This is a genomic window from Amycolatopsis sp. VC5-11 (genome assembly GCF_037034185.1).
Classification (GTDB): domain Bacteria; phylum Actinomycetota; class Actinomycetes; order Mycobacteriales; family Pseudonocardiaceae; genus Amycolatopsis; species Amycolatopsis nivea.
Map to the genome: position 1 here is coordinate 1 of NZ_JBAGKF010000027.1, position 55,743 is coordinate 55,743.

51 protein-coding genes (1 of these 51 only partly in view) are annotated in these 55,743 nt (G+C 70.2%); 31 read left to right on the top strand and 20 right to left on the bottom strand.

Annotation, left to right across the window (positions count from 1 at the left end):
* Nucleotides 1-78: 78 nt before the first annotated feature.
* Nucleotides 79-1,689 carry a succinic semialdehyde dehydrogenase gene (locus tag WA670_RS41815; RefSeq protein ID WP_037809887.1) on the bottom strand — a complete coding sequence of 537 codons (1,611 nt, stop codon included), beginning with the start codon at nucleotides 1,687-1,689 and terminating at the stop codon, nucleotides 79-81.
* 67 nt (nucleotides 1,690-1,756) lie between these two features.
* Nucleotides 1,757-2,365, bottom strand: a complete 609-nt coding sequence (locus WA670_RS41820; protein ID WP_037809889.1) for a TetR/AcrR family transcriptional regulator — start codon at nucleotides 2,363-2,365, stop codon at nucleotides 1,757-1,759.
* 98 nt (nucleotides 2,366-2,463) lie between these two features.
* On the opposite strand from WA670_RS41820, the gene WA670_RS41825 reads away from it, so the two are divergent.
* Together WA670_RS41825 and WA670_RS41830 are read left to right on the top strand one after the other, a co-directional pair.
* Nucleotides 2,464-3,615, top strand: coding sequence for an acyl-CoA dehydrogenase family protein (locus tag WA670_RS41825; RefSeq protein ID WP_037809891.1), 1,152 nt, complete (start codon nucleotides 2,464-2,466; stop codon nucleotides 3,613-3,615).
* 26 nt (nucleotides 3,616-3,641) lie between these two features.
* Nucleotides 3,642-4,784, top strand: coding sequence for a CaiB/BaiF CoA transferase family protein (locus WA670_RS41830; protein ID WP_134670379.1), 1,143 nt, complete (start codon nucleotides 3,642-3,644; stop codon nucleotides 4,782-4,784).
* A 4-nt stretch (nucleotides 4,785-4,788) separates the two neighbouring features.
* Here the strand turns inward: WA670_RS41830 and WA670_RS41835 are convergent, their stop codons facing one another.
* Complete coding sequence (locus WA670_RS41835) at nucleotides 4,789-5,310, bottom strand: GNAT family N-acetyltransferase (RefSeq protein WP_009075302.1); 522 nt, start codon at nucleotides 5,308-5,310, stop codon at nucleotides 4,789-4,791.
* 196 nt (nucleotides 5,311-5,506) lie between these two features.
* On the opposite strand from WA670_RS41835, the gene WA670_RS41840 reads away from it, so the two are divergent.
* From WA670_RS41840 to WA670_RS41860, 5 genes are all read left to right on the top strand, one after another.
* On the top strand, nucleotides 5,507-5,674 hold the full coding sequence (locus tag WA670_RS41840; protein WP_162836029.1) for a hypothetical protein: 168 nt from the start codon (nucleotides 5,507-5,509) through the stop codon (nucleotides 5,672-5,674).
* A gap of 339 nt (nucleotides 5,675-6,013) precedes the next feature.
* Nucleotides 6,014-6,496, top strand: coding sequence for a hypothetical protein (locus WA670_RS41845; protein ID WP_037713183.1), 483 nt, complete (start codon nucleotides 6,014-6,016; stop codon nucleotides 6,494-6,496).
* Between the two features lie 705 nt (nucleotides 6,497-7,201).
* The gene (locus WA670_RS41850) at nucleotides 7,202-8,134 is read left to right on the top strand and encodes a lytic transglycosylase domain-containing protein (protein ID WP_336161679.1); all 933 of its coding nucleotides are present in this window, start codon (nucleotides 7,202-7,204) and stop codon (nucleotides 8,132-8,134) included.
* Between the two features lie 368 nt (nucleotides 8,135-8,502).
* The gene (locus tag WA670_RS41855; RefSeq protein WP_205673280.1) at nucleotides 8,503-8,838 is read left to right on the top strand and encodes a hypothetical protein; all 336 of its coding nucleotides are present in this window, start codon (nucleotides 8,503-8,505) and stop codon (nucleotides 8,836-8,838) included.
* Between the two features lie 26 nt (nucleotides 8,839-8,864).
* Entirely contained in the window at nucleotides 8,865-9,215 is a 351-nt protein-coding gene (locus WA670_RS41860; RefSeq protein WP_037809898.1) for a DUF3817 domain-containing protein, read from the top strand.
* Nucleotides 9,216-9,275: 60 nt separating this feature from the next.
* On the opposite strand, the gene WA670_RS41865 is transcribed toward WA670_RS41860, so the two are convergent.
* Nucleotides 9,276-10,877 carry a solute symporter family protein gene (locus WA670_RS41865; RefSeq protein WP_037809902.1) on the bottom strand — a complete coding sequence of 534 codons (1,602 nt, stop codon included), beginning with the start codon at nucleotides 10,875-10,877 and terminating at the stop codon, nucleotides 9,276-9,278.
* Nucleotides 10,874-11,314, bottom strand: a complete 441-nt coding sequence (locus WA670_RS41870) for a DUF485 domain-containing protein (protein ID WP_037809904.1) — start codon at nucleotides 11,312-11,314, stop codon at nucleotides 10,874-10,876. Before WA670_RS41870 ends, WA670_RS41865 begins: the two co-directional genes overlap by 4 nt.
* A 968-nt stretch (nucleotides 11,315-12,282) precedes the next feature.
* Between WA670_RS41870 and WA670_RS41875 the strand changes: the two genes are divergently transcribed.
* Genes WA670_RS41875 through WA670_RS41890 form a run of 4 tightly spaced genes read left to right on the top strand, consistent with a single transcriptional unit; the run spans nucleotide 12,283 to nucleotide 18,352 of the window.
* Complete coding sequence (locus tag WA670_RS41875) at nucleotides 12,283-16,530, top strand: nitrate- and nitrite sensing domain-containing protein (protein WP_442893171.1); 4,248 nt, start codon at nucleotides 12,283-12,285, stop codon at nucleotides 16,528-16,530.
* Nucleotides 16,527-16,979 carry a roadblock/LC7 domain-containing protein gene (locus tag WA670_RS41880; protein WP_037809909.1) on the top strand — a complete coding sequence of 151 codons (453 nt, stop codon included), beginning with the start codon at nucleotides 16,527-16,529 and terminating at the stop codon, nucleotides 16,977-16,979. The genes WA670_RS41875 and WA670_RS41880 overlap by 4 nt, the downstream gene beginning before the upstream one ends.
* A 7-nt stretch (nucleotides 16,980-16,986) precedes the next feature.
* The gene (locus tag WA670_RS41885) at nucleotides 16,987-17,757 is read left to right on the top strand and encodes a DUF742 domain-containing protein (RefSeq protein ID WP_205673277.1); all 771 of its coding nucleotides are present in this window, start codon (nucleotides 16,987-16,989) and stop codon (nucleotides 17,755-17,757) included.
* Nucleotides 17,738-18,352: a GTP-binding protein gene (locus WA670_RS41890; RefSeq protein ID WP_081654960.1), complete on the top strand. Its 615-nt coding sequence runs from the start codon at nucleotides 17,738-17,740 to the stop codon at nucleotides 18,350-18,352. Before WA670_RS41885 ends, WA670_RS41890 begins: the two co-directional genes overlap by 20 nt.
* Before the next feature lie 99 nt (nucleotides 18,353-18,451).
* Here the strand turns inward: WA670_RS41890 and WA670_RS41895 are convergent, their stop codons facing one another.
* The 3 genes from WA670_RS41895 to WA670_RS41905 are packed head-to-tail and all read right to left on the bottom strand — an operon-like array spanning nucleotide 18,452 to nucleotide 19,865.
* Nucleotides 18,452-19,102, bottom strand: a complete 651-nt coding sequence (locus tag WA670_RS41895; protein WP_238607568.1) for a DUF899 domain-containing protein — start codon at nucleotides 19,100-19,102, stop codon at nucleotides 18,452-18,454.
* Complete coding sequence (locus tag WA670_RS41900; protein WP_238607567.1) at nucleotides 19,099-19,536, bottom strand: SRPBCC family protein; 438 nt, start codon at nucleotides 19,534-19,536, stop codon at nucleotides 19,099-19,101. The genes WA670_RS41895 and WA670_RS41900 overlap by 4 nt, the downstream gene beginning before the upstream one ends.
* Nucleotides 19,533-19,865, bottom strand: a complete 333-nt coding sequence (locus WA670_RS41905; protein WP_336161689.1) for an ArsR/SmtB family transcription factor — start codon at nucleotides 19,863-19,865, stop codon at nucleotides 19,533-19,535. The genes WA670_RS41900 and WA670_RS41905 overlap by 4 nt, the downstream gene beginning before the upstream one ends.
* A 121-nt stretch (nucleotides 19,866-19,986) precedes the next feature.
* On the opposite strand from WA670_RS41905, the gene icmF reads away from it, so the two are divergent.
* Complete coding sequence (gene icmF / locus WA670_RS41910) at nucleotides 19,987-23,226, top strand: fused isobutyryl-CoA mutase/GTPase IcmF (RefSeq protein WP_336161691.1); 3,240 nt, start codon at nucleotides 19,987-19,989, stop codon at nucleotides 23,224-23,226.
* 4 nt (nucleotides 23,227-23,230) lie between these two features.
* On the opposite strand, the gene WA670_RS41915 is transcribed toward icmF, so the two are convergent.
* Nucleotides 23,231-23,935: a class I SAM-dependent methyltransferase gene (locus WA670_RS41915; RefSeq protein ID WP_134668222.1), complete on the bottom strand. Its 705-nt coding sequence runs from the start codon at nucleotides 23,933-23,935 to the stop codon at nucleotides 23,231-23,233.
* A gap of 108 nt (nucleotides 23,936-24,043) precedes the next feature.
* Here WA670_RS41915 and WA670_RS41920 point away from each other — a divergent pair, with 108 nt between their 5' ends.
* A complete protein-coding gene (locus WA670_RS41920) occupies nucleotides 24,044-24,880 on the top strand; it encodes an LLM class F420-dependent oxidoreductase (RefSeq protein ID WP_336161694.1) in 837 nt (278 codons plus the stop codon).
* Nucleotides 24,881-24,929: 49 nt separating this feature from the next.
* On the opposite strand, the gene WA670_RS41925 is transcribed toward WA670_RS41920, so the two are convergent.
* Nucleotides 24,930-26,930, bottom strand: coding sequence for an acyl-CoA dehydrogenase family protein (locus tag WA670_RS41925; protein WP_336161696.1), 2,001 nt, complete (start codon nucleotides 26,928-26,930; stop codon nucleotides 24,930-24,932).
* 164 nt (nucleotides 26,931-27,094) lie between these two features.
* Here WA670_RS41925 and kstR point away from each other — a divergent pair, with 164 nt between their 5' ends.
* From kstR to WA670_RS41950, 5 genes are all read left to right on the top strand, one after another.
* Nucleotides 27,095-27,727 carry a cholesterol catabolism transcriptional regulator KstR gene (gene kstR / locus WA670_RS41930; RefSeq protein WP_037809922.1) on the top strand — a complete coding sequence of 211 codons (633 nt, stop codon included), beginning with the start codon at nucleotides 27,095-27,097 and terminating at the stop codon, nucleotides 27,725-27,727.
* 631 nt (nucleotides 27,728-28,358) lie between these two features.
* On the top strand, nucleotides 28,359-31,094 hold the full coding sequence (locus WA670_RS41935) for a DEAD/DEAH box helicase (RefSeq protein ID WP_336161699.1): 2,736 nt from the start codon (nucleotides 28,359-28,361) through the stop codon (nucleotides 31,092-31,094).
* Entirely contained in the window at nucleotides 31,094-32,248 is a 1,155-nt protein-coding gene (locus tag WA670_RS41940; RefSeq protein ID WP_037809925.1) for an SWIM zinc finger family protein, read from the top strand. Before WA670_RS41935 ends, WA670_RS41940 begins: the two co-directional genes overlap by 1 nt.
* A 58-nt stretch (nucleotides 32,249-32,306) precedes the next feature.
* Complete coding sequence (locus tag WA670_RS41945; RefSeq protein ID WP_037809927.1) at nucleotides 32,307-33,128, top strand: SDR family NAD(P)-dependent oxidoreductase; 822 nt, start codon at nucleotides 32,307-32,309, stop codon at nucleotides 33,126-33,128.
* Nucleotide 33,129: 1 nt separating this feature from the next.
* On the top strand, nucleotides 33,130-33,681 hold the full coding sequence (locus tag WA670_RS41950) for a TetR/AcrR family transcriptional regulator (protein WP_134668216.1): 552 nt from the start codon (nucleotides 33,130-33,132) through the stop codon (nucleotides 33,679-33,681).
* A 175-nt stretch (nucleotides 33,682-33,856) separates the two neighbouring features.
* Here the strand turns inward: WA670_RS41950 and WA670_RS41955 are convergent, their stop codons facing one another.
* Entirely contained in the window at nucleotides 33,857-34,567 is a 711-nt protein-coding gene (locus tag WA670_RS41955; protein WP_037809931.1) for a helix-turn-helix transcriptional regulator, read from the bottom strand.
* 142 nt (nucleotides 34,568-34,709) lie between these two features.
* On the opposite strand from WA670_RS41955, the gene folE reads away from it, so the two are divergent.
* Entirely contained in the window at nucleotides 34,710-35,312 is a 603-nt protein-coding gene (gene folE / locus WA670_RS41960) for a GTP cyclohydrolase I FolE (RefSeq protein WP_037809932.1), read from the top strand.
* Here folE and WA670_RS41965 read toward each other — a convergent pair.
* Nucleotides 35,276-35,431: a hypothetical protein gene (locus WA670_RS41965; protein ID WP_158714424.1), complete on the bottom strand. Its 156-nt coding sequence runs from the start codon at nucleotides 35,429-35,431 to the stop codon at nucleotides 35,276-35,278. The genes folE and WA670_RS41965 overlap by 37 nt on opposite strands.
* Nucleotides 35,432-35,455: 24 nt before the next feature.
* The gene (locus WA670_RS41970) at nucleotides 35,456-36,694 is read right to left on the bottom strand and encodes an alpha/beta hydrolase (protein ID WP_037809933.1); all 1,239 of its coding nucleotides are present in this window, start codon (nucleotides 36,692-36,694) and stop codon (nucleotides 35,456-35,458) included.
* A gap of 59 nt (nucleotides 36,695-36,753) precedes the next feature.
* Between WA670_RS41970 and WA670_RS41975 the strand changes: the two genes are divergently transcribed.
* The gene (locus WA670_RS41975) at nucleotides 36,754-38,148 is read left to right on the top strand and encodes a WS/DGAT/MGAT family O-acyltransferase (protein WP_336161705.1); all 1,395 of its coding nucleotides are present in this window, start codon (nucleotides 36,754-36,756) and stop codon (nucleotides 38,146-38,148) included.
* A gap of 251 nt (nucleotides 38,149-38,399) precedes the next feature.
* Entirely contained in the window at nucleotides 38,400-39,770 is a 1,371-nt protein-coding gene (locus WA670_RS41980) for an NAD(P)/FAD-dependent oxidoreductase (protein WP_037809936.1), read from the top strand.
* Here WA670_RS41980 and WA670_RS41985 read toward each other — a convergent pair.
* Nucleotides 39,767-40,708 carry an alpha/beta fold hydrolase gene (locus WA670_RS41985; RefSeq protein WP_051171806.1) on the bottom strand — a complete coding sequence of 314 codons (942 nt, stop codon included), beginning with the start codon at nucleotides 40,706-40,708 and terminating at the stop codon, nucleotides 39,767-39,769. The genes WA670_RS41980 and WA670_RS41985 overlap by 4 nt on opposite strands.
* A gap of 126 nt (nucleotides 40,709-40,834) precedes the next feature.
* Here WA670_RS41985 and WA670_RS41990 point away from each other — a divergent pair, with 126 nt between their 5' ends.
* The 6 genes from WA670_RS41990 to WA670_RS42015 all read left to right on the top strand — a co-directional run bounded on the left by WA670_RS41990 (nucleotide 40,835) and on the right by WA670_RS42015 (nucleotide 46,237).
* Nucleotides 40,835-41,902: an acyl-CoA dehydrogenase family protein gene (locus WA670_RS41990; RefSeq protein ID WP_037809937.1), complete on the top strand. Its 1,068-nt coding sequence runs from the start codon at nucleotides 40,835-40,837 to the stop codon at nucleotides 41,900-41,902.
* A gap of 2 nt (nucleotides 41,903-41,904) precedes the next feature.
* Entirely contained in the window at nucleotides 41,905-43,077 is a 1,173-nt protein-coding gene (locus WA670_RS41995; protein ID WP_037809939.1) for an acyl-CoA dehydrogenase family protein, read from the top strand.
* Entirely contained in the window at nucleotides 43,074-43,982 is a 909-nt protein-coding gene (locus tag WA670_RS42000; RefSeq protein WP_037809941.1) for a bifunctional MaoC family dehydratase N-terminal/OB-fold nucleic acid binding domain-containing protein, read from the top strand. The genes WA670_RS41995 and WA670_RS42000 overlap by 4 nt, the downstream gene beginning before the upstream one ends.
* Nucleotides 43,979-44,377: a MaoC family dehydratase gene (locus tag WA670_RS42005; protein WP_037809943.1), complete on the top strand. Its 399-nt coding sequence runs from the start codon at nucleotides 43,979-43,981 to the stop codon at nucleotides 44,375-44,377. Before WA670_RS42000 ends, WA670_RS42005 begins: the two co-directional genes overlap by 4 nt.
* Nucleotides 44,374-45,543, top strand: a complete 1,170-nt coding sequence (locus WA670_RS42010; RefSeq protein ID WP_037809945.1) for a lipid-transfer protein — start codon at nucleotides 44,374-44,376, stop codon at nucleotides 45,541-45,543. Before WA670_RS42005 ends, WA670_RS42010 begins: the two co-directional genes overlap by 4 nt.
* Nucleotides 45,544-45,679: 136 nt before the next feature.
* Complete coding sequence (locus WA670_RS42015) at nucleotides 45,680-46,237, top strand: DUF5134 domain-containing protein (protein ID WP_336161711.1); 558 nt, start codon at nucleotides 45,680-45,682, stop codon at nucleotides 46,235-46,237.
* Nucleotides 46,238-46,276: 39 nt separating this feature from the next.
* On the opposite strand, the gene WA670_RS42020 is transcribed toward WA670_RS42015, so the two are convergent.
* The 6 genes from WA670_RS42020 to kstD are packed head-to-tail and all read right to left on the bottom strand — an operon-like array spanning nucleotide 46,277 to nucleotide 51,761.
* Nucleotides 46,277-46,744 (bottom strand): riboflavin kinase, encoded by a 468-nt coding sequence (locus WA670_RS42020; protein WP_336161713.1) that lies wholly within the window; start codon nucleotides 46,742-46,744, stop codon nucleotides 46,277-46,279.
* Nucleotides 46,745-46,771: 27 nt separating this feature from the next.
* Nucleotides 46,772-47,632 (bottom strand): MaoC/PaaZ C-terminal domain-containing protein, encoded by an 861-nt coding sequence (locus WA670_RS42025; RefSeq protein ID WP_336161715.1) that lies wholly within the window; start codon nucleotides 47,630-47,632, stop codon nucleotides 46,772-46,774.
* Nucleotides 47,633-47,643: 11 nt separating this feature from the next.
* Nucleotides 47,644-48,669, bottom strand: coding sequence for a ferredoxin--NADP reductase (locus WA670_RS42030; RefSeq protein ID WP_336161717.1), 1,026 nt, complete (start codon nucleotides 48,667-48,669; stop codon nucleotides 47,644-47,646).
* Nucleotides 48,662-48,928, bottom strand: a complete 267-nt coding sequence (locus tag WA670_RS42035; RefSeq protein WP_037809957.1) for a hypothetical protein — start codon at nucleotides 48,926-48,928, stop codon at nucleotides 48,662-48,664. The genes WA670_RS42030 and WA670_RS42035 overlap by 8 nt, the downstream gene beginning before the upstream one ends.
* The gene (locus WA670_RS42040) at nucleotides 48,925-50,088 is read right to left on the bottom strand and encodes a Rieske 2Fe-2S domain-containing protein (RefSeq protein ID WP_037809958.1); all 1,164 of its coding nucleotides are present in this window, start codon (nucleotides 50,086-50,088) and stop codon (nucleotides 48,925-48,927) included. Before WA670_RS42040 ends, WA670_RS42035 begins: the two co-directional genes overlap by 4 nt.
* Nucleotides 50,085-51,761 carry a 3-oxosteroid 1-dehydrogenase gene (gene kstD, locus WA670_RS42045; protein WP_336161720.1) on the bottom strand — a complete coding sequence of 559 codons (1,677 nt, stop codon included), beginning with the start codon at nucleotides 51,759-51,761 and terminating at the stop codon, nucleotides 50,085-50,087. Before kstD ends, WA670_RS42040 begins: the two co-directional genes overlap by 4 nt.
* 100 nt (nucleotides 51,762-51,861) lie before the next feature.
* Here kstD and WA670_RS42050 point away from each other — a divergent pair, with 100 nt between their 5' ends.
* The 4 genes in view from WA670_RS42050 to hsaC are tightly spaced (at most 32 nt apart) and all read left to right on the top strand, a layout consistent with a single transcriptional unit that may run on beyond the window.
* On the top strand, nucleotides 51,862-53,448 hold the full coding sequence (locus WA670_RS42050; RefSeq protein WP_336161723.1) for an FAD-binding protein: 1,587 nt from the start codon (nucleotides 51,862-51,864) through the stop codon (nucleotides 53,446-53,448).
* A 32-nt stretch (nucleotides 53,449-53,480) separates the two neighbouring features.
* On the top strand, nucleotides 53,481-54,650 hold the full coding sequence (hsaA, locus tag WA670_RS42055) for a 3-hydroxy-9,10-secoandrosta-1,3,5(10)-triene-9,17-dione monooxygenase oxygenase subunit (RefSeq protein ID WP_043829213.1): 1,170 nt from the start codon (nucleotides 53,481-53,483) through the stop codon (nucleotides 54,648-54,650).
* Nucleotides 54,650-55,495: a 4,5:9,10-diseco-3-hydroxy-5,9,17-trioxoandrosta-1(10),2-diene-4-oate hydrolase gene (gene hsaD, locus WA670_RS42060; RefSeq protein WP_336161726.1), complete on the top strand. Its 846-nt coding sequence runs from the start codon at nucleotides 54,650-54,652 to the stop codon at nucleotides 55,493-55,495. Before hsaA ends, hsaD begins: the two co-directional genes overlap by 1 nt.
* On the top strand, nucleotides 55,495-55,743 hold the 5' portion of the coding sequence (gene hsaC, locus WA670_RS42065; protein WP_037809966.1) for an iron-dependent extradiol dioxygenase HsaC. It continues 651 nt past the right edge of the window; only the first 249 of its 900 coding nucleotides appear in the window; its start codon is at nucleotides 55,495-55,497; the stop codon falls past the right edge of the window. Before hsaD ends, hsaC begins: the two co-directional genes overlap by 1 nt.

The following is a 55,743-nucleotide window of genomic DNA, read 5'->3' on the forward strand; positions in this document are numbered from 1 at the left end:
CTGGCTGCGGGTGGGTCGGTGGGTCGTGAGGGGAACCCTGAGGGAATCAGAGTCAATGAGGGTGGCCCTCACGAACCCTTAGCGGCCGGGGAGGTGGCGCAGGAGTTTCATGCTTACGGTCATGAAGCGCGCCCACACTGAGCCCGGCACTCCCTTGGGCGGGCGTAGGGCCAGGCCGCGTTGTACTGCGATGGACTGCGCTTCCGTGTACTTCAGCAATCCCTCTGCGCCGTTTCGCCGGCCTGCGCCGGATTCCTTCATACCGCCCATGGGGACGCCTACTGTTCCGAAGGTTGCTGCGTAACCCTCGTTGACGTTGACCGTGCCTGCTTTCAGGCGGGCGCCTACTTCCCAGCCTGCGCGGCCCCTTTTGGTCCAGACGCTTGCGTTCAAACCGAAGGGGGTGTCGTTTGCTCGCTCGATCGCGTCGTTGACGTCGCTGAATCCGTAGATCGACACCACTGGGCCGAAGGTTTCCGAAGCGAACGGGGTCATTCCGGGGCGTACGTCTGTCAGGACCGTCGGTTCGTAGAACAGCGGGCCCAGGTCTGGGCGGGGGCGTCCGCCGGTCAGTACGCGGGCGCCTTTTGCTCGGGCGTCTTCCACGTGGGCCGTCACGGTTTCCAGTTGGCTCTTCGACGTCAGCGAACCCATTCCGGCGTGGTAGTCCAGCGAACCGCCCAAGCGCAGTGCTGCCGTCCTGGCCACGAATTCGCGGGTGAACTCCTCGCGGATGCTGTCGTGCACGTAGATCCGCTCCACCGACACGCACAGCTGGCCTGCCGACGAGAAGCACGCGGTGACGGCGCCGGCGGCGGTTTTGGCGATGTCTGCGTCCGGCAAGACGATCATGGGGTTCTTGCCGCCCAGTTCCAGCGAGTAGCTGGTGAGCCGTTGCGCGATGCGGCCTGCCAGGTCCTTGCCGGTCGGGGTGGAGCCGGTGAAGCACAGGTAGTCGCATTCTTCCAGCAGGGCGTTGCCGATTTGCGAGCCTCGGCCCAGCACGATTTGCCACAGGCCGGAGGGCAGACCCGCCTCTTCCGCCAGTTCTTGCAGCCACAGGGCGGACAGCGCGGTCTGGTTGTCCGGTTTCTGCACGACTGCGTTCCCGGCGGCGAGTGCGGGGAAGACGTCCATCGCGGTCAGGGCCAGCGGGTAGTTCCAGGGCGAGATGATCCCGACGACGCCCTTGGGGTGCCGCAGCTCGCCCGCTCGCGTCAGGCCCGGGATGACGCCGGGGGCGCGGCGCGGGGAGAGGATTTTCGCGCTGTGCTTGCCGTAGTAGGCCGCGACCAGCACGGTGGCGCTGACCTCGTCGAACGCGTCGATCCGGGCCTTGCCTGCTTCGACCTGGACCAGGTCCAGGACTTCCGCTTGCCGGGCGAGGACCAGGTCGTGCAGTCGCACGAGGAACTGCTGACGGCGGGTCACCGGCAACGCTGCCCACTCGCGTTGCGCGTCGCGGGCGGAGGCGAAGGCGGCGCGGACTTCGGCGTCGTCGGCCTGGGGGAGGGAGGTGATCGGCTGGCCGGTGAAAGGCGCGGTCATCTGCACCGGCGCGTTGTCGGCGCCGCCGGTTACGCGGGCTACGAGTGCGGCCGCGCGGGACGCGGACGGGGCGCCTGCTACGCCGCCGACGGTTGCGGGCAGGGGCTGGCCGGTGAGGTTCGCCGGGGTCGTACTCGTCATCGAGCGCACCTTCTTCCGTGCGGGGCCGGGTGTTACCGACGAGTACACCATACCGGCGGTATGGACACTAGTCGCCCGAGTACAGCAGCACGGCGATCCGCTTCCACTCCTCCAGCAGCTGGCGGCGACGGCGCGGGTCGCCGCCCAGTTCGGCGTCCAGTGCGAGGCCGCGGGTGAGGTTCACGGTGAGCCAGAACAGCATCTCCGCACGTTCTTTCGGCAGGTCGCCCGCGACGTCGCTGATGTGCTCCAGCGTCGCCCGGCCCAGTGCGCGGTCGACCGGCCGGATCGCGGCGCGCAGCTCCGGGTCGGTGCGGGCGGCGACCCACAGCTCGGTCACCGCGGTGGACAGCGTGCCGGAATAGCCCTCCCACAGCAGGTCGATCGCCGCCGCGACGCCGGACGCGCCGCCCGGCAGCGAGCCGAGCGAGGCGGCGAGCTGGGTGCGCAGCTTCGTGGTGAGGTGCTCGACCGCGGCCGCCATCAGCTCCGCCTTCGTGGCGAAGTAGTGCTGCACCGCACCCTTCGAGACGCCGGCCCGGGTGCAGATCTCTTGCACCGACGCCCGCGAATACCCGATCTCGACCAGGCAATCGATCGTCGCGTCCAGCAGTGCGGTGCGCGTCTGCTCGCGGCGTTCGGCCTGGGTGCGGTGTCCCCGGGCGACCTCGGTCATCGCGGCTCCTGCTTTACGTACCGGACGGATGGGATGTACATTCCGGCTAGAACTTACCTGCCAAGCGTCATGTTTTCCAGTCCGCGGGAGGCCAAGCCGTGCCGTTGCAGATCCAGAAGAGCTCGTGGAGCACCACCGAACTCGAAGACCTCCGGGAGCTCGCCCGGTCGTTCCTGCAGAAGGAATTCGTGCCGAACCAGGAGCGCTGGGCGGCGGAGAAGAAGCTCGACCGCGAGATCTGGACCAAGGCGGGCGAACTCGGCCTGCTGTGCCTGTCGATCCCGGAGGAGTACGGCGGGGGCGGCGGCACGTTCGCGCACGAGGCCGTGCTGTACGAGGAGCAGGCCCGGGCCGGGGACAGCGCGTGGGGCGTCACCGTCCACAGTGGAATCGTCGCGCATTACATCCTGGCGTACGCGTCGGAGGAGAAAAAGCGCGAGTGGCTGCCGAAGATGGCCACCGGCGAGATGGTCGGCGCGGTCGCGATGACCGAGCCCGGCACTGGTTCAGACCTTCAGAACATCAAGACCCGTGCGGTCCGCGACGGCGACCACTACGTGATCAACGGCGCGAAAACGTTCATCACCAACGGTTTCCACTCCGACCTCGTGGTGGTCGCGTGCAAGACCGACCCGGACGCCGGCGCGCAGGGCGTCTCGCTGATCGTGGTCGAGACCGACACCCCGGGCTTCCGCCGCGGCCGCGTGCTCGACAAGGTCGGGCTCAAGGGGCAGGACACCGCCGAGCTGTTCTTCGACGACGTCCGCGTGCCCGCCGCGAACCTGCTCGGCGACGCCGAGGGTCAGGGCTTCATCCAGCTGATGCTGCAGCTGCCGCAGGAACGGCTGATCATCGCGGTGACCGCGGTGGCCGGGCTGGAAGCCGCGGTGAACCTGACCATCGACTACACCAAGGAACGCACCGCGTTCGGCCGCCCGATCTTCAACTTCCAGAACACGAAGTTCAAGCTCGCCGAGGCGGCGACGGAAGCCGCGGTGTCGCGCGCGTTCCTCGACCAGTGCATCGAACGGCACCTGCGCGGCGAACTCGACGTGCAGGGCGCGGCGATGGCGAAACTGTGGACGACCGAGCGGGTGAACAAGGTCGTGGACGACTGCCTGCAGCTGTTCGGCGGCTACGGCTACATGACCGAGTACCCGATCGCGCGAGCCTGGGCCGACGTGCGGATCTCGCGGATCTTCGGCGGCACCAGCGAGATCATGAAGGAAATCATTTCCCGCACGCTCTGAAATCCGTTGCAGCGAAAGGACTTCGCGTGAAACAAGGTCCGCTCGCCGGGCTGCGGGTGGTGGAGCTGGCCGGGCTGGCACCGGCTCCGTTCGCCTGCATGATCCTGGCCGACCTCGGCGCCGACGTGATCCGCGTCGACCGCGCCACCCCGGGCGCCGACGTGCTCGGCATCCCGAACGACCCGCTCGCCCGCGGCAGGCGGTCGGTCGGGGTGAACACGAAAACGCCCGAGGGCGTCGAGCTCGTGCTGAAGCTGGCCGAGCGCGCCGACGTGCTGATCGAAGGCTTCCGGCCGGGCGTCGCGGAACGGATGGGCATCGGCCCGGAGCAGGTGCACGCCCGCAATCCGCGGCTCGTCTACGGCCGGATGACCGGCTGGGGCCAGGACGGTCCGCTCGCGTCGGCGGCCGGGCACGACATCAACTACATCAGCGTCGCCGGTGCGCTCGACCCGATCGGCCGCGCGGGCGAACGCCCGGTGCCGCCGCTCAACCTGGTCGGCGACTTCGGCGGAGGCGGCCTCATGCTCGCGATGGGCGTGCTGGCCGCGTTGCACGAGCGCACGACGTCCGGACGCGGCCAAGTCGTGGACGCGTCAATGGTGGAAGGCGCGGCGCTGTTGACCACGAGCCTGCACGGGATGCGCGCGGCGGGCGTGTGGCCGGGGGAGCGCGGCGAGAACCTCCTCGACGGCGGCGCCCCGTTCTACGACACCTACGAGACCGCGGACGGCAAGTACGTCGCCGTCGGCGCGATCGAGATGCGGTTCTGGGGCGACCTGGTCAAGGTGCTGGGGCTGGAGAACGAAGACCTGCCGATGCACGTCGACCAGAGCCAGTGGCCGCGGCTGCGCAAGATCCTGGCCGAGGCGGTCGGCCGGTTCACGCGCGACGAGCTGGTCGCGCGGGCGGAAGGCACCGACGCGTGCCTCACCGCGGTGCTGTCGCCGTGGGAAGCGGCCGGGCATCCGCAGAACGCGGCGCGCGGGACGTTCGTGGACATCGGCGGCACGGTGCAGCCCGCTCCGGCGCCGCGGTTCGACCGGACGCCCGCGGCCACGCCGGAAGCACCGCACGAGAAGGGCTCGGACACCGCGGAGGTGCTGGCGGAGCTGGGCTACGACGACGCGGGTGTCGCTGCGCTGAAGGAGGCCGGAGCGATCGCCTGAACGCTCACGACGGCAGATCGGACCGGATCACCGAGTAGAGGATGTGATCGCGCCACTGCCCGTCGCGGAAATCGAACCCGCGCAGGATCCCCTCGCGGGTGAACCCGGCCTTCTCCAGCGAACGCTGCCCGGCCCGGTTGCCGACCTCAGTGCTGGCCTCGACGCGGTTGAACTGCGTGTGCGCGAACAGGTAGCGCACGAGCTGCCGCTGCGCCTGCGCGCCGAGGCCGTGCCCGCGCGCCTCCGGCAGCAGGACCATGCCGATGTTCCAGCAGTAGGTGTGCGGGCCGGTCCGCGTGCGATGCCACGAAACGAGCCCGAGCGGGCGTTCGTCGAGGGTGGGGACGAGCATGCCGTTGTCGGTGGTCAGCATGCCGTTTTCGCGCCAGAGCCGCCGGACGTAGCCGGGGTCGTGCCAGCCGAACCACTGGTGCTCGCCGACCGTCTCCGGGTCGTTGGTCAGGGCCTCCAGCAGACCGAGGTCGGACTCGCGCACCGGGCGGAGAGTCACTGGGCCGTCGTCCATCGCCGGAGCGTACCGGGGGCGCTCTCCGGACCCGGGTCACCCGATGGTGACCGGGGTCACCCGGCCGTGAGCTTTCTGGCTGGATCGGGGCCTGCGACGGGCCATTCCGGCGTGCCGTCACTACAGTGGGAGCCGACTCTGCCGAGGCGGGGCCGGCGTCCGACCGGGCGCCGGGGGAGCGGAGGGGAACGAAACCATGTCGAGCGGCCTGAAGAAGATCGTCGTCGTCGGAGTGGTCGCGCTCGTGCTGTTCTTCCTGATCACGCAGCCCACCAACTCCGCGGCCTTCGTGCACCGCGTGCTCGGCTGGCTCAAGGACGGCGCCGAAGCGATCGTCACGTTCTTCAAGAGCCTCTTCGCCTGACCCCGGTTTTCCGCTCGCCGGACCGCCCTCGCGCGCCCGTCCGGCCACTTAGTCACGCTTTGTCACCGGATCCCGGGATTCGGGCACTTCGCTCGACCATCCGGGTGGATTGGCCCGTAAAACCGCCTGGTCACCGAATTTCCGGGGTCCGGGGTATGGCGGAGAAAGCGGGTGCCGCCCTACGGTGCTCACATTGCGTGATCAGCCGGTTCTCCGGTCCCCCGGGAGCCGGGTCACGGCGGGTTTTCGGCCCGGTCACGCGTGGGGAGCCAATCGTGGACGCGCAACGGGGCAGGCGGTCGAAATGCCTGCCCGTCGGGGACCGATGAGGAGGCAGGGATGACCGGAGATCCCGGAGTGGACGCGTTGATCCGGCAGTGGTCGGCCGAGCGCGAGAAGACCCCCGAGGAGCAGGAGGTCGACCGCATCGCCTCGGCCTGGCTGGCCGACGCGCCGGCCGCTCCGCCCGGCATCCCCGGCCAGCGCGCCCGGTCCGGACCCGCCCGCTGGGCCCCGGTCGAGGCCGCCGACCCCGGCTACCTCGACGCGATGCGCGCCCGGCTGCCGGAGGTTCCGGAAGAACTGCTCGTCGCCGCCGCGGGCTGGTGGCAGATGGTCGGCGACGTCGCCGAAGCGCAGCAGTGGTGGGACGCCGGGATCAGCCCGCTGGACCAGCGAGCCCTCGACTACCGGGCGGCCGGTCTCGCACCGTCCGACCTCGCGCGGCGGCTCGGCCCGATGACGGTGCTGCAGCACCTCCGCCGGGGCAGCGCGCCCGCGTGGTGCGTCGCGCGGCTGGCGCGGCAGCAGAAGCCTGCCTGACCGTTCGTTCCGCGTGGTTCTCGCGGGGCGAAGTGCCTGAACGTCCGTTCCGTGCGGCTTGCGCGGGCGGATGTGGCTGATCGTTCGTTCCGCGGTTCGTGCGGGAGGAAGCGGGCGGTCGTTCGTTCCGTGCGGTTCGTGCGGGTGGATGTGGCTGATGGTTCGTTCCGTGCGGCTCGTGCGGGAGGGCGTGGCTGGTCGTTCGTCCGTGCGGCTCGCGCAGCAGGAAGCGCCTCATAGTTCGTTCCATCCGGCTCGCGCCGGAAGAAGTGCCTGATTGTTCGTCCCGCGGTTCGCGCGGGAAGAAGCCTGTTTGACAGCTGTGTTGCCTGGTCGGCGAATCGGCCAGGCAACACGGCGAAGCGCCCGTCGCGGTGCGGTGGAAAGCACTCCTTGCCGGGAGCGCCGGAAGCCGCATGCGGCGGACGTTTTTGTTTGGCGGTGCCGCACCGCGGCGAAGCCCGCCTGGCGCGTCCGGTCGGCGAAGCCCGACGGCAGCCGTTCCGACTGAACCCCGCCTCGACGTGGGGCTTAGCTTCGGCCAACCCCGCCTCGGCAGCGGGCTGGTGAGTGTTTGTGCGGCGTGAACCGTCCACCTGACGGAACCGGGTTACCCGGCCGGGTGAACCGGCGTGGCGGGGGCCATGGCGATGCGTGCGTAACGCTAACCTGCGCGGGCTCGTTGTGTGTTGCGAACCCCAAGCCATGCTGGAGGACCGGAGTTTCGTGCCCGCCACCGGACAGACCCCCGACACCGAGCGGACCGGGGACGAGACCGCGGCTCCCGCTGCCGCCCCGTCGCCCGCCCGTCGCGGTCATGGCGCCGCGCTCGCGGTGCGGCTTGCCGTCGTCGTCGCGGTGCTCGCCGTCGCGGGCGGCGGGGTCTGGATCGTCACCAGGGCGACCGCCCCGGAAGCCAGCCCGACCACGACGGACCTCCCGGCGCTGAGCGTCAAGGCGGTCGACGTCAAACCCGGTTCGATCGCGCCGGTCAACGCCGTCGTCGCGGGCGGGGCGGCGGACCAGGGCACCGCGCCGCAGTCGGCGCGCCCGACCGGCGGCGACCCGCTGCAGGCCTGGGCGGACAAGGTCGCGCCCGCCACCGGCATCCCGGCGCGGGCAGTGCGCGCGTACGGCAACGCGGAGCTCGCGATGCGCGAGGTCGACCGCGGCTGCCACATCTCCTGGGCGACGCTCGCCGGCATCGGCCGCATCGAGTCCAACCACGGCCAGTACGGCGGGGCGGTCCTCGGCGCGGACGGCCGCCCGTCGAAGCCGATCATCGGCGTCCCGCTCGACGGTTCCTCCGGGGTCCGCGCGATCGGCGACACCGACGGCGGCCAGCTCGACGGCGACCCGGTCGCGGACCGCGCGGTCGGCCCGATGCAGTTCATCCCGGGCACCTGGCGGAAGTGGGCGTCGGACGCCACCGGCGACGGCCGCGCCGACCCGCAGCAGATCGACGACGCCGCCCTCACCGCCGCCCGCTACCTGTGCGCGGGCGGCCGCGACATGGCCAGCCCGGCGGGCTGGTGGTCGGGGATCCTGTCGTACAACAACTCGACGGAGTACGCGCAGAAGGTCTTCGGCCTGGCGGACGGCTATGCGAAGGCAGCGCAGAAGGTGCAAGCGGGCTGACGCTCCGGACCGCCCGCTGCTTCCCGGCCACCGATCCCGCCGCCGCCCGGCATGCGCCCCAATGTGGCGTTGGGTGCGTCCGACGCACCGAATGCCACATTGGGTGCGTGACATGCACCCAATGTGGCATTGGGGCGTTTGGCCGAGCCGGGTCGCGGTGCGGAGGCGTTCCGGCGCGCGACCAGGGTCGGCGGGCCGCTCGACGCCGGTGCCGGTGCCGGCCACCCGGCGAATCCGGCCGCGAACGCCGGATGGGGCCCCGGTCACGACCTCGCCGCCTCTCAGCAACGTCGTCCCCGGCCAGTGCTAGCGTCGATACCGTGCCCGCAGATCCCGGCCCGGCCGCGTCCCCGCTCGGGCGCCGGCTCATGATCGTCGCCACGAGCCTCGTGAGCCTGGCGTTGTGCTGCGGGCTGGCCTGGTGGCAGTGGGACCGGTTCACGTCCGCCACCGGCACCTTCCAGAACCTCGGCTACGTGCTGCAATGGCCGCTTTTCGGGCTCTTCCCCGCGTTCATGTTCTGGCGCATCAAGAAGCTGCGCGAACGCGAAGAGCAAGCCGCCGGCCAGCCCGAACCGCCTGCCCCGGCCCCGGTCCGCGTGCCCGCGCCGCGACCGGCCGCGGCTCCCGTCGAAGAAGACGACGAACTCGCCGCCTACAACCGCTACCTGCGCGAGCTCAACGCCCGCGACCAGCAGTCCTGAACGCCCGCGGAAATGAGGACGCTCCCATGACGACCAGCACCGACGGTGCCGCCCCCGCTCGCCAGTCGAAGGTGTCCGGCTCGCTGACCCGGTTCCGGGCCAGCGCGTACGTGACCGGTGTCGGCCTGCTCGCGCTCTGCGCCACCATGATCATCGAGTACGGCTTCGGCAACGCCACGCCCGCGCAGGTGTACTCGCCGATCCACGGCGTGCTCTACATGATCTACCTGGTGCTCACCATCGACCTCGCGATCAAGGCCCGCTGGTCGATCAAGAGCACCGTCCTGGTGCTGCTGGCCGGGTGCGTCCCGTTCGTGTCGTTCGTCGTCGAGCGCCGGGTGACGCACCGGGTGCAGGCCGGGCGCGACGTCTTCTGAGCACCGAAAAAACCGCGGCGCCCGGAAATCCGGACGCCGCGGTTTTCTTGTGCCAGGGGATCAGGAGCCGAAGCCGACGCCGGTCAGGGACCGGACCTCCATCTCCGCGTGCTTGGCCGGATCGCTCTTCGAGCGGCCGACGAACGTGCCGATCGCGCCGCACAGGAACGACACCGGGATCGACACCAGGCCCGGGTTCTTCAGCGGGAACCAGTGGAAGTCGATGCTCGGGAAGATCGAGTCCGAGGCTCCCGACACCACCGGCGAGAACAGCACCAGCACGACGCAGGCGATGAGCCCGCCGTAGATGCTCCACAGCGTCCCGGTGGTGTTGAACCGTTTCCAGAACAGCGAGTACAGCAGGGTCGACAGGTTCGCCGACGCCGCCACCGCGAGCGCGAGCGCCACGAGGAACGCGATGTTCTGGCCGTTGGCGAGGATGCCGCCGAGGATGGCGAGCACGCCGATCACGACCGCGGTCAGCCGGGCGACCCGGACCTCGTCCTCCGGCTCCGCCTTGCCGCGCTTCATGACGTTCGCGTAGACGTCGTGCGCGAACGAGGCGGACGCGGTCAGCGTCAGCCCGGCCACCACGGCGAGGATCGTCGCGAACGCGACCGCCGAGATGACGCCGAGCAGCACCGTCCCGCCCACGTGCAGGGCCAGCAGCGGCGCGGCCGAGTTCTCGCCGCCGGGCGCGGCCTTGATCTCGTCCGGGCCGACGATCGCCGCCGCGCCGAAGCCGATCACCAGCGTGCACAGGTAGAACACGAACATGCACGCGGTAGCCCACACCACCGAGCGGCGCGCCTCGCGGGCGTTCGGCACGGTGTAGAAGCGCATCAGCACGTGCGGCAGCGAGGCGACGCCGAGCACCAGTGCCAGCGACAGCGACACGAAGTCGAGCTTCGTGGTGCCGTCCTTGCCGTAGGAGCCGCCGGGGGAGAGCAGGTCCTTGCCCATCGGGCTGCGGTCGGCGGCCGCGCGCAGCAGGCTCGAGAAGTTGAAGCCGTACTTGCCCATCAGGAACACCGTGATCAGCGAGGCCGCGGTGAGCAGGATGGTGGCCTTGATGATCTGCACCCAGGTGGTGCCCTTCATGCCGCCGAGCAGCACGTAGGAGATCATCACCAGCCCGACCACGGTGATCACCACCGCCTGGCCCCACTTGGAGTGGACGTCCAGCAGCAGCGCGACCAGGCCGCCCGCGCCCGCCATCTGCGCGAGCATGTAGAAGAAGGAGATCACCAGCGTCGACGTGGCCGACGCGGCGCGCACCGGGCGCTGCTTCATCCGGAAGCTGAGCACGTCGCCCATGGTGAAGCGGCCGGTGTTGCGCAGCAGTTCCGCGAGCAGCAGCAGGTCGACGAGCCACGCGACGAGGAAGCCGATGGAGTAGAGGAAGCCGTCGTAGCCGTTCATCGCGATCGCGCCCGCGATGCCGAGGAACGACGCCGCGGACAGGAAGTCGCCGGACAGCGCGACGCCGTTCTGCCTTCCGGTGAAAGCGCTGTCGGCGGTGTAGTAGCCCGACGTCGACGAGCGGCGGTTCCCCGCGCGGTACACCACGTAGAGGGTGATCGCGACGAACAGCGCGAACACCCCGGTGTTGATCAGCGGGTTGCTCTCCGAAGCTCCTTCGGCGAGCGAAACGGTGGTCACTGAGGCGTTCCTTCCGTGACAGGGGCGGCCTGCGCTCGGATCTCGGCGGCGCGCGGGTCCATCTCGCGGTCGGCGAAGCGGACGTACAGCGCGGTGATGACCGCGGTGGTGAGGAACTGGCCGAGGCCGAGCAGCATGCCGACGTTGACCAGGCCGAAGACCGGCGTGCTCATGAACTCGCCCGCGTAGGCGGCGAGCACGACGTAGACCAGGTACCAGACGAAGAACCCGATGCTCATCGGGAACACGAACCGGCGGAAGCGGCTGCGCAGCGCGCGGAACTGGGGGCTGCGCTGGATCTGCTCGTAGTCCGGGCCGCGCTTGCGGCGCCTGCCGCGCGGTGCGGCGTCGCCTCCTTCGCGGTCGAACAGCGCGGGCATCTGACCGGTGTCCTCGGCTGCGGAGGCCGGTCCGGTGGTGCGCGCGACGTTGTGCATGGCTGCCTCCGGCAACTTGCGCGGTGGAAGGCGGCGGGCATCGTTCGAGAAAGCGCCCGGATCGCCCTTGCGGACTGGGAGGCGGCCATAGTAACGACGGCGCCGGAACGCGGAAAAAGCCGGTTCGCGAGGGCACCGGAAATTCCTTTTCGCCCGGGAAATAGCGCGGAACGGCGCGTCCGGGCAGATCACAGGCTGATCACTCGGAATAGTGAGCACCGATGTCACGGGGAGTCGCCAGTGCCGGTCCGGGTTGCGGCAGACGGCGGAGTGACGGGCCGGTCAAGATCCATTACGGTGACCGGTCGTAGCCGCCGGGCGGGGCGGCCGCTCCGTTTCGGCGGGCAGGTGGCCGGCTGGGCGGGGATTCCCAGGCAGGGAAGGGAGGCTGGCAAAAATCACCGGGTCGGGCGGCGCGTCGCTGCATCTCCACAACATCGGGTTCAACTTCCGGGTGCACCCACCCGATGGGGGCACGGAGCGTAGTCCCATCGAGGGTGTCGCTTACCCTGTGTGGGCTAATCGGGTGACGGCCGGACGCCGAGGCCAAGAGCGCCGGGTAACCGGAATTCCCGCGCCGGGCGGCCGGGTGCGAATCCATGGCTCCGAGTTTCCGAGTTTTGACTATTTTCCCTGGTCAGCCCCCCGATGCGGAACGCAATAACGCAGGCGGCGATTGGTGTACGATTCTTTGGCCCCAGCCGCCCGCAGCGATCGATAGGCGCAGACAAGTTGATCTCGACCACCGCCGTGCAGTCCGCAAGTTGCGTCGTGCACGTGCATAGTCCCGGGAAGCCGATCGTCTCCCGGACCGGTGAAGGATCGACCCGGTCGTGCCCGCGCCCGGTCGGACGCGCGGGCAGGCGGACCGCGGGACTCCGCGCCGGGAGCGCGCTGCGCACCGGGAGCACGGAGGACCGAGGGGACCGCCGACGGGCCGCCACGACGCCGGACAGGGAGTCACTTTCGTGACCGTTGCAGGAGAAGGCCAAGTGCCTGTGGAAAAGCTGCTCGGCCGCCCGCCCAAGCGGCCGCGCTGGTCGTCGGGCTGGCGGGCGGCGTTGCGCTGGCGGGACTGGAGCCTGCCGGTCAAGCTGTCGGCGGTCACGATCGTCCCCATCGTGCTCGCGCTCGTCCTCGGCATCACCGCCATCGCGGGCCAGGTCTCGCGCTCGAGCGACTACCAGCGGATCGACCGGCTCGTCGCGCTGAGCACCCAGCTGCGCGCGCTCACCGACGGGCTGCAGCGCGAACGCACCCAGACCGCCGCCCAGCTGATCGCGGGCACCTCGGGCGTCACCCCGGAACTGAAGGCCGCCCGCGCGGCCACTGACGCCGCGGTCGCGCCGTTCACCGAGGCGGCCGCCCGGGTGGGAGCCGACGGTTCGAGCGTGTCCGGCGCGGTGAACTCGGCGAACGCGCAGGTCAACGAGATCGCGGTGATCCGCCAGCAGGTCGGGGTCGGCCTGCTGAACGCGGCCGAGGCGGTCGGCGACTACAACGCCGTCACCAGCGCGCTGATCGGAGCCGACACCGCGGTGTCGGCGGGCGCGAGCGCCGACGCGCTCGGCAGCACCCCGAGCGCGCTGCACGACCTCGAAGCGGCCAAGGAACAGGTGTCGGTCACCCAGTCCCTGGTGGGCTACGGCATCTCCGCGGGCACGCTGACCCCGCAGCAGCTGAGCGACGTGCGCGACGCGGAACTGCGGTTCGACGACCGCGTCGCCGACTTCAACGCCGCCGCCACCGCGCCGCAGCGCCTCGACTTCGAGAGCACGATCAAGCCGGACACCTCTTACGACCGCAAGCGGATGCTCGGCACCGTGCTCGGCGGTCAGGGCGTCTCGTCCGACGACGCGCTCAAGCGGATTTCGGCGCAGGAGTGGAACAACGCCTCGAACGCGGTGACCTCGCAGCTGTCCGAGGTCTCCGGCCGGATGAGCACCGACCTCACCGCCGCGTCGTCCCAGCTGGTCGAGGACGCGGGCAGCAGCGCCGGTCTGCTCGCCGTGCTGCTGTTCGCGGCGCTCGCCGCGGCCGCCGCGGTCGTGTTCGTCATCGCCCGCCAGCTGCTGCGCTCGCTGAAGGTCCTGCGACGGTCGGCATTGGACGTCGCGGAGAAGGACCTGCCCGAGGCGGTCCGCAACATCCAGGAGGGCCGCGCGCAGAGCGTCGAGGTCGAACCGGTGCCGGTCCAGGTGCAGGACGAGGTCGGCGAGGTCGCGCGGGCGTTCGAGAAGGTGCACAGCCAGGCGCTGAAGCTGGCGACCGAACAGGCCGCCATGCGCGCCGGCTACTCCAGCGTGTTCGTCAACCTGTCGCGGCGCAGCCAGAGCCTCGTGCAGCGGCAGCTGCAGCTGATCGAGCGGCTGGAGCGCGACGAGGAGGACGCCGACCAGCTCGCCACGCTGTTCCAGCTCGACCACCTCGCCACCCGGATGCGGCGCAACAACGAGAACCTGATGGTCCTCTCCGGCGCCGAGCCGGGCCGCCGTTCCGGCCAGCCGGTCGCCACGCACGACGTGCTGCGCGCCGCGGTGTCGGAAATCGAGCAGTACCAACGGGTTTCGGTGCAGCACCCGCCCGCGGTGAAGATCGTCGGGTTCGCCGCGAGCGACGTCCAGCGGCTCATCGCGGAGCTGCTGGACAACGCGACCGCGTTCTCCGCGCCGGAAACGCAGGTGACGGTCGCGACGCGGCTCGCCGAGGACGGTTCGCTCAACGTCGACATCCTCGACAAGGGCATCGGCATGAACGAGTACGAGGTGGTGGAGGCCAACGGCCGGCTCACCGACTCGGGCTCGGTCGACCTCGCGACCTCGCGCCGGATGGGCCTGTTCGTGGTCGGCCGCCTCGCCGGCCGCCACCGCATCGGCGTTTCGCTGCACGGCGGCAAGGACATCGTCGGCGTGCGGGCCACCGTGGTGGTGCCGCCGGAGCTGGTGATGACCGGACTGGCCACGGTGCCCGGCGACCGGGGCGAACCCGGTCAGCTGCCCGGGCCCAAGGCGAGCCTCGCCGCCCCGCCCGCCGCTCCCGGCGGACTGCCGCGGCGCCAGCGTCCGGCCTCCAACGGTTCGGCCGTGCCGGGTCTCGTTCCGCAGCAGGGCAGCAACTCCGAGGAAACGCAGCGCTGGCCCTCGGCGGGCGACCTCGCCGGGTTCTCCGGGGACAAGGTCGCGCGTCCGCCGTCCGATCTCGAGGTGTCCGGGACCGCGCTGTTCAGCCCGATCCCGCGCGACGACGACACGCCCGCCCCGCCGCCGCCCGCGCCGAAGCTGCCGCAGACCGTCGACGTCCCGCCGCCGCGTCCGGAGCCCGAACCGGAACCGGCCGCGGAAACCCGCGACGAGCGCGACGGCGAACTGCCCTCGGGCAAGGACCTGTTCTCCGCGGCCAACGCGACGACGCTGAGCGACTGGTGGAACCAGGCCGCGCAGCAGGTGCCGGAGGTCCCGCCGCCGTCCGCGGCGGAGACGACGATCGAGAACACGCCGATCTTCGACGAGATGCTGTCGGCCTGGTTCCGTTCGCCCGCGCAGCCGCCGCCCGCGGCCGCCTCCCCGGCGGCTTCGCCCGCGTCCGGCACAGCCGCCGCGGAGCCGGAAGCGGATTCCGACCAGCAGCAGCGCAATTGGGATTTCGCGAGCGACGAAAACTGGCGGACGGTGCAGGCACTGTCCCAAGTGGAGCCGACCGCGTTCACCAAGTCGGGCCTGCCCCGGCGCCGTCGCGGCGAACAGCTCATGCCGGGCAGCGCCACGCCGGAACCGGCGGCTCCCGCGGCCGAAACGCAGGGCAGCGACCTCCCGGTCCGCGACCCCGCGGACGTGCGGGGACGGCTGAACAGCTTCCAGCGCGGCGTCACGCGCGGACGTCAGGAAGTCCGCGGGACCGCGCCGGAAACCACTGGTGCCGCAGCGGATTCCCCGGCCGCGGGCGCTACGGGCGCCACGACGGCGCCCTCGCCGGAGCGGGCCCGCGCCCACGACGCGGCGGTCCGGCGGCGGCAGACGGTCGCGGGTGCGTTCGGCGTTCCCGCCGAGCAGAACCGGCCCGGCGGGATGCCGCAGCGCACCCCGGGTTCGACCGCCCCGTTCGGCGCGACGGACGCGCCCGCCGGGTTCGGCACCCGGCCCGCGGACGCGGACTCGCCGGACGAGACGGCTCCCGTCCCGGCCGTGCCCCCGGCGTTCGACCCGGACGGCGGCTGGCCGCGCCAGGAGCCCGCCGCGCGCACGGAACTGCCCGCGCCGCAACCGGATCGGACCGTCCGGCCGGACAAGCCGGACAGCCTGCCGACCCGCCGCAAGGGCGCGAGCAGCCTCCCGCCGCCTCCGCCGACCGCCGACCCGAACCAGGTCCCGGCCGCCGTGGCCGGGCTCGAGGCCGCGGTCTCTGGCACCGGGCAGACTCCTGCTTCGCAGGCGGCGCAGGCTTCGGCCAACGGCCAGACCGCGGCGCCGGAGAAGACGGACAGCCCGGCTTCGGCGAACGGACAGGCTTCCGCGCCTGCCGAGTCCCCGAGCACGGAGCAGACCTCCTTGTGGGGCAAGCCCGCCGATAACCCGGGCCAGGCTTCGCCGCTGACGACGTGGCGCGCCGCGCAGCCACCGGCCGCCGCGCCGGGGCAGCAGGCGGAGAAGGCGGAACAGTCCGGCACGACGGCGGACCCGGCTTCGGCTCCGGCGGCTTCGGCTTCGGCGCAGGGACTGGCCGGGGGACTGGGCCAGACCCGGGTGCCCGGGCAGAACGTGCCGGGCGAGTCCGCGACGCCGGCGCAGCAGACCGGGTTGTGGGGTCAGCCGCTGGTGCCGGGACAGGCTCCGTCGCGGCAGTCCTCCGCCGGGCAGGACGCCCCGCCGACCCCCGCCGAGCCCGCCGGTTCGGACGGGTCGGCCAGCCCCTCCACGACTCCTGCCGAAGGCGCCGCTGAGTGGAACTTCGGTTCCGACGAAGGGTGGCGGACGGTCCAGTCGGTGTCCCAGTCGACACCCGCTTCCTTCACTTCGGCAGGATTGCCTCGGCGCCGCCGAGGAGAGCAGCTTCTTCCCGGCAGCGCACCGCCGCCCGCCGGGTCGGCGAGCCCCCGTCCGTCCCGCGATGCGCACGACGTGCGCGGTCGCCTGAGCAGTTTCCAGCAGGGGATCCAGCGCGGCAGGCACCGCACCGCGCAGGCCGCTGAGAAGAACCACGAAACATTGGAGGGTGAATGACCTCGCCGAATGCGGCCCAGCCGCAGCAGAACCAGTTCGGCTGGCTGGTGAACGACTTCGCCGACCGCGTCCCGGGCGTCGCGCACGCGGTCGTCGTGTCGGCCGACGGTCTCCTGCTGACGGCCTCCAACCGGCTGCCGCTCGACCGCGCCGACCAGCTCGCCGCCGTGGCGTCCGGGCTCGTCAGCCTCACCCAGGGCGCCGCCCGCTGTTTCGAGGCGGGCTCGGTGCGCGAGACCGTGGTCGAGATGGAGCTCGGCATCATGGTGCTGATGTCCATCAGCGACGGCTCCTGCCTGGCGATCCTCGCCGCGCCCAACTGCGACATCGGGCAGGTCGCCTACGAGATGACGATGCTCGTCGACCGCGTCGGCCAGATCCTGACCCCGGAGCTGCGCGCGCAGCTGCAGGGCGCCGGGGGCTCGCTGATCGGCGAACCGGTGGGATGATGGCGCGATGAGCCAGGGGTCCGGATTGTTCGGCGAAGAGCCCGGTACCGGCGGCGAGCCCCCGCGCGGGGACGAGCCCGCCGCCGGGGACGACGGCACGTTCGCCGACGTCCTCAACGGGTTCAGCCTTGATTCGGGCCGCTCGCGCAGAAAACGGAAGAAGAGCGGCAAAGAAAAGAAGGAATCCCAGTCCCCAGTGCCGCCCGCCGCGGGAGCGCACGCGGCAGCGGACCCGCCTGCGGCACCCGTGCCGCAGGCCGACCAAGGAGATGGTGTGACCTCTCTCGTCTCTCCACCGGGCAGTACGGACTCCGACGGCCCCAGACCAGGCGGGCTCTTCGACCCGGGACCGCCGAGCGGCGAGTTCTCGATGCCGTCGGCGATCGTCCGGCCCGAGCGCCACGATCGGGTGGACCCGGCCGAGGAGACGTCGATCGTGCGCCCGTACGCTCTCACCGGCGGGCGCACCCGGGCGAACTACGCGCTCGAACTGGAGACGTTGATCTCCACCAAGGACCATGTCGCCGCGGGGGGCTTCCCCCAGGCGGCGGCGGAGCAGATCGAGAGCATCTCGATCATGGAAGCGTGCCGGACCCCGCGTTCGGTGGCGGAGATCGCCGCGGTGCTGTCGGTGCCGCTGGGGGTGGCGCGGGTGCTGATCAGCGACGCGGCCGACGCCGGTCTCGTCACCGTGCACCGGACGATCTCGGGCCAGGACGGCGCCGAAGCACACTTGATGTTGATGGAAAGGGTTTTGAGTGGACTCCGTCGGCTTTAAGGCACCGCGGGAAACCGCGCCCCCGACCATGACATCGGCGAAGATCGTGGTGGCGGGCGGCTTCGGAGCGGGCAAGACGACCTTCGTGGGCTCGGTGTCGGAAATCGTCCCGCTCACCACCGAGGCGATGATGACCGACGCCAGCCGCGGCATCGACAACCTCGACCAGACGCCGTACAAGACGACCACCACGGTCGCCATGGACTTCGGCCGCGTCTCGCTCGACGCGGACCTGATCCTCTACCTGTTCGGCACACCCGGCCAGCAGCGGTTCTGGTTCATGTGGGACGACCTGGTGCGCGGCGCGATCGGTGCGGTCGTGCTCGCCGACACCCGGCGGCTCGCGGACTCGTTCGCGCCGATCGACTTCTTCGAGGACCGCGGCCTGCCGTACATCGTCGGCGTGAACACGTTCGACGGCGTGCTGGAACACGACATCAATGATGTGCGCGAGGCGCTGTCGATCGATGCGAGCATCCCGATCGTCCGGTGCGACGCCCGGGAGCGGGAATCGACCAAGCAGACGCTGATCACGCTGGTCGAGTACGCGATGCGGCAGTGGATCGCGTTGCGCGCGGCGAAAGCGCACCAGTAAGCGAAAACCGGGTCACGCTTGGGTGACCCGGTTTTTCTCTGCCTTGAGCGCTTGACGTCGAGCAACTGCAGTTCCGCGCGGCCGTCGCACGGAAAGTTCTCAGTACTCGTCGTGGCGGCGCCACCAGCTGCTGGGTGCGTCGGTGCCGCGGGACTCTTCCTCCCACGCCTCCTGCCGTCCGAACGGGGTGACGTCGAGGTACCGCAGCGTGCTGATGAACTGGTCGCCGCCGCGGCCGTCGGTGAAGTAGGTGCGGTAGACGTCGTCGCCGTCGCGGAGGAACACGCTCACGCCGAAGCCGCCGTCGATGCCGCAGTCCGCCGGGAAATCCGTGCCCGCGGCGGAAACCCACGGGATCGTCCAGCCCATCCTGGCCCAGTACCGCTCGATCTCCGGCGGCGTCGCGGGCGCGGCGACCTTGAGCGTGACGTCGCGGGCGTGCAGGTGCGCGAGGTTGCTCATGTTGTCCACGAGCAGGGAGCAGCCGGGGCAGCCCGCTTCGTCGCTGGCGTACAGCATGAAGTGGTAGACGATCAGCTGGCGGCGGCCGTCGAACAGGTCGAGCAGGCTTCGCGTGCCTTCCGGACCGGTGAATTCGTACTGCTTCGCGAAGCGGACCATGGGCATCCGGCGACGTTCGGCGGCCAGCCGGTCGCCTGCGCGCGTGTGTTCTTTTTCCTTGCGCAGCAACGATTCGCGGGCGCTGGCCCATTCTTCGGGCGAGACGACGCGGGGGAGTGCGGCGGTCATTTCAGGTCCTCCAGGATGCGGTCGAGATCTTCGAACCCGGACTGCCAGCCGTCGATGTGGCCGTCGCGCTCGGCGATGTCCGGGAACGGGGCTTGGTGGAACGTCATCGAAGTTTTTCCTGCCAGCTCAGCGAAATCGATGGTCACGAGCGTTTCGCCGACCTCGTCCTCCGGGTGCTGCCAGCGGAACGTGAACACGAGCCGGGACGGTGCCGAAACCTCGCGGTAGACGCCGGACACCCGGCGGTCGATGCCGTCATCAGCGCTGGTGATCCGGGTGTGCCAGGTCCCGCCGGGGCGCGGGTCCGTGCTGGTTTCGGACGCGACGAAGCCGTGCGGGCCGAACCAGCTCGCGAGGTGCGCCGGGTCGGTCCAGACCTGGAACACCAGGTCCCGAGGTGCGTCGAAGACCCGCACGATGGTCAGCTCGCTCATTCCGCCCCCTCCTGCAACTGCCGCAGGTGCTCGTCCAAGCGGTCGAATCCGGACTCCCAGAACCGCCGGTACTCCGCGACCCAGCCGGCGACGTCCGCCAGCGGGCCCGCTTCCAGGCGGCGCGGGCGCCACTGCTTGGTGCGGCCCCGGCTGATCAATCCGGCCTGTTCCAGCACTTTCAGGTGCTTCGACACCGCTTGCAGGCTCACCTCGAACGGCTCGGCCAGCTCGTTGACGGTGGCCTCGCCGCGGGTGAGCCGGGCGAGGATCGCGCGCCGGGTCGGGTCCGCCAGCGCGGCGAACGTGGTGCTCAGCTGATCTGTCGGCATCGTACTCAATCACTTGGTTAATTAACTAATGGGTTGAATATAGCTCCGATGTCAACCCTTGAGAGCCGGGTCACCTCGGGCTCGGGTTTCCAATAGTAGGAAGTCCTAGTAAATTGGGAGGATGAGCGGCAGCGACCTGTACCGTCCCGCGAACCCGGTCCGGTTCGTCACGGCATCCAGCTTGTTCGACGGCCACGACGCCTCGATCAACATCATGCGCCGGATCCTGCAGTCCCAGGGCGCGGAGGTGGTGCATCTCGGCCACAACCGGTCCGTCGACGAGGTGGCCACGGCCGCGATCGCCGAGGATGTCCAGGGCGTCGCCATCTCCGCCTACCAAGGCGGGCACGTCGAGTACTTCAGCTACCTCGTGGAACTGCTGAACGAGCGCGGCGCGGGGCACATCAAGGTGTTCGGCGGCGGCGGTGGCGTCATCGTGCGCGAGGAGATCGACCTGTTGCATTCGCGCGGCGTGGCGCGGATCTTCTCGCCGGAAGACGGCTACGAGATGGGCCTGCCGGGCATGATCAACTTGATGATCAAGGAGTGCGACAGCGACCTGTCCGCGCAGCCGCCCGCCTCGGTCGACAAGCTGCTGTCCGGCGACGTTCAGGCGCTTGCCCGGGTGATCACCCAGCTGCAGCGCGAAAACCTGCCCGCCGAATGGCTGTCGGCGATCAACGAGGCCGCCGGGAAGAAGCACGTGCCGGTTCTCGGTATCACCGGCACCGGCGGTTCCGGCAAGTCCTCGCTGACCGACGAGCTGATCCGCCGTTTCCGCCTCGACCAGGAAGACAAGCTGCGCATCGCGGTGCTCGCGGTCGACCCGTCGCGGCGCAAGGGCGGCGGCGCGCTGCTCGGCGACCGCATCCGGATGAACTGTCTCGACGGTTCGCCGGTGTACTTCCGTTCGCTCGCCACCCGCACCACCAGCGGCGAGATCCCGACCGGGCTGAGCGAGTCGATCCTCGCCTGCAAGGCGGCCGGATTCGACCTGGTGATCGTGGAGACGCCGGGCATCGGCCAGGGCGACGCGGGCATCGTCGACTACGTGGACGAGTCGCTGTACGTGATGACGCCGGAGTTCGGCGCCGCGTCGCAGCTCGAGAAGATCGACATGCTCGACTTCGCCGACGTGGTCGCGATCAACAAGTTCGAGCGCCGCGGCGCCGAGGACGCGCGTCGCGACGTCGCGCGTCAGCTCGTGCGCAACCGCGAGGCGTTCGGCTCCGCGCCCGAAGAGATGCCGGTGTACGGCACGAGCGCGGCGAAGTTCAACGACGACGGCGTGACCGCGTTGTACCAGCACCTGCGCGACATGCTCGCCGATCGCGGGCTGTCGGTGTCGGCCGGTACGCTGCCGGCGGTTTCGGGCAAGGTCTCGACGGACGCCAGCACGATCATCCCGGGCAACCGGGCGCGCTACCTCGCCGACATTTCCGAGACGGTGCGCGGGTACCACGAGCAGACCGAGAAGCAGGTCGCCGCGGTCCGCAAGCGCGAGCACCTCGCCGCGGCCAAGGCCGCGCTGTCCGAAGTGGACGCGAACACCGACGCGCTGGACGGCCTGCTCGCCGCCGCGGAGTCCGATGTGGCCGGCGAGACCACCAAGCTGCTCGAGCGGTTCCAGGCGCTCGCCGCGGAATACCGCCAGGACGAGCTGGTCGTGAAGATCCGCGACAAGGAACTGCACACCCAGCTGTGGCGGGAAACCCTGTCCGGCAACCGGATCCCGCGCGTCGCGCTGCCGCGCTACACCGAGTCCGGCGAGCTGCTTTCCTTCCTGCGCCGGGAAAACCTGCCCGGCTACTTCCCGTACACCGCGGGCGTGTTCCCGTTCAAGCGCGAGGGCGAGGACCCGGCGCGGATGTTCGCCGGCGAGGGCGACGCGTTCCGCACCAACCGCCGGTTCAAGCTGCTGTCGGCCGATTCCGAGGCCAAGCGGCTGTCCACGGCGTTCGACTCGGTCACCCTCTACGGCCACGACCCGGACACCCGCCCGGACATCTACGGCAAGGTCGGCACCTCCGGCGTCTCCATCGCGACGCTGGACGACATGAAGGCGCTCTACGACGGGTTCGACCTGACCGCGCCGAACACCTCGGTGTCGATGACGATCAACGGCCCCGCGCCGACGATCCTCGCGTTCTTCCTCAACACCGCGATCGACCAGAAGTTCGCCGCGTTCCGCGAGGAGCACGGACGCGAGCCGGCCGCGGACGAGGCGGCGCAGCTGCGCGAATGGGCGTTGCGGAACGTGCGCGGCACCGTGCAGGCGGACATCCTCAAGGAAGACCAGGGCCAGAACACCTGCATCTTCTCCACCGAGTTCAGCCTGCGGATGATGGCCGACATCCAGGAGTGGTTCATCCAGCACGGGGTGCGCAACTTCTACTCGGTGTCGATCTCCGGCTACCACATCGCCGAGGCCGGGGCGAACCCGATCTCGCAGCTGGCCTTCACGCTCGCCAACGGGTTCACCTACGTCGAGTCGTACCTGGCGCGCGGCATGGACATCGACGATTTCGCGCCGAACCTGTCGTTCTTCTTCTCCAACGGGATGGACGCGGAGTACTCGGTGCTCGGCCGGGTCGCGCGGCGGATCTGGGCCGTGGCGATGCGCGAGCGGTACGGCGCGAACGACCGGTCGCAGAAGCTCAAGTACCACGTGCAGACCTCGGGCCGGTCGCTGCACGCGCAGGAGATGAGCTTCAACGACATCCGCACCACGCTGCAGGCGCTGTGCGCGCTGTACGACAACGCGAACTCCTTGCACACCAACGCGTTCGACGAGGCGATCACCACGCCTTCGGAGTCCTCGGTGCGCCGTGCGATGGCCATCCAGATGATCATCAACAAGGAGTGGGGCCTGTCGAAGAACGAGAACCCGCTGCAGGGTTCGTTCGTCATCGACGAGCTGACCGACCTGGTCGAGGAGGCCGTGCTCACCGAGTTCGACCGGATCTCCGAACGCGGCGGCGTGCTCGGCGCGATGGAGACCGGCTACCAGCGCGGCCGGATCCAGGACGAATCGCTGCTGTACGAACGCAAGAAGCACGACGGCTCGCTGCCGATCATCGGCGTCAACACCTTCCGCAACCCGAAGGCGGGGGAGGACGACGTCGAGGTGGAGCTGGCCCGCGCGACCGAGGACGAGAAGCAGTCCCAGCTGCGCAGGCTCGCCGAATTCCAGCAGGGGCACCGCGAGGAGGCCCAGCAGGCGCTCAAGGCGCTGCGCGACGCGGCCACCCGCGGCGGCAACCTGTTCGACGTGCTGATGGATGCCGCGCGGGTGTGCTCGCTCGGTCAGATCACCGAGGCGTTCTTCGAGGTCGGCGGCCAGTACCGGCGCAACGTCTGACCCGTCACGCCCGGTCGGCCGCCAGCCGCCACATCGGGACGAGGACCCGGCCCTGCTCGTCGACGTCCAACGCGTCGAGCGCGGTCGGGTCCGGCTTTTCGTCCTCCGAGACGGCGGCGACCGCGGCGATGAGGCCCTCGCGGCTCATCGCGGTGGTGTAGACGGCTGGTTCGAGAGCGCTGATCGTCCAGCCGTCGCCGACCGTTTCGCGCAGATTCTGCTCGGTGATCCGGTACGGCACCGGGAAGTTCGCCGGCACTGAGTCGGAGAAGCAGAAGATGTTCAGCCGCGCGCCGGGCTTGGTCGCGCGCCCGAGCGCCGCCACGTACGCGTGCCGCTGGTCTTCGTCGAGACAGTGGTAAAGCGCACTGTCGAGGACCGCGTCGAAGCGGCCTTCGTACCCGTCGAGCCGGGTTGCGTCGGCCTGGTCGAAGGTGACCTCCAGGCCGCGCTTCGCGGCGGTTTCGCGGGCCCGTGCGAGCGCGGTCGGCGCGCCGTCGAGACCCGTGACGCGGTGTCCGCGAGACGCGAGGTACAGCGCGTTTTCGCCCAGGCCGCAACCGATGTCGAGCACTTCGCCGCGGAATCCGCCGTCCGCTTCGAGCGCGACCACCGCGGGCTGCGGGCCGGCGATGTCCCACGGGATCTTCTCCCCGATCGGGGTCTTGCCTTGGTACATCTCCTCGAAGTCGACGTCCGTCACGTCCATCCGGAGCCTCCCTATTCAACGGGTGATGATTTAACGCTAGCGGACCGGACCGGTGATCTGTCAACAGCCCGCGGGAATACCTGCCCGATCCGCGGAGTAGAAGGAGGCATGGATTTCGGGATCTCGACGTTCGTGACCGACGAAGGCATCCGGCCCGACGTGCTGGGCGAGGCGGCGGAGGAGCGCGGGTTCGCGTCGCTCTTCCTCGCGGAGCACTCGCACATCCCGGTGAGCCGCGAAACGCCGTACCCCAGCGGGGGCGAGTTGCCGCGCATCTACTACCGCACGCTCGACCCGTTCGTGGCGCTGACCGCGGCCGCGGTGAACACCTCGGAGCTGGTGCTGGGCACCGGCGTCGTGCTGCTGATCCAGCGCGACGTCATCCACACCGCGAAGGAGGCGGCGTCGCTCGACCTGGTGTCGCGCGGACGGTTCGCCTTCGGCGTCGGAGCCGGGTGGAACCGCGAGGAAATGGCCAACCACGGCACCGACCCGAAGACCCGGGGCGCGCTGCTGAACGAGCAGATCGCCGCGCTGAAGGCGATCTGGACCCAGGAGCAGGCGGAGTTCCACGGCAAGCACATCGACTTCGACCCGATCTTCGCGTGGCCGAAGCCGGTGCGGACGCCGCATCCGCCGATCCTGGTCGGCGGCGCGAGCGACGCGGCGCTGAAGCGGCTGATCGAGCACGGCGACGGCTGGATCCCGAACCCCGCGGTGACGCCGGACGACGTGCGCCGCGTGCGGCAGCAGCTCGCCGAGGCGGGCCGCGGGGACATGCCGTCGCAGCTCTTCGGCGGACCGGCCGACGCGGACGCGATCAAGCAGTACGCCGACGCCGGGCTGGACCACTACGGGATCATGCTGCCGACGCTGCCGGAGGCGGAAACGCTGGCGCTGCTGGACGAATACGCCCGTCTCGCCGCTGCTTTCCGCGCCGAGTGACGTGCCGTGAAGGACTCCTCGATCGCCTCGAGGAGTCCTTCACGGACGTTCAGCGGGGGAGCCCGAGCACGCGTTCCGCGGCGGCGGAGAGCAGGACCTGTGTGGTGCCGCCCGCGATGGACAGGCAGCGGGTCAGCAGAAACTCTTGCGCCGCTGGGGTTTCCGCGACCAGCTCCGGCGCGAGTTCGAGGGCGAACTCGGCTGTTTCCTGCCGATGCCGCACCCCGAGCAGCTTCGCCACCGACGATTCCGCCCCTGGCCCGAGCCCGTCCAGCCGCCGCAGCGTCGCCCGCAGGTCGAGCACGGAGCATGCGCTGCCCTGGCCGATCAACGCGCCGAGCCGGTCGCGATCCACGTCCTCGGGCGCGGATTCCAGCAGTGCCTCCACGTTCTCACCCACTGCGGATCCGCGGCCCAGCGCGACGCGTTCGTTCGCCAGCGTCGTGCGCGCGAGCTTCCAGCCCGCGCCGGGTTCGCCGACGACATCGGCGTCCGGAACGAAGACGTCGTCCAGGAAAACCTCGTTGAACACGCTCCGCCCGGTGATCTCGCGCAGCGGTCGCGTGGTGATTCCGTCGGCGCGCATGTTGACGAGGAAGTACGTGATTCCCTTGTGCTTCGGCACATCCGGGTCGGTGCGGGCGAGGCAGATCGCCCAATCCGCTTCGTGCGCCAGCGACGTCCACACCTTCTGCCCGGTCAGCAGCCAGCCGCCGTCGGTCCGGCGCGCCACGGTGCGCAGCGACGCGAGATCCGAGCCGGCGCCCGGTTCACTGAACAGCTGACACCAGGTCACTTCGCCGCGGAGCGTCGGCTTGGCGAAGCGTTCGCGCTGGTCGTCGGTGCCGTGCGCGAGAATCGTTGGCACTGCCCAGCCGCCGATCACCATGTCCGGCCGCCGGATGTCCGCCGCGGTCAAGGCGGCGTCGATCCGCAGCTGCGTCGCCGCGTCCGCACCCATGCCGTACGGCTGGGGCCAGTGCGGGGCCAGCAACCCCGAGTCCGCGAGCGCGGTACGGCGGTTTTCTTCCGGCAGGGCAGCGATTTCCGCGACCAGCCGGGTCACCTCGGCATCCTCGCCGACGTTCACCGCGAGCGTCCGCCGCTTCCCGGCCAACGCGAGGTCCGCGGCTCGCTGCCGCCACTTCCGGGAACCGCCGAGCCACTGCCGCAACGCCAACGCGCGCCGCAGGTACAGGTGCGCCTCGTGCTCCCAGGTGAACCCGATCCCGCCGAGCACCTGGATGCAGTCCTTCGCGTTCTCGACGGCAGCGTCCAACGCCACCGCCGCAGCGCTCGCGACGGCCAGCGGATCGCCGACCGACGAAGCCGCGTCCCACGCCAGTGTCTCGGCCGCTTCGGTGCGGCACAGCATCTCCGCGCAGAGATGTTTCACCGCCTGGAAAGCACCGATCACCTGGCCGAACTGCTCCCGGACTTTGGCGTACTCGACGGCCGTCGTCAGGCACCAGCGCGCCACACCCGCCGCTTCCGCGACCGCGAGCGTCGCCGCGAGCTCGCGGACATCCGGCAGGTCCAGCACCTCGCCCGGCACGTCGGCCCCGACCCGCCCCAGCGGCCGGGAAAAGTCGAAGGGCGCCAACGGTTCCACCGCTGTTCCGGGCGGACTCAAGACGTACCGATCACCGCGCGGCACGAGCAACCACGACTTAGCGTCCGCGCCAGGCACGGTCGCCGACTCTTCCAACTGCACTGCGACCTGCGCGGTCCCCTCGGCGATCTCGGCGGCGAATTCCTTCGAATGCTCCGCGAGCAGCAGTCCCGCCAGCGCGGTGCTCAGCAGCGGCCCCGGCACCAGCGCTTCCGCCGCGGCCGCGAGCCCGGCCGCGAGATCCGCGACTGTCCCGTCCGCACCGTTCACCGACGCTGGCAACGCAACGCCGGTAATGCCGAGCGCGGCGAACCCGTCCGGGAGACTGGCCCCCGTGGTTTCGGCCGCGCGCACAGCGGCGACCGGATCGTGTGCCGCCGCCCAATCCCGCACGGCGGCGGCGAGCGCGGTTTGTTCCTCGGTGAGCGCGACCGGCATCGGTCTCCTCCTCGCGGGGTACAGAGCTACTGGCGAGTGTAGAACGTGTTACAGTTTTTCCGCCAGGCGGTCGAGAGTTGAACCTTTCTCCAGGGCAGGTACGCTTAGCCGGAAACTGGAACGAGTTCCGCAAGACGGCTTGCGTGACGACAGAGGGGATTGCGATGCCGGGGAAGGCGAAGACGCCGGCGGCGAAAACGCGGGCGAACGGCCTCGGCGCGATGGGCGAGGAACTGGGCTCCGCGGCCCAGCGGGACCGCCGCCGCCGCATCATCGACGCGACGCTCTCGCTGGCCTCGAAGGGCGGCTACGACGCGGTGCAAATGCGCGCGGTCGCCGAGAAGGCGGACGTCGCGCTGGGCACGCTCTACCGGTACTTCCCGTCGAAGATTCACCTGCTCGTGTCAGGGTTGGCTCAGCAGTTCGAGGCCGCGCACGAAAAGATTCAACGAAGCGCGATCCCCGGCGAAACCCCCGCCGAACGCCTGATGTTCGTCCTGGGCCGCAACACCCGCCTGATGCAGCGCGATCCGCACCTCACCGAGGCGATGGTGCGCGCGTTCATGTTCGCCGACACGTCCGCGGCCGCCGAGGTCGAACTGGTCGGCAGGCTGATGGAAGACATGTTCGCGAGCGCGATGGGCATCGACGACCCCACCGAAGCGGACCGCGACATCTTCCACGTAGTCGCCGATGTGTGGATGGCGAACCTCGTCGCCTGGGTGACCCGCCGCGCCTCCGCAGCCGATGTGGCCAGCCGCCTGGAGCTCTCCGTCCACCTGCTGCTGGACAAATAGCCGCGGGCGTGAGGGCCACCCTGAGGGAATCAGATTCCGTGAGGGTTCCCCTCACGCCCCTTGGCTGGCCCGCGACGCCCCGTGACGGCGGTGAGGGGCCCCTTCACGGACTTGGATTCCCTCAAGGAGCCCTTCACGGCCCGCTCGCCCCGCTCGCGCCACGCCCGCTTGCCCCGCGCCCGCTTGCCCCGCGCCCACTCGCTTCGCGCCCGCGCACCTCGCGCCTCGCGCCCGCTCGGGATGCCGCCCCAATGCCACATTGGGTGCGTCCCACGCACCGAACGCCACATTGGGTGCATCCCGTGCACCCAATGCCACTTTGGGTGCGTCACGTGCACCCAATGCCACTTTGGGTGCGTCACATGCACCCAATGCCACATTGGGGCGCAAGCCCCCACCTCAAGCAAACCGCCGCCGATGCACTCAACTGTCGGTGCACCCACACCACCCCCGCACCCCGATACGAAGCTCTCCTGCGGTCTGAGGGTGCTTGTCAAGGCATCTTTCCCGCCTTGACAAGCACCCTCAGGCCGTCAGCACAATCAAGCTTCGGGGTGCCCCACGCAATCACCCAAAGCGATGTCGCCGCCAGGCGACGAGAACTGTCAGACCCACGAGCTACCGTGCCCCAGTGGAGTTCGACCAGACCACCCAAGCCACCTACCTCCCCTCGGATCCCCCGCGAGAGGGAATCCTGGCGCTGTGGGGCGACGAGATCGAGGGAGACACCCCGATCCAGCTAGTCCTGCCCGGCGGCGGAAAATTCTCCCGCACCGAGGTCATGGCGAGACTCGTCCCACTGGAGAAAGCGATCCCGCGCCTCCTCGTGGTACCGGACGAAACCAGCCCCGCCCTGTCAGCCTGGTCGGCAGTAGTCAACGCCGGAGTGAACCTGGTAGCGCGCGGCCGCCTGCGTCCAGCGTCGACCCCGAGCGGCCTGGGCACCTGGCGAGTAGGCCCCCTCGACGCATCCGACGAAGAACTCCTCCGCGGACTAGCCGCCGCATTGCCGCCCGAAGCACACGCCCTCCCCCTATCCGGCGTGAAAAGAATCCGCCTGCACTCACCGGAATCACTGGTCCGCGCGGTATGGGACGCGGCAGCGGACGTACTCGTGCGGAGCCCGGCCGCAGCGATCGGCTCCGGCGGCGCAGCATTCGCGGAATCACAGCCCACCCTGCTGGACCCAGACGGCGCGGCCTGGCTCACCGAACTGGAAGCCCGCAGCCCAGACGGCGCACAACTGCTGCTGCGGATCGAAGCGACCGACGAGGAATTCGCCGGAGTCCTAGCCGTCCGCTCGACCCTGGAACCGAGCCTGGTCGTCGAAGCGGCCACCCTCTGGGACGCGCCCGAAGCGGTCCTGCACCGGCTGGGCGACCAGGTCGAAACACAGCTCCTGCTGGGCCTGAGGCGAGGCGCCCGAGCCTGGCCGCCGCTGGGCCGGATCCTGTCCGAACCGGCACCGACCACGCTCCCGCTCACCGACGACGAGGTAGTCGACCTGCTCGGCACCGGCGCACGCGACCTGGGCGGCGCGGGCATCGAAGTCCTGTGGCCCAAGGATCTTTTCGCCGGTGAGGTACGGGCGAAGGCGAGCGTCACGCAGGCTCCGGCGAGCGAATCCGGTCCGGCGTTCCCGCTCAACGGCCTGCTGGAGTTCCGCTGGCGGCTCAGTCTCGGCGGCAGCGAGCTCACCGACGAGGAGGTCGCGGCGCTCGCCGAAGCCAAACGTCCGCTGGTCCGGTTGCGCGGGCAGTGGGTGAAGCTCGATCCCGCCTTGCTGGCGCGGATGCGGGCCCGGCGCTCGCGGCTCACCGGTGCGGAAGCGCTGGCCGCGGCGCTCACCGGCGAGCTGGAGGTCGACGGCGAACGCGTCGAGTTCGCCCCGCAACCAGCGTTGTCCGGGCTCGCCGAACGGTTGCGGGAAAGGGAACCCGCGCCGGTCGAGGAACCGGCTGGGCTCACCGCCACGCTGCGGCCGTATCAACGGGCTGGGCTCGGCTGGCTCATCGCGATGACCGAACTCGGCCTGGGTGCCTGCCTCGCGGACGATATGGGTCTGGGCAAGACAATCCAGCTCATCGCCCTGCACCTGCACCGCCGCGCGCAGGCGGCGGGTCCGACGCTCGTGCTGTGCCCGACGTCGTTGCTGGGCAACTGGGAACGCGAGTTCGGCAAGTTCGCGCCGGACGTGCCGGTGCGCCGATTCCACGGCGGCGGACGGCATCTCGACGACCTGGCCCCGGACGAGGTCGTGCTCGCCACGTACGGGGTGCTGCGCCGCGACCGGGAGCTGCTGTCCGAAGTGGACTGGGGCATGGTCGCCGCCGACGAGGCGCAACACGTCAAGAATCCGTTGTCCGCCACGGCGAAAGAGCTGCGGCAGGTACCGGCGGCGGCCCGCGTCGCGCTCACCGGCACTCCGGTGGAGAACCGGCTCACCGAACTGTGGTCGCTGCTCGACTGGACCACGCCGGGGCTGCTCGGTCCGCTGGAGAAGTTCCGCCGCACCGTGGCGCGGCCGATCGAACGGGACCGGGACGAGACGGTCACCGGAAGGCTCGCCGCGACGGTCCGTCCGTTTCTGTTGCGCCGCCGCAAAACCGACCCGGACATCGCGCCGGAACTGCCGCGGAAAACCGAGACCGACCGGTACGTCCCGCTCACCGCCGAGCAGACCACGCTGTACGAGGCGGTGGTGCGGGAGAACCTCGCGCAGATCCGGGAAGCACAAGGGGTTCAGCGGCGCGGCCAGGTGCTGAAGCTGCTCACCGAACTCAAGCAGATCTGCAACCACCCGGCGCACTACCTCAAGGAAAGCAGCGGCGCGCTGAGCGGACGGTCGGGCAAGCTCGCCGCGTTCGAGGAACTGCTGGACGTCATCCTCGACGAGGGCGAGAGCGTGCTGGTGTTCAGCCAGTACGTGCGGCTGTGCCGGTTGCTGGAGCGGCGGCTCGCCGAACGCGGGCTGCCCACCGCGCTGCTGTCCGGCGAGGTCGGGCCGAAGCAGCGCGACGAGATGGTGGCCGCGTTCCAGTCCGGCGAGGTGCCGGTGTTCCTGTTGTCGCTCAAGGCGGGCGGCGTCGGGCTCAACCTCACCCAGGCCACGCACGTGATCCACTACGACCGCTGGTGGAACCCGGCGGTGGAGGACCAGGCCACCGACCGCGCGTACCGGATCGGGCAGGACCGGCCGGTGCAGGTGCACCGGCTGATCGCCGAGGGCACGCTGGAGGAACGCGTCGCCGCGGTGCTGGAAACCAAGCGCGGGCTGGCCGACGCGGTCGTCGGGGCGGGGGAGGACTGGATCACCGAACTGTCCGACGACCAGCTCGCCGACCTGGTCCGGCTCGGGAGCGGCTGATGCCGCCGCGGCGGACGTTCGGCCACCGGTGGTGGGGCCGGGCGTGGGTGGAGGCGCTGGAGCAGCGCGCCAAACTCGATCCGAACCGGCTGCCGCGCGGGCGGACGTACGCGCGTAAGGGCGTCGTGGACCAGCTGGCGATCAGCGCGGGCGAGATCACCGCGTGGGTGCGGGGAAGCCGCCCGGATCCGTACCGGGTCGCGATCCGGATGCGCGAGTTCAGCGCGTCGGAATGGGACAAGCTGCTCGACGTCGCCGGTCGCCGCCTCGGGCACGCCGCGGCCCTGCTCGACGGCGAACTGCCCGAGGAACTGGCCGTCCAGTCGCGGGAGGCCGGGGCCGACCTGCTGCCCGGACCAGGCGATCTGCGGCCGCGCTGTTCCTGTCCGGACAGCGCGAATCCGTGCAAACACGTGGCGGCGGTGTACTACCTGGTCGCCGACGAGGTGGACGCCGATCCGTTCGTGCTGTTCACCCTGCGCGGCCGGGGCCGGGACGAGGTTTTGGCTCAACTGCGCGAATTGCGGACCCCCAGTGCCGCTCGCCCGGCTCGCGCGCCGGAGGTCGGGCTGACGCCGAAAAAGGCGTACGCACGGCGGATCGCGCCGCTGCCGCCGTTGCCCGCGATTCCCGGCGAACCCGGTCCGCCCGCCGTGCTCGACCTCGACCCGCCCGCGCGCTCCGGCCTGACGTCCGCCGGCCTCGCCGCCCTGGCCGCCGACGCCGCGTCGCTCGCGCTAGACCTGCTGCACGCCCGGGATGCCTTGGCGGACTTGACTTTCGCCGAGGACCTGGCGCGTCGAGCCGCCCGGCCGGGCGCGGACGTGTTCGGACTGGCCGCTGCCGCCGAGGTCGCGCCGTCGGAGCTGATCGTGTCGGCGCAGGCATGGCGAGAAGCGGGCCGGAGCGGACTGGCGGCACTGCGGGACGTGTGGAGTCCCGGCCCCGGACCGTTGGCGGCGGCTCGGGCGGAACTCGCGGAGTTGGCGGGGGAGGCGAAGGTATGGCGCAACCGGGTGACGGCCGGACCGGTGCAGCTGCGATACGGACGGGACAGCCGGTGGTACCGATTCGTGCGCGTCGCGGGGCAGTGGTGGCCGGACGGACCTCCGGCCGAGCAGCCGGTCGATCTCGCTTACCCCGCGGAGAGCTGAATCGCTTACGGAGAGTAAAACGAGACGGTACGTCTCGTTTCGTGCTAGCGTCGGCGGCATGACGAGAACATGGGTGATCACCGGGGCGAGCCGCGGCCTGGGGCAGGCGCTGGCTTTGGCCGCGGCGGAGGCGGGCGACCGAGTGCTGGCGACCGTCCGCACGCCGGGCAGCGCGCCGGAACACCGGAACGTCGTGGAGCACGTGCTCGACGTACGGGACCGGGCCGCCGCGCGGGAAACCGTGCAGCGGGCCGTGGCCGAGTTCGGCCGGCTGGACGTCGTGGTGAACAACGCCGGGTACGGACTGGTCGGCATGGCTGAGGAGGTAAGCGAGGAGGAAGCGCGGAACATTCTGGAGACGAACCTGCTGGGCGCGTTGTGGCTGACCCAAGCCGCGCTGCCGGTGTTGCGCGAGCAGAAATCGGGGCACGTCGTGCAGATCTCTTCGGTCGGCGGTGCCGGTTCGGTGCCGGGATTCGGGCTGTACAACGCGAGCAAATGGGGCCTGGAGGGGATGAGCGAGGCGATCGCGCAGGAGGTCGCGGAGTTCGGCGTGCGCGTGAGCATTGTCGAACCGGGCGGGATGGACACCGAATGGGCGACCGGCAGCATGCGGTTCACCGCCCCGAACCCGGCGTACGACGGGTTGCGCGAGCGGATGTTCGGCACGACGACCGTCCCGTGGGCGACCGCCGGCACCGGCGGCGGCACTCCGCCCGCCGAGATCGCCGCGGAGATCCTGCAGCACGTCAACGACCCCGCCGACCAGCGCCTGCGCGTCCTGACCGGTGCCGATGCCCCCGGAATGGTCGCGGCAGCACTGTCCGGACGGCTGACGGATTACCGTCAGGACAAGCGTTTCTCCGACGCGGAGATCTGAGATGGCACGCGCCAGCACCCGAGCCCGAGTGCACGCCGCGGTGCTCTCCCTCGCCGCCGAATCCGGTTTCGGCGGCCTGACCATGGAGGGCATCGCGGCCCGCGCCGGTGCCGGGAAGCAAACGCTGTACCGCACATGGTCCTCGCCCGCCGCGGTGCTGCTTGACGCGCTGCTGGAGCAAAGCCTCGACGCTTCCGGCGAAGTCGCCATCCCGAACACCGGCGATCTTCGAGCGGATCTGGAAACCCTGGTCCGCGGCATGATCGCCGAACTGACTGATCCGGCGACCGACCGCCTGCTCCGCGCGGTGACCGCCGAACTGCAAACCGATCCGGCCATCGGCGCCGAAGTCCTGGACCGCCTGCTGGGCCCGCAACTGCGCGCGATCGCCGACCGCCTGGCCCGCGCCGAAGTCGCATGCCCGGAAGACGGCGCGGAACTGCTGCTGGGCCCGGTTTTCCACCGCTGGCTCCTGCGCACCCGGCCGTTCACGGAGGACTGGCCCGCCGCCCACGTGGAAAGGGTGCTGCGCGCGGTGTCGCCGGGCGGCTAGTTTCGCGTCGGGCACTGCGTACTGCTGAGTGCTGACCGCGCGGTGCCACGGAACAAGGCTGATTCTCCGCAGCAGAACCAGCCCGGAGACGATTCGCGCGCCGCTTGGCGACCTCGCTGGCGCCCCTGCGCGGAGATTCAGCCGGGAGCTCGATCCGAACCGCGCGCAGGCCAGGTCAGCTACCGGCTGACTCGGTCCCCCGAAGCTCCACGCAACACCCGCCGTCGCGCGGCGCGACCCGGGCTGTCGTCACCCCGGGGACCTGGAGTCCTTCCACGACGCCGCTCAAGAACCGGTCCGTCATCCCGCACACCAGGTCCGGTGCGCGGCCGGCCAGCGGCTGGAACGGGCAGTTGCGCAGGCGCAGGCACACCGGCGTCTCGCGGTTCGGCTCGAAACCATGCCGGGCCAAAACCGTGCTCGTCAGGGTCAGTCCGCGTTCCGTGCCCAGCCGACCTGGGCGGGAGCGTTCGCGTTCGGCGGCTCCGGCGGCGGCGCCGTGCCGTCCGGCCTCGCGCAGGGCGGCGTCCCTGGCCGGTTCGCCGGGGGCCGCCGACGCGACCGCGTCCACCAGGATCGCGGCCAGGACGTCCGGCTGCCGGGGCGGGATGGAGATCGCGAAGTCGGTCGCGGCGGGTTCGTAGACCTTCGGGGCGCGGCCCACCTTGCGGACGCCGCCGACGGTCTCGTAGCGGGCGCGCAGGAGGCCGGCCGCCACGAGTTTGTCCAGGTGGAACGCGGCCAGCTTGCGCGAGATGCCGACCGCCGCGGCCGCCTCCTCGCGCGTCACCGGGCGGCCGGCGTCGCGGATGAAGGCGTACATCCCCCGGCGCAGGTCCTCGTCCAGCGCCGCTACCGCGCGGATGGTCGCCAGGTCACTCGTCACACACCCACGATAACGCCCAGCGAGGTTCCCGGAAGCCTCCACCTGGCTTGTTCACCTGGTCACATTGACTCCGCCGGGCAATAAGACAAAGATTTATCGGCGAAACCCTGTCCTGTCGCCGCCTGAAGCCCGAGGATCGCCCATGCAGTCGTCCGGAACCGCCCTCCGCGTCGTCCACGAGCCCGTCCCCGGCTTCGACCTGGCCGCGGCCGAAAACGCGGCGGGGGACTTCCTGCGCGCGCTCGGCATCAGCCTCGACTCGGAGAGCCTGCGCGGCACCCCCGGCCGGATGGCCCGCGCGTACGCCGAGCTGTTCACGCCGCGCGCGTTCGACCTCACCACGTTCCCCAACGACGAGGGCTACGACGAACTGGTGCTGGCCCGCGACATCCCGGTCCGGTCGGTCTGCGAACACCACCTGCTGCCGTTCATCGGGGTCGCGCACGTCGGCTACCTGCCGGGCGAGCGGATCCTCGGACTGTCGAAGCTGGCGCGGGTTGTCGAGCATTTCGCGTGCCGCCCGCAAGTGCAGGAACGGCTGACGAAGCAAATCGCGGGCTGGCTCGGCGACCAGTTGTCCCCGAAGGGCGTCGGCGTGGTGATCGAGGCCGAACACACGTGCATGACCCTGCGCGGCGTGCAGGCGACCGGCTCGTCCACGGTGACGTCCACTTTGATGGGCACGCTGCGTGAGGACGCCCGGTCGCGTCAGGAGTTTTTCTCGTTGACCGGGGTCAACGCCTGAGCGTGGGCCCAGTCGAGGAAGTGTTCGACGCCGCGCACCACGTGGGCGCTGCGGATTGAGGGGAACACGTCGAACGCGTGCTGCGCCTCCGCGACGGGGTCGTCGACGCGGATGGGCACGCTGCGTGAGGACGCTCGCTCGCGTCAGGAGTTTTTCTCGTTGACCGGGGTCAACGCCTGAGCGTGGGCCCAGTCGAGGAAGTGTTCGACCCCGCGCACCACGTGGGCGCTGCGGATTGACGGGAACACGTCGAACGCGTGCTGCGCCCCCGCGAGTTCCGCGTACGCCACCGGGTGGGCGGATTTAGCGCGCAACCGGGCGACGAACTCCCGCGCCTCCGCGACCGGGACGAGTGAATCGTGCTTGCCGTGGATCACGAAGAACGGCGGTGCGTCCTCGGCGATCCGGTCCATCGGGGACGCGGCGAGGTAGTCGTCCAGCCGGTGCTCCGGCGCGAACACCCGGCGCGCCATCAGGCTTTCCAGGCGGTACCGGCTTTCCTCCTCGCCGGTCGACGCGGCGATGTCGTACACGCCGTAGTGCGGCACGCAGGCCTGCACGCTCGTGTCCGCCTCCTCGAACCCGGGCTGCAGCGCCGGGTCGTTCTGGGTCAGCGCGAGCAGCGCGGCCAGGTGCCCGCCCGCCGAACCGCCGGTCACCGCGACGAAGCGCGGGTCGCCGCCGTACTCGGCGATGTGCTCGCGGATCCAGGCGAGCGCTTGCTTGGCCGCCACGATGTGCGCCGGCCAGCGCGAGGCGGGGGAGAGCGGGTAGTTGATCGCGACGCAGACCCAGCCGCGGCGGGCGAGGTGGCGCATCAGCGGCAGGCCCTGCTGTTCCTTGTTGCCGATGGTCCACGCGCCGCCGTGGATCTGCAGCAGCACCGGGGCGTCGCGGACGGTTTCGCGCGGACGGTAGACGTCCAGGAGGAACCGTTTGCCGCCAGGGGCGTACGCGACGTTCCGGTCGCGCACGACGTCCGGCTCGTGCATCCGGAACGGCATCAGCAGGCGTCCCCACGGCGTCGAGAAGTCCGAAGGGTTCTCCAGGCTGTCCCGGTAGTCCTCGCCGAGCGCTTCGACGAGCGCGGCCTCGACCTCGAGGCGCGCTTTCAGCGAGGTCCCGATAAGCGACGCGAAACCGGCCGCGGACAGCCCGGCCAGCGCCAGCCCGATCCGGTCGCTCGGGCGGCGCACCCCGTGGCGCGCGACGTGCTGCACGGTGTCGGCCGCGGTGAGCGCGAGCAGGTGCGGCGCGAGTTCGCCGGTGAGCCAGCCGGCGAAGAACACCGGGATCGAGGTCGGTCGCGGTTTCGGCGGCCGCAAGGCGAGTGCGGCGAGACCGAGCTGCGCCGCCCGGCGGGTCACGAAGTCCGGTTTCACCTGCCCGATGCTACCTCCGCCGAGCGCCGTCGCCAGGGTTCTGCCTTACGCTGGAAGACATGCAGCGACTGAGCGGGCTGGACGCGAGCTTCCTCTACCTGGAGACGCCCTCGCAGGTCCTGCACGTCTGCGGCCTGCTCACCCTCGACGGTTCGACCATGCCCGGCGGCTACGCGTTCCCCGAGTTCAAGCGCCGCCTCGCCGAACGCGTCGCGGTGATCCCGGCGTTCCGCCGCAAACTCCACAATCCGCTCTGGAACCTGAACCATCCGGTGTGGGTCGAGGACGAGGATTTCGACCTCGACAACCACGTGCACCGCATCGGCCTGCCCGCGCCGGGCGACGACCGCGAGCTCGCCGAGATGTGCGCGCACATCGCCGGGCAGCGGCTCGACCGCGCGCATCCGCTGTGGCAGTGCTACGTGATCGAGGGCCTGTCGGACGGACGGCTGGCGGTGCTGCTGAAAATGCACCACGCGAGCGTCGACGGCGTCGGCGGGGCCAGCCTGATCGGCTACCTCGCCGGTCTCGAACCCGACGCGCCGCTGCCGGAACTGCCCGACGGCGAGCGCGACAACGACGGTCTCCCCACCCGGTTGCGGCTGCTGCGCGAGAGCGCCGATTCGCTGCTGCACCGGCCGTTCGAGATCGCCCGGCTGCTGCCCGAGCTGCTGGGCCTGGTGCCGAAGTGGGCGATGAAAACTGTGCGCGGCAAGGGAATGCCGGTGCCCTTCACCGCGCCGCGGACCTCGCTGAACGGCACCATCACCGGCCACCGTTCGGTCGCGTTCGCGCAGCTGGACCTCGACGCGGTGAAGCAGGTGAAGGACGCTTTCGGCGTCACCGTGAACGACGTGGTGCTGGCGCTGGTTTCCGGTGCCCTGCGGCAATTCCTGCTCGGCCGCGGCGAACTGCCGGGCGACCCGCTGGTGGCGACGGTTCCGGTGTCGGTGCACGAACGCACGGAACGCGATCGCGGCAGCAACCGGGTTTCGGCCTTTTTCGCTTCGCTGCCCACGCATTTGCCCGACCCGGCGGCGCGGGTGTTCTTCCTGGCCGAGGCGAACCGGCGGGCGAAGGACCACCATTACGACATCGACGCCGACATGCTCGCCGACTGGGCCCAATTCTCCCCGGCGACGGTCTTCGGGCTCGGCGTGCGCGCGTATTCGGCGCTGCGGCTGGCCGAACGGCATCCGGTGGTGCACAACCTGATCATCTCGAATGTTCCCGGGCCGCCGATGCCGCTGTATCTGCTGGGCGCGCGGATCACCGGGCTGTATCCGCTGGGTCCTGTGTTCCACGGGGCGGGGCTCAACATCACGGTGCTGTCGAACGACGGCAAGGTGGGCGTCGGGTTGTTGGGGGCCAAGGAATTGGTGAAGGATCTGTGGCCGCTGGCGGACGCGTTGCCGGAGGCGATGGACGAGCTGAGCAAGGCCGCGCCGGTCTGATCGAGGACGCGCGGAATGCCGACGCTTTCGCACGACGGTGTCCGCCGTCGTTCAGAGTCCACTGTGGACACCTGGGACCGCAGTTCCGCGGGTAGGCGATGAGTGCACAGTGCACTGCGCCCAGCGGAAGCCGGTGCGCAGTGTCGTTTTCGCCGCGCCCGGGGCTGCCGACAATGAGGCGCGAGGCAACCGCCCACGCCTTGGCTCGGAGCACGAAGCGGCACGGACCCCCAGAAGGAAATCGGGACAGCATGAAGACCGACGGCACGAAATACAGCAACTTCAGCGGCTGGATCGACCGGCCGGACGACGTGCGGCCCGCGCTGGACGGTGATCTCACCTGCGACATCGCGGTCATCGGCGGCGGCATGGGCGGCATGGCGGCCGCGCTGCGCCTCGCGGAGCGCGACCAGGACGTGGTCCTGCTGGAGGCCGAGTTCTGCGGCTACGGCTCGGCCTCGCGCAACGGCGGTCAGATCGCCGGTGCTCCGGGCGGCGACCTGCGGATGCTCAGCGTCCAGTCCCCGAAGAAGATGCCGGTCATGGTCAAGCTGGCGGAGCACGCGGGCCACTACGTGGAAGACCTCATCAAGACGCACGCCATCGACTGCGACTACGTGCCGAACGGCCTGGTGTGGGGTGCGGTCTCGCCCCTCATGATGCTCCGGGTGCGCACTCAGGCGGCGGTCCTGCGCGCCTTCGGCGGGCAGGGGACCGTCGGCAGCCGGGAGGAACTCGGCCTCCCCGCCGGCTTCGTGGGCGGGATGCGGGAATCCATCGGCGGGATGCTGAACCCGGGCAAGCTCGCCCGCGGGGTGCGCCGCGCGCTGCTCGCCTCGTCGGCCAAGGTCTTCGAGCAGTCGCGGGTGAGCGACGTCCGGCGGACCGGCCGCGTTGTCGAGATCACGACACCGCACGGCACCGTGCGGGCCGACAAGGTGGTGCTCGCGACCAGCGTCTACGGCGGCGAGTGGGACATCACGCCCAAGCACCTCGCGACCCCGCTGTACGTCATCGAGACCGAGTCGGAACCCATCGCGCCGGAGCGGCTCGCCGAGCTGGACTGGACGAGCCGATCCGGCATCATCACCCAGCACCAGCTGATGACCCACTACCGGCTCACCGAGCGCAACACCATCGTCTGCGGGGTCCGCCAAGCGCAGCGAGGCCAGACCTACCCGCTCCCCGACCGGGTCCCGGACCCGCGCGTCGTGCAGGACATGGGGAAGGATCTGGCGCGCCGGTTCCCGTCGCTGTCCGACGTGGCCATCGAGCGGGCCTGGGGCGGGTGGATCGGCATCAGCCCGGACTGGCTGGCGGTCGCCGGGCAGGTGGGTGACAACGTCTTCTACTCGATGGCCTGCAACGGCCACGGCCTCTGTCAGGTGCCGTACGTGGCCCACCAGCTCGCCGACTACATCGTCGACGGCGAGATGTCGGACGACCTCGCCGGCATCTGGTCGGACGCCGCGAAGTATTCGCCGTCGATGGCGCTGCTGATGCAGCCGTTCGTCCTCCGGGCCATCTGGGGACTCGACCGGCTCAACGACTTCTTCAACGGCAGCAAGACACTGGCCCGGCGGACGCGAGCGCGCCGTCGCGGCAGGCGCGGGAACTCCTAGGCCGAGTCCGCGATCTCCGCCGCCCGTTCCTGTCCGCCGATCGCCGCCTGCACCGAGGTGCACGCCGCCATCAACGCCGCCACGAACTGGTCCGCCGCGAACACGCACGCGGTATGCCCCGCCGGGATCTCGTACGTCGCCGCCCCGGGAATCCTGCGCGCCAGGCTCCGCTGATGCGCGGGCGCGATGAACCCGTCCCGCGAGGTCACCACGACCGCCGTCGGCAGGGTCAGGGTGTGCAGCCACGGCGTCGAGTCGAAGCGGCCGATCTCGTCCAGCGCGACCGCGATCGCCCACGGGCTCGTCGAGCGGAATTCCTCCAGCGCCCACCGGTGGTCCTCCAGCCGGGCGAGGCGTTCGCGGCGGGGTTCGCCGGGGACCAGGCCGATGCGGGCCTGGTCGCGCAGCAAATGCAGGGTGCGGCCGAACAGGTCGAGCGCCACGCGTTGCCGGACGCCGCGGCGGAAGTTGCTCGCCGTCGAGCACAGGACCAGGCCGGTGACGCGGTCGGGATAGCGGTGGGCGGTCAGCTGGCCGACCATGCCGCCCATCGAGTAGCCCGCGACCATGAACTCGTCGATGCCCAGCGCGTCCGCGACCGCGACCACGTCGTCCGCGCAGTCCTCGAGGCTGAAGTCGTGCGAGCGGATGCCCTGGCCGTGCCAGCGCTGGTCGAACACCACCACCCGGTGGTTCGCCGACAGCCGCTTCAGCACGGGGTACCAGGTGAGCAGCCCGGTGCAGGCGACCGAGTGCAGCAGGAGCACCGCAGGCGCGTGCCGGGGGCCGACGTCGACCACGACGGTTTGGCCTCGGCCCGGCAGGGACAGCGGCTTCGGGTCGGGCACGCCCGCGGTGGGCGGGATGGTCGCGAGTTTCCGCGTTGCTTGCCAGCCGACGTCGCCCAGCGCTGATTTGAGAACTTGTTCCGCACCCACGTCGGCGTGCCGCCCCTCTCCGCTTCGCGGTCGATCCACCGCTCGGGCCCCGGTCCCGGGGGTTGCCGAGCCAGCCCATTCCGGCTAAAAATAGAACGTGTTCCACCTAGGTGGAGGGAGACCGGAGTGGACTTCACCCCCGACGATACGCAGAGCGAGATCACCTCGCTCGCCGCGCAAGTGCTCGGGAAGGCCGACGAGCCCGCGGACCAGTGGCGAGCGCTGGCCGACGCGGGCCTGCTCGCGCTGCCCCTGCCCGCCGACCTCGGGGGTGACGGGCTCGGCGTCGACCACGTGGCCCCCGTGCTCACCGAGGTGGGCCGGGCCGCGGCGGCGGTGCCCGCGTACGCCGTGCTGGCGCTCGGGATCCTGCCGGTCGAGGCGCTCGGCACCCCGGCGCAGCGCGCTGAGTTCCTGCCGCCCGCGGCGGCGGGGGAGACCATTCTCACTGCTGCCTTGCACGAGCCGTCCGCACCGCTGACCTCCATCCCCGGGACCAGCGGTGCGGCGGCGGACGGCGCATGGGCGGTGACCGGCGTCAAAACGCATGTGCCGTACGCCGCGGAAGCAGAGCGGATTCTCACGCCGATCGCGTTGCCGGGAGGCACCGGCGTCGCGCTGGTGGATCCGCGCGCCGACGGGGTCGAAGTCCTGCCTGCGTACAACGCGACTGGCACGCCGGAGTACACCGTTCGGTTCGACGGCGCGCGGGTGAGCGAAGCGGATTTCTTGCGTGACCGCACGGCAGGGCATGCGTTGCAGACGCTGCACCGCTTCGCGTTGGCGGGAGCGCTCGCGCTCGGCGACGGACTGCTTGCCGGAGCGCTGGCGTTAACTGCCCAGCACGTCGGCGAGCGCACGCAATTCGGCCGTCCACTGGCGACTTTCCAAGCGGTGGCACAGCAAATCGCGGACGTCTACGTCGCTTCCCGCACCGTGCATCTGGCCGCGGTGTCGGCGGTGTGGCGGCTGGCGGCCGGATTGGACGCGGACACCGAGCTGGACATCGCGGCGTACTGGCTGACCGAGGAAGCGCCGTCCGCACTGGCGATCTGTCATCACTTGCACGGCGGCGTCGGCGTCGACCGCACTTATCCGCTGCATCGGTATTCGTCGGCGGTGAAGGACCTCGGCCGCGCGGTCGGGGGAGCGGCGCACCGGCTCGGCCGGCTGGGCGAACGAGTGGCGGGATGAGCATGCACATCGAACTCACGGCCGCGCAACAAGAACTGCGGGCGCAGCTGCGCGAGTACTTCGCGGGCCTGCTGACCGCCGACGAGCGCCGCGCGTTGCTGCGGGAGCGGCACGGGCAGGTGTACCGCGACGTCGTGCGCCGGATGGGCCGCGACGGGAAGCTCGGCGTCGGCTGGCCCAAGGAGTACGGCGGCGGCGGTTTCGGCGAGATCGAGCAGCACATCTTCGTCGACGAAGCAGCCCGCGCGGACGTCCAGTTGCCGTCGGTGACGCTGCAGACGGTCGGGCCGACGCTGCAGGCGTTCGGCACCGAGGAGCAGAAAGCCTTGTTCCTGCCGAAAATCCTGGCCGGGGAAGTGCATTTCGCCATCGGGTACACCGAACCGGAAGCCGGGACGGACCTCGCCTCGCTGCGCACGCGCGCGGTCCGCGACGGCGACGATTACGTGATCAACGGCCAGAAAATCTTCACCACCGGCGGCCACGACGCGGACTACGTCTGGCTCGCCGTGCGCACGGATCCGGAAGCGCCGAAGCACAAGGGCATCTCGATCCTCATCGTGGACACCCGCGATCCCGGCTATTCGTGGACGCCGATCATCACCTGCGACGGCGCGCACCACGTCAACGCGACGTTCTACGAGGACGTCCGGGTGCCGGCGAACATGCTGGTGGGAGAGGAAAACCGCGGCTGGCGGCTGATCACCACGCAGCTCAACCACGAGCGCGTGATGCTCGGCCCGGCCGGGCGCATCGGCGGCCTGCACGACCGGGTGTGGGCGTGGGCGGCGGCGCGCCGGACCCCGGACGGCGCGGCGTTGCTCGACCTTCCGGACGTGCGCGCGGTGCTGGCCGAGACGTTCGCGGTCGCGCGGGTCAACGAACTGCTGAACTGGCAGGTCGCGGCGGCAGCGGCGCACGGGTCGGTCGAGATCGCCGACGCTTCGGCGACGAAGGTGTTCGCCTCCGAGCGAATCCAGCGGATCGGGAGACTCCTGGAGGAACTGGTCGGGCGGCACGGCGATCTCGCCGACCCGGACACCGCGGAACTCGCCGAATGGCTCGACGTGCTGGCGAAACGGAACCTGGTGCTGACGTTCGGCGGAGGCGTCAGCGAGATCCAGCGCGAACTGATCGCCTCCGCCGGACTGAAACTGCCGAGGGTGCCGCGATGACGATCGAGGAAGCCGCCGCGAAAATCGCCGCACAGGGCGAAAGCGCGCCGAGGTACGCGCGCGATCCGGTGAACCAGGCGATGGTGCACAACTGGGTCGAGGCGATCGGCGACGCCAACCCGGTCTACACCGACGCGGACTTCGCCGAAACTAGTGTCCACAAGGGACTCGTCGCGCCGCCGGCGATGGCGCAGGTGTGGACGATGCCGGGGCTGCACGGCGTGCGCGGGGACGACGACCCGCTTGGGTTGATCCTCAAGGTGCTCGACGACGCCGGGTACACGTCCATCGTGGCCACCAACTCCGAGCAGACCTACCACCGCTACCTGCGGCCCGGCGAGCACGTTTCGACCACGAACACGCTGGAGGACGTCACCGGCCCGAAGCGCACCGGGCTCGGCGAGGGCTGGTTCGTGACCACCCGGACGAACTGGTACGTCGACGGGGAACTGGTGGCGGACATGGTGTTCCGCGTGCTGAAGTTCCGCCCGCGCGAACCGGAACCGCCGCCGTCGCCGGTGCTGCGGCCGGTGATCAGCCACGACACGAAGTTCTTCTGGGACGGTCTCCGTGAAGGCGAACTGCGCATCCAGCGGTGGGGCGACGTCCTGCGGCATCCGCCCGGCCCGATGCCGCCGGACGGATCGCTCGACACGGTGCCGGACTACGTCGTCGCGAGCGGACGCGGAACCGTTTACAGCTTCGTCGTGCACCACCATCCGGCGGTGCCGGGCAAGCGGCTGCCGTTCGTGGTCGCGCTCGTCGAACTGGAGGAAGGCGTGCGGGTGATGGCCGAACTGCTGGACGCCGATCCGGACGAGGTCCGCATCGGACTCCCGGTCGTCGCCGCGTTCGTGCGCGTCGACGACGAATTGACCCTGCCCGCGTGGAAGGTGGCGCGATGACTGCCGCGGTCGGGACCGAACTGCCGCCGATGGTGCTCGAGGCGACGCCGACGTTCGTGATCAGCACCGCGCTCGCGACCCGGGATTTCCAGGACGTGCACCACGACCGCGACGCCGCCGTGGCACGCGGCTCGAAGGACATTTTCCTCAACATCCTCACCGACACCGGCTTGGTGCAGCGATACGTGAGCGAGTGGGCCGGTCCGCAGGCGCTCATCCGCTCGATCAAGATCCGGCTCGGCGTGCCCTGTTACGCCGGGGACACGCTCACTTTCTCCGGCCGGGTCACCGCCCGCGACGGCAACGAGGTGGAACTCGAAGTGTCCGCTGTGGACAGTTTAGGTGCGCACGTGACCGGCACGGTTTCGCTGACGCTGCCGGAGGAGGACGCATGACGTTCACCGGGACCACCGCCATCGCCGGGATCGGCGCGACGGAGTTCTCCAAGGATTCCGGACGCAGCGAGCTGCGGCTGGCCGCCGAATGCGTCAGCCACGCGCTGGCGGACGCCGGGCTGAAACCGTCCGATGTGGACGGCATGGTGTCGTTCACCATGGACGGCAATGCGGAAATCGCGCTCGCCCGCGAACTGGGCATCCCGGAGCTGACGTTCTTCAGCCGCGTGCATTACGGCGGCGGCGCGGCGGCGGCGACCGTGCAGCAGGCGGCGATGGCGGTCGCCAGCGGGATCGCCGACGTCGTGGTGGCGTACCGGGCGTTCAACGAGCGCTCCGGAATGCGGTTCGGGCGCGTGTCGGCGGCCGCGGCCCAGCAGGTGAACACGTCCGGGGTGGACAACGCGTTCCACTATCCGATGGGCATCGCGACCCCGGCCGCGACGGTGGCCATGGTCGCGCAGCGGTATCTGCACGAATACGGGGCCACCAGCGAGGATTTCGGCAAGATCGCGGTCATCGACCGGGCGCACGCGGCCACCAACCCGAACGCCTGGTTCCACGGCAGGCCGATCACGCTGGAGGAGCACCAGGCGTCGCGCTGGGTCGCGGAACCGTTGCACCTGCTCGATTGCTGCCAGGAAAGCGACGGTGGCGTCGCGCTCGTGATCACCAGTCTCGAGCGTGCGCGTGACCTGCGGCAGGCACCGGTGGTGGTTTCGGCGGCGGCGCAGGGGAGCGGGCCGGACCAGTACGTGATGACCAGCTACTACCGTGACGATCTCGCCGCGCTGCCGGAAATGGGCGTGGTCGGACGGCAGCTGTGGGCGCAATCCGGGATCGGACCGTCCGATGTGGACGTCGCGGTGCTGTACGACCATTTCACCCCGTACGTGCTGATGCAGCTTGAGGAGCTGGGGTTCTGCGGTCGCGGCGAGGCGAAGGACTTCATCGCGGGCGACACGCTGACCCTCGACGGGAAACTGCCGCTCAACCCGCACGGCGGCCAGCTCGGCGAGGCGTACATCCACGGCATGAACGGCATCGCGGAGGCGGTCCGGCAGTTGCGCGGAACGGCGGCCAACCAGGTCTCCGGCGCCGGTACGGCGGTGGTCACGGCGGGGACTGGCGTCCCGACGAGCGGGCTGGTGTTGACAACCCCCTGACCTGGGCTTGCCGGTGCGCGCATAACCCTTGTGGGTCAACGCGGATCACCTCATTGCTGGCTGGTGCCTCCCTCTCGCGCGTGTCACGGTAGTGAGGACCGTGTGACGCAGCGTGTCCGAAGAGTGAGGTGCCGAGGTGACTGTGCCGCTGGCGTGGCTGTTCACCGTGCTGTTCGCGTTGCTGGCACTGCCGTGCGTGCTGCGGCTGGTGAGACTCGATTACGTCAGCCTCGGCCACCGGGTGCGCAACGGGGACCTCGCCGAACTGCTGCTGGTGGTGGCGATGGTCGCGATGCTGTCGCCGGTCGGCGGCCCGATCCCGGCCGCGGGCTGGCAGGCGGTGCTGGTGCTGACCGCGGGCTGGTTCGCCGTCTCCGCCTGGCGAGGCAGGGCTGAGGGGCACGGCTGCGCGCACCACGCATTGTCGGCGGCGGCGATGCTGTACATGGTCACGGCGATGCCGCACGGCGGGATGGTGCACGGGCCGTGGCTCACGATGTCCACAATGGACACCAGCCTGGCATGGCCGGTGGTCGCGCTGGTGGCTGCGGTCTACTTCGCGCTCGACGCGGCGCGCTCGGGCGTGGTGGCGCTGCGGTCGCGCGGCACGGCGGCGCCGGGGCACGCGTCGCGCACGCTGTGCCGGGCGGCGATGGGCGCGGGCATGGGCGTCATGCTGCTCGCTGGCGTCTGACTCAGCCCGGCCCTGCGACGCACAGCCGGGCAGGCTGACTCAGCCGAGTCGCTGGACTTCCCCGTCCGGCGGGAGCTCGGCCAGCGTCGGCAGCGTATCGGCCGGATGCGCGGCGACCCACTCGCGAGCCGCGGCGACGTCACGACCCAGCGCGTCGATCAGTTCCTGCGCGGAGCCGTAAGCCTCCTGGTCCCGCAGGTGCTTGCCGAGCCAGACGGTGAGGCGTTCGCCGTACAGGTCGCCCTCGAAGTCGAGCAGGAAGGCCTCGACCAGGCGGTAGCCGTCGGCTCCGTAGTAGGTCGGGCGGCGGCCCACGGACACCGCGGCGGCCACGCGCGTGCCGTCCGCGCGTTCCGCCCAGCCGGCCCACACCCCGTCGCCGAGTTCGCCGCGCTGGTCGCGCAGCGCGATGTTCGCGGTGGGGAAGCCCAGCTCACGGCCGCGCTTGTCGCCCGGCTCGACTGGCCCGCGCACCACGAAGAAGGTGCCGTCTCGCTCGTCCGCCATGGGACAACCGTATAACGGTCCCGACGCTCAGCGGGACCGCAGCACTGTGTCGGCCAGCACAGGCGCGTCGTCGCGTTCCGGCGCGGTGGTCGTGACCAGCAGACGTCCGGTTTCGCGCCACACGCGCACGCGCAGGTTTTCGCCGGGGAAGACGACGCCGGCGAACTTCGTCCCGAATGCCGAGACGCGCTCGGGGTCGCCGTCGAGGAACGCGTCGACCACGGCCTTCGCGACCACGCCGTACGTGCACAGCCCGTGCAGGATCGGCCGGTCGAACCCGGCGGCCTTGGCGAACGCGGGGTCGGCGTGCAGCGGGTTGCGGTCGCCGCACAGCCGGTACAACAGCGCCTGCTGCGGCAGCGTCGGCACGTCGAGCACGGCGTCCGGTTCGCGGTCGGGCCACTCGATCTTGTCCGACGGCCCGCGTTCGCCGCCGAAGCCGCCCTCGCCGCGGGCGAAGATGCTGGACCGGGCTGTCCACAGTGGAGTGCCGGACTCGTCGGCGACCTCGGTCTCCTGCACCAGCACCGCGGCCTTGCCCTTGTCGAAGACGTCGGTGATCCGGGTCCGTGCGACCGCCTTGCCCTCGACCGGGATCGGCCGGTGCAGTTCGATCTCCTGCTTGCCGTGCAGCACTTTCGCCAGGTCGACGTCGACGCCGGGGAACTTGAGCGCGGGCGGTTCGAAGGTGCGGAGGTTCGCCGCGACGGTGGCGAAGGTCGGCAGCACGCGCAGGTCGCGCTCGTAGGTGTAGCGCAGTTCGCGCTCGTCCACCGGGTCCGCACCCGCGCCGACGGCCAGGTGGTACAGCAGCACGTCGGACGGCGTCCAGGCGAAATTGACCTCGCCGAGATCGGCTCCGATCGCGACCGCGGGGTCGATGGGCACGGGCTCTCCACTCACTCGTAGCTGACGGACACCTCGTCGGTCAACGGTACCGACTGGCAGGCCAGCACGATCCCGTCGGCGATGTCCTCGGCGTCCAGCACCTCGTTGTTCAGCATTTTCACCTCGCCGGAGACGATGCGGCACGCGCACGCGCTGCACTGTCCTTCGCGGCAGGAGTACGGCGCGTCGAGGCCCTCGGCGAGCAGGTGGTCGAGCAGCTTCCGCTGCCGCGGCCAGGACAGCTGCCGGGTCTCGCCGTCGAGGTCGACGGTGAGCGCGGTCGTCTCGCCGCCGGTGTCCTCCTCGGGTTCGGGTTCGTCCGCGAACGGATTCCCCGTGAGCGAGTGGAACTTCTCCACGTGCACGCGTTCCCTCGGCGCGCCGAGTTCGCGCAACGCGTCCTGCGCGGCGGCCATGAACGGCGCTGGGCCGCAGAGGAACGCTTCGTGCCCGACGTAAGGCTTGGCAAGCGCCCGCAATGCGGTGACGGTCGGCAAGCCCTGCAAGCTTTCCAGCCAATGCACCACGGTGAGCCGATCGCCGAACCGCTCGGCCAGTTCGCGCAGTTCGGCGGCGAAAATCACCGACTGCTCGTCGCGGTTCGCGTAGACCAGCACCACCTTTCCGGCACCCTTTTCCAGCGCGGACTTGAGAATCGATATCACCGGCGTGATCCCGCTGCCCGCGGCGAACAACAGGAAATCGGAGTCCAAAGAGGACGGGCAGAACACGCCGGACGGCCGCAGCACGTCGATCGTCGCGCCCGCCCGCAGTTCGTCGCAAACCCAATTCGAGCCGTATCCGTCGGCAGTCCGCTTGACCGTGACCTGCACCCGGCCCTCGTGCGGCGCGCTCGAAAGCGAATAGCACCGCGCGACCGAACCCGTTCGGTCGCTGGGAATCCGCAGCGTGAGGAATTGCCCGGGGGAGTACGCGAACCGCTCCAGATGCTCGTCCGGGACGGTGAACACAATGGACCGGGCGTCCGCGGTTTCCTCGATCACCTCGGCGACGGTGAGCGTGACGACCTCAGCCATTGCGCACCGGTCCGAAGTCGCCGTCGCGCACCGCGCTGTCGATGCTGTCCGCGAGTTTCTCGCAGGTGTCCAGCAACGCGGTGGTGCCGCCGGAAGCGGCGTGCGCGGCGAACACCGGACAGCTGGTCGAGGCGTCGGTGGTCCACTGGATGCTGGTGTGTTTCAGGCTGTTTTTCTTGACCAGCACACAGGTTCCGCAGCTGCGGCACTCGTGCGGCCGCAGCCCGGAGGTGAGGAATTCGGTCGCTTCGGCCGTCACACCCCAGCCTCCTCCGCCTCGGCCTCCGCGCGCTGGCGCGCCAGGTTCTCCTGCACCTCGGCCGCCCACACCTCGTTCGCCTTCGTGGTGTCCACTTCGAACTCGAACCGGCGCGTCATGTCCTCGGTGACGTCCGCGGCGTCCACGTAGAACTGGTCGTACCAGCGGCGCAGCTGGTAGACCGGGCCGTCCTCCTCGCACAGCAGCGGATTGTCGATCTTGGTCTTGTTCTTCCAGATCTCCACGTCCTGCAGGAAGCCGACGCCGATGCCCTTCGCGAGCTTCTGCGCGATCTTGTCCGCGTGCTCGTCGGAAATGCCGGGCATCTTCTTGACCATGATGCCCCACTGCAGCACGAACGACGTCGGCGAAACCGGATAGTGGCAGTTGATCAGCACGTTCTCGATTTCGAAGCCCTGGAAGGAGTTCACCAGCCAGTTGATCATGTAGGAGGGGCCGAAGTACGACGCCTCCGAGCGCAGCAGGTTTTCCTCCCCGCCGTAATTGGACGCCATGCCCATGTCCGGGCGGCCCTTGGTGTTGAGATACTGGGTGGCGATGTGGCCCTCGAACACGTTCTTGAAATACGTCGGGAAGGCGTAGTGGATGTAGAAGAAGTGCGCCATGTCCACCACGTTGTCGATGATCTCGCGGCAGTTGGCGTTCTCGATGAGGATCGAGTCCCAGGTCCAGTTGCTCCACTCGTCGCTGAACGCGCCCTCGACGCGCGGGATCACGACGTTCTCCGGCGGCGGGTTGCCCTCCGGGTCGTGCCAGACGAACAGCTGCTTGTTCTCCTCCAGCACCTGCCACGCCCGGGTGCGCGCCCGCAGCGGGACCCGCTTGGCGTAGGGGATCGACTTGCACTTGCCGTTGCCGCCCCACCGCCAGTCGTGGAACGGGCAGGCGATCTCGTCGCCCTTCACCGAACCCTGGGTGAGGTCGCCGCCCATGTGCCGGCAGTACCCGTCGAGCACGTTCAGCTTGCCTGCCGTGTCCGCGAACACGACGAGCTTGGTGCCGAACGCCTGCACCGCGTGCGGCTTGCCGTCGCGGAAGTGCTCGGCGAGCCCGAGGCAGTGCCAGCCGCGGGCGTACCGCGCCGGGGGCGCCCCGGCGTCGATCGTGCGGATCTCGGATCCATCGGTCTTCGGCGTCACTGCCTGCCTCCCGTGCCGGTCTGATCTTCGTTCGCCAGCGCCTGTGCCGCAAGGTAGCCGAAAACCATCGCGGGGCCGATGGTCGCGCCCGGCCCGGCGTAGGTCCGGCCCATCACCGGCGCGCTGGTGTTGCCCGCCGCGTAGAGGCCGGGCACGACCGTGCCGTCCTCGCGCAGGACGCGGGCGTTCTCGTCAATCCGCAGCCCGCCCTTGGTGCCCAGGTCGCCGGGCACCACGCGGACCGCGTAGTACGGGGCCTTGGCGAGTTCGCCGAGGCTCGGGTTGGGGCGGTTGCGCGGGTCGCCGTAGTAGTGGTCGTAGGCGCTGAGCCCGCGCTGGAAGTCTTCGTCGACGCCCTTGCGCGCGAAGCCGTTGAACCGCGTGACGGTCTGCTCCAGCGCGTCGGCGGGCACCTCGATCTTCTCGGCGAGCCCGGCCAGCGTCGCGGACTTCGCCACGATCCCGGCCTTGTACCAGCGCCCGGGCAGCGGCTGCCGCGGGCCGAGGCCGGTGAACAGGTAGCGGTCGCGGTAGCGCTGGTCGAACACCAGCCACGCGGGGACGTGCTTGCCCGGGCCGTCGCCGTCGCCGTACATCGCGTGCACAGCCTCGACATACGGCGCGGATTCGTTCACGAACCGGGTACCGGCGGCGTCGACCATCAGGCAGCCGGGCCGCGAGCGCTCGGCGAGCGCGAACCACGGGCCGCCGGTGAGCGGGAACGACGGGCCCCACCAGGCGTCGTCCATCAGGTCGGTCGCCGCGCCGAGCTTGAGCCCGGCGTTGATGCCGTCGCCGGTGTTCGCCTCCGCGCCGACGGTCCATTCGGTGCCGATCGGCGCGCGCTGGTACTTGATGCGCATCTCTTCGTTGTGCTCGAAACCGCCGCAGGCCAGCACCACACCGCGCCGCGCGCGGAACAGCTTCTCCTCGCCGTCTCGCCGGGCCACGATGCCGGTGACGACGTCGTTCTCCACCTGCAGATCGACCAGCGGCGTGTCCAGCAGAACCTCGACGCCCGCGTCCCGCAGGCCTTTCCGCAGCCCGGCCGCAAGCGCTTGCCCCATGGACAGCGGCTGCTGTCCGCGGACGCGTCCGACCAGCCATTTCATCCCGAGCGACAGCATCCGGGCGAAGCCGCGCGGATGCCGGGCGATCAGGCTCAGCCAGCGGTAGTCCGACTGGGTGATCGGCACGCCGAGCGGCGGCGCGCTGTACGGCGGTTCGAGCTGAGCCAGGTCGCTGCCGAGCAGTTTGCCGTCGAGCGGCTTCGGCTCGACCGACCGGCCGCCGGGACGTCCGCCGGGCGCCTCCGGGTGGTAATCGCTGTACCCGGGCACCCACTTGAACTCCAGCGGAGTGTTCCGGGTGACGAACTCGAGCACCTCGGGGCCGTGGTCGAGGAAGGTCGTGCGCAGGTGCTCCGGAACGACGTCGCCGACGATCGACTCCAGGTACTGCCTCGCGCGTTCGGGTGGTTCTTCGATGCCCGCGGCCCGCAGCGCGTGGTTGCCGGGCAGCCAGACGCCCCCGCCGGAGCGGGCGGTCGAACCGCCGAAGCAGGCTGCCTTTTCCAGCACCACCACGGAAAGCCCGCGATGGGCGGCGGCGAGCGCGGCGGTCATCCCGGCGGCGCCGCTGCCGGCCACCACCACGTCGTACTCGTCCGACATGCCACCTCACATGCAACGTGTTATCGGCTAAAGCTGGCCTGCTCGGGGCCACTTCCGTCACCATAGACGAGAACGTGTTCCAGTTCTAGGGTGGCTGACTATGGACGAGCTCGGGGCGGACGTCGTGATCATCGGAGCCGGCGCGGCCGGCGTGTGCGCGGCCATCGAAGCGGCCGACGCGGGCGCCAGCGTGCTCCTCGTGGACCGGTTTTCCGGCGGCGGGGCCAGTCGCGTGAGCGGCGGCGTGGTCTACGCCGGGGGAGGGACGCCGCAGCAACGCGCCGCGGGCGTCGACGACAGCGTGGACGCGATGTACGCGTACCTGCGGATGGAAACCGGCGACGTCGTGTCGGAGCGGACGTTGCGGCGGTTCTGCGAGGAAAGCGTCGACATGGTCGCGTGGCTGGAGCGCCAAGGCGTGCCGTTCGAGGGCAGCATGTGCGACTACAAGACGTCGTATCCCAGCAACAAGCACTATCTGTACTACTCCGGCAGCGAACTGTCCGGCGGCTTCCGCGACGTGGCGAAACCCGCGCCGCGCGGACACCGGGTCAAGGGGCCGGGCACGTCCGGGAAGCTGCTGATGAAGCAGTTGCTGGCGGCGGCTCGCGAGCGCGGCGTCCGGGTGCTGCCGCAGACGCAGGCGATGAACCTGATCACCGACGACTCGGGCACGGTGACCGGGGTGCTCACCCATAGCTTGCGGGACGCGCCCTCGTGGGTGCGGGCGCGGCACGCGCGGCTCGCGGATTGGGCGGCGAAGCCGGGTATCTACGTGCCCGCGATGCGCCGGTCGCTGCATCAGCGGGTGGAACGGATCGAACGCAAGCACGCGCGTGAGCTGCGGATCAGCGCACGCCGAGGGGTGGTGCTGGCGGCGGGCGGCTTCATCGTGAACCGGGCGATGGTGCGCGAGCACGCGCCCGCGTACCGCGGCGGGCTCGATCTGGGAACTTCCGCCGACGACGGTTCCGGCATCCGGATGGGCGTGGAGGTCGGCGGGCGCACAGCGGAGCTGGACCGGGTGTCCGCGTGGCGGTTCCTGACGCCGCCGTCGGCGTTTCTCGGCGGCCTCCTGGTGGGCGCGGACGGCCGCCGGATCATCGACGAATCCCGGTACGGCGCGGCGATCGGCGAGCGCATGATCGCCGAGCACGGCGGACGCGGCTGGCTGCTGGTCGACGAGCCGATCGTCGCCGAAGCCCGGCGCGACGGGCGGAAACAAGGCCAATGGTTCGCGACGCTGCAACTGCGGTATCTGCTCGGCAAGGGCCGGGTGACCGGCGGAACGCTGGAAGAAGTGGCCGCGCGCGCCGGAATCGACCCGGACGGGCTGGCGGCGACTTACGCCGAGTACCAGCGCGGACCCGATCCTGCGGGGAAACCGGCGGACTTCGCGCGCCCGCTGGATACGCCGCCGTACTCGCTGATCGACGTGTCGGTGAAACCGAACCTCGGCTACCCGTGCCCGATGCTGACGCTGGGCGGTCTGGTGGTCGACGAGGACACCGGCGCGGTGGCCGGCGTCCGCGGTCTCTACGCTGCCGGACGCACCGCGGTGGGAATCTGTTCCAGGTCGTATGTGAGCGGCCTTTCGCTGGCTGACTGCGTGTTTTCCGGCCGCCGGGCAGGGTTGCACGGCGCGCGCGGGGCGGACCGCGTCGACAAAAACGAGAACGTGTTCTAGTCTTGAGCGTGTCGAGCGAGAGAGGACGGCCGATGAGCGAGCTGGCTGCCGTGATCGCGGGGGTGCGCGACCTGCTTCCCGTGCTGCGGGAACGCGCACAGGAGACCGAGGATGCCCGTCGGATCCCCGCCGAATCAGTGAAAGCGCTGCAGGAGACCGGATTTTTCCGCCTGCTGCAACCGAAACCGTACGGCGGCTTGGAAGCCGACCCGGTCACCTTCTACACCGCGGTCAAGCTCATCGCGAGCGCCTGCGGGTCCACCGGCTGGGTCGCGTCGATTCTCGGCGTGCACCCGTGGCATGTCGCGTTGTTCGACGCGCAAGCCCAGGCGGACGTGTGGGGCGAGGACCACGACGTGCGGATTTCTTCTTCGTACGCGCCGATGGGCAAGGCGACCGTCGTCGAGGGCGGCTACCGGCTGTCCGGGCGATGGAGCTTCTCGTCCGGAAGCGACCACTGCACGTGGGTGCTGCTGGGCGGGCCCGCGTTCGCCGACGGCAAGCCGGTGGACTTCTGCACGTATCTCGTGCCGATCTCGGACTACTCCATTGTGGACGTCTGGGACACGGTCGGGCTGCGCGGCACCGGGTCCAACGACATCGTCGTCGAGGACGTTTTCGTGCCGAAGCACCGCGCGCTGAGCTTCATGGCGACGTCGAAGTGCAAGACCCCGGGCCAGGAAGTCAATCCGGGCCCGCTGTACCGGCTGCCGTACGGTTCCGTGCACCCGAGCACCATCACCGCGCCGATCATCGGGATGGCGCAGGGCGCGTACGACGCGCACGTGGAGCACCAGGGCAAGCGGGTGCGGGCGGCGTACGCGGGCGAACAGTCCAAAGAGGACCCGTTCTCGAAGGTGCGGATCGCCGAGGCGGGCAGCGAGATCGACGCGGCCTGGCTGCAGCTGACGCACAACATCGACGAGCTGTACCAGCTGGCCTGCAAGGGCGAGAAGCTGCCGTTCAGCACGCGGTTGCGGGTGCGCCGGGACCAGGTGCGCGGCACCGAGCGGGCGATCTCCGCGATCGACCGGCTTTTCGAGAACTCCGGCGGCCGCGCGCTGCAGCGGGGCACGCCGATCCAGCGCTTCTGGCGCGACGCGCACGCGGGCCGGGTGCACGCGGCGAACGACGCGGAGCGCGCGTACGTCATGTTCGGCACCGGCGAGTTCGGCTTGCCTGTTGAGAATGCGATGGTCTGATGGCGCCCGAAGGTTCCTATGTAGACACTGCGGGCGGCATTCGCCTGCACTACCACGAGTCCGGCGCGGAAAACGCCGAGACGGTGCTGTTGCTGCACGGCGGCGGCCCCGGCGCTTCGGCGTGGAGCAACTTCGGCCGGAACCTGCCGGTGTTCGGGAAGGCCTACCGGACGCTGGCGATCGACCAGCCGGGGTTCGGCCGGTCCGACAAGCCGACTGACCACCCGCAGTACTTCCGGCACAGCTCGGACGCGGTCGTCGGCCTGATGGACCGGCTCGGCATCGAAAAGGCGCACCTCGTCGGCAATTCGCTCGGCGCGGGCGCGGCGGTCCGGCTCGCGCTGAACCATCCGGGACGCGCGGGACGGCTGGTGCTGATGGGCGCGGGCGGGTTGAGCGTCAACCTGTTCGCGCCGGACCCGACCGAAGGCGTGCGGCTGCTGTCGAAGTTCGCCGGGGACCCGACGCGGGAGCGGATGGAAGCGTTCCTCCGGATCATGGTGCACGACCAGGCTCTGGTCACCGACGAGCTGATCGACGAACGCTTCGAGATCGCGCGTTCGCCGGAATCGCTCGCCGCGATGCGGGCGATGGGCAAGTCGTTCAGCCTGCCGGATTCCTTCGAGGAAGGCATGTTGTGGCGCGAGGCTTACCGTCTGCGCCAACGGGTTCTGCTCGTCTGGGGCCGGGAGGACCGGGTCAACCCGCTCGACGGCGCACTGCTGGCGTTGAAGACGATTCCGCGTGCGCAACTGCACGTGTTCGGCGGCTGCGGGCACTGGGCGCAGCTGGAGAAGTTCGACGAGTTCAACCGACTCGCCCTCGACTTCCTCGGGAGTTCGTGATGGCTATCCGTTCGCTGGGATATCTGCGCATCGAAGCCACGGACATGGACGCCTGGCGCGTCTACGGGCTGAAGGTGCTCGGCATGGTGGAGGGTTCGGGCACCGACCCGAACGCGCTCTACCTGCGCATGGACGATTTCCCGGCGCGATTGGTGATCGTGCCGGGAGAGAAGGACCGGCTGGCGCAGGCGGGCTGGGAGGCGGCCAACGCCGCGGAACTGGACGACGTCCGCGCCCGCCTCGACGCG

What these genes read in the sequence shown, in the direction of transcription:
- WA670_RS41945 (WP_037809927.1), top strand. Translation starts at nt 32,307, where the DNA reads ATGACGAGAACATGGGTGATCACCGGGGCGAGCCGCGGCCTGGGGCAG.
- WA670_RS41950 (WP_134668216.1), top strand. Translation starts at nt 33,130, where the DNA reads ATGGCACGCGCCAGCACCCGAGCCCGAGTGCACGCCGCGGTGCTCTCC.
- WA670_RS41895 (WP_238607568.1), bottom strand. Translation starts at nt 19,102, where the DNA reads ATGACCGCCGCACTCCCCCGCGTCGTCTCGCCCGAAGAATGGGCCAGC.
- WA670_RS41980 (WP_037809936.1), top strand. Translation starts at nt 38,400, where the DNA reads ATGAAGACCGACGGCACGAAATACAGCAACTTCAGCGGCTGGATCGAC.
- WA670_RS41900 (WP_238607567.1), bottom strand. Translation starts at nt 19,536, where the DNA reads ATGAGCGAGCTGACCATCGTGCGGGTCTTCGACGCACCTCGGGACCTG.
- WA670_RS41870 (WP_037809904.1), bottom strand. Translation starts at nt 11,314, where the DNA reads ATGCACAACGTCGCGCGCACCACCGGACCGGCCTCCGCAGCCGAGGAC.
- WA670_RS42005 (WP_037809943.1), top strand. Translation starts at nt 43,979, where the DNA reads ATGACTGCCGCGGTCGGGACCGAACTGCCGCCGATGGTGCTCGAGGCG.
- WA670_RS41905 (WP_336161689.1), bottom strand. Translation starts at nt 19,865, where the DNA reads ATGCCGACAGATCAGCTGAGCACCACGTTCGCCGCGCTGGCGGACCCG.
- WA670_RS41915 (WP_134668222.1), bottom strand. Translation starts at nt 23,935, where the DNA reads ATGGACGTGACGGACGTCGACTTCGAGGAGATGTACCAAGGCAAGACC.
- WA670_RS41975 (WP_336161705.1), top strand. Translation starts at nt 36,754, where the DNA reads ATGCAGCGACTGAGCGGGCTGGACGCGAGCTTCCTCTACCTGGAGACG.
- WA670_RS41815 (WP_037809887.1), bottom strand. Translation starts at nt 1,689, where the DNA reads ATGACGAGTACGACCCCGGCGAACCTCACCGGCCAGCCCCTGCCCGCA.
- WA670_RS41860 (WP_037809898.1), top strand. Translation starts at nt 8,865, where the DNA reads ATGACGACCAGCACCGACGGTGCCGCCCCCGCTCGCCAGTCGAAGGTG.
- WA670_RS41855 (WP_205673280.1), top strand. Translation starts at nt 8,503, where the DNA reads ATGATCGTCGCCACGAGCCTCGTGAGCCTGGCGTTGTGCTGCGGGCTG.
- WA670_RS42020 (WP_336161713.1), bottom strand. Translation starts at nt 46,744, where the DNA reads ATGGCGGACGAGCGAGACGGCACCTTCTTCGTGGTGCGCGGGCCAGTC.
- WA670_RS41850 (WP_336161679.1), top strand. Translation starts at nt 7,202, where the DNA reads ATGCTGGAGGACCGGAGTTTCGTGCCCGCCACCGGACAGACCCCCGAC.
- kstR (WP_037809922.1), top strand. Translation starts at nt 27,095, where the DNA reads ATGCCGGGGAAGGCGAAGACGCCGGCGGCGAAAACGCGGGCGAACGGC.
- folE (WP_037809932.1), top strand. Translation starts at nt 34,710, where the DNA reads ATGCAGTCGTCCGGAACCGCCCTCCGCGTCGTCCACGAGCCCGTCCCC.
- WA670_RS41940 (WP_037809925.1), top strand. Translation starts at nt 31,094, where the DNA reads ATGCCGCCGCGGCGGACGTTCGGCCACCGGTGGTGGGGCCGGGCGTGG.
- WA670_RS41820 (WP_037809889.1), bottom strand. Translation starts at nt 2,365, where the DNA reads ATGACCGAGGTCGCCCGGGGACACCGCACCCAGGCCGAACGCCGCGAG.
- WA670_RS41885 (WP_205673277.1), top strand. Translation starts at nt 16,987, where the DNA reads ATGAGCCAGGGGTCCGGATTGTTCGGCGAAGAGCCCGGTACCGGCGGC.
- WA670_RS42030 (WP_336161717.1), bottom strand. Translation starts at nt 48,669, where the DNA reads ATGGCTGAGGTCGTCACGCTCACCGTCGCCGAGGTGATCGAGGAAACC.
- WA670_RS42010 (WP_037809945.1), top strand. Translation starts at nt 44,374, where the DNA reads ATGACGTTCACCGGGACCACCGCCATCGCCGGGATCGGCGCGACGGAG.
- WA670_RS41995 (WP_037809939.1), top strand. Translation starts at nt 41,905, where the DNA reads ATGCACATCGAACTCACGGCCGCGCAACAAGAACTGCGGGCGCAGCTG.
- kstD (WP_336161720.1), bottom strand. Translation starts at nt 51,761, where the DNA reads ATGTCGGACGAGTACGACGTGGTGGTGGCCGGCAGCGGCGCCGCCGGG.
- WA670_RS41925 (WP_336161696.1), bottom strand. Translation starts at nt 26,930, where the DNA reads ATGCCGGTCGCGCTCACCGAGGAACAAACCGCGCTCGCCGCCGCCGTG.
- WA670_RS42000 (WP_037809941.1), top strand. Translation starts at nt 43,074, where the DNA reads ATGACGATCGAGGAAGCCGCCGCGAAAATCGCCGCACAGGGCGAAAGC.
- hsaA (WP_043829213.1), top strand. Translation starts at nt 53,481, where the DNA reads ATGAGCGAGCTGGCTGCCGTGATCGCGGGGGTGCGCGACCTGCTTCCC.
- WA670_RS41880 (WP_037809909.1), top strand. Translation starts at nt 16,527, where the DNA reads ATGACCTCGCCGAATGCGGCCCAGCCGCAGCAGAACCAGTTCGGCTGG.
- WA670_RS41840 (WP_162836029.1), top strand. Translation starts at nt 5,507, where the DNA reads ATGTCGAGCGGCCTGAAGAAGATCGTCGTCGTCGGAGTGGTCGCGCTC.
- WA670_RS41920 (WP_336161694.1), top strand. Translation starts at nt 24,044, where the DNA reads ATGGATTTCGGGATCTCGACGTTCGTGACCGACGAAGGCATCCGGCCC.
- WA670_RS42050 (WP_336161723.1), top strand. Translation starts at nt 51,862, where the DNA reads ATGGACGAGCTCGGGGCGGACGTCGTGATCATCGGAGCCGGCGCGGCC.
- WA670_RS41835 (WP_009075302.1), bottom strand. Translation starts at nt 5,310, where the DNA reads ATGGACGACGGCCCAGTGACTCTCCGCCCGGTGCGCGAGTCCGACCTC.
- WA670_RS41845 (WP_037713183.1), top strand. Translation starts at nt 6,014, where the DNA reads ATGACCGGAGATCCCGGAGTGGACGCGTTGATCCGGCAGTGGTCGGCC.
- hsaD (WP_336161726.1), top strand. Translation starts at nt 54,650, where the DNA reads ATGGCGCCCGAAGGTTCCTATGTAGACACTGCGGGCGGCATTCGCCTG.
- icmF (WP_336161691.1), top strand. Translation starts at nt 19,987, where the DNA reads ATGAGCGGCAGCGACCTGTACCGTCCCGCGAACCCGGTCCGGTTCGTC.